This is a genomic window from Streptomyces sp. NPDC002513 (assembly GCF_053595355.1).
The window spans coordinates 1-44,743 of sequence record NZ_JBSFXK010000061.1; the positions used below are offsets into that span (position 1 = coordinate 1).

Here is a 44,743-nt window from a genome sequence, read left to right on the forward strand (position 1 = left end):
AGCCGCGTCACACACGACATCCACATCCACCGCCTCGACCCCGAGGAGAAGATCAACGCCGAGCTGCAAAAGGCCGCTTAGGAAGCGACGTTGGGTCAACATCAGGGTGGCACCACTCTATCTGCTCACTACAACGAGCCAAGGGGCTTCGGACAGTCTCGGCGGTGCTCTCGTGACCGCCTCCCATCACCGCACGGCCCGCTACCGATTTGCACACACGGCTGGAGACACACATATGCGGAAGCGCGCCAAAGGTGCCGATAGTGCTCAGGAGCCAGCTTCTAAGGCTGAAAAGGCCAAGTTCAGAGAACACGTAGACCAGGGCGGATTGCAGGATGCGCAGGCACAGGACGAACATCTCCTGCTCGTCGCACCGGGGGGCCCCAACTGCCCCCGGATGTTCCACCGCGACCAGAGCCGGGCGCTCGACTCCCTGACCGCCCTCGAAGAGCTGGACGCCGATGCGCTGCTCCCCCGGCCATGGGCCGGTCATCCACACTCGGTCGGCGCTACGGTCGAGCACGCTCGCGAACCGGCGTCGCAGGATGGGCCGGCGGCCCGCCTGCACGGCTGAGCCCCGACCGCCTCGGCCCCACAGGGCCGACGGCGGTCGGGGCCGTCATGGTCATCCGTCGCAGGCGTCAGCCGCGCGCACCCGGTACGACGGCCTCCGGTTCGGTACGGGCCGGCTGGTCGGACGCGCGCGGCACACCGGTGGCACGGGCGGCGCGCCGGACCGGGACGAGCAACGCGGCCAGGGCGGCGGCGAGGCAGAGCAGGGCCAGCAGGGCGAAGCCGTGGGTGTAGCCGGAGGCATAGGGCAGGCCCGAGGGCTGGAGGTGCCCGGTCACCAGGACGCTGGTGACGGCGGCGCCTACGGAGCCGCCGATCGTCCGGACGTTGGCGTTCATGCCGGTCGCGGCGCCGGTCTGCTCGGTCGGCACGCTGCCGACGATCAGGTGGGCCATCGAGGCGAAGGCCAGTCCGATCCCGAATCCGAACACGCCCGCCACGAAGGCCACCTGCCACTGCTCGTCATGCCAGAGGGCCGGAAAGCCGCAGGCGACCGCACCCAGGGCGGCCCCGGCCGTGAGCAGTGCCTTGGCTCCGAGGACCGGCTCGAGCCAGCCGCTCAGCACGCCCGAGAGGAACATGGAGAACACGCCCGCACCCGTCGCCAGGACGGCGAAGGTGAGACGGGTGGACTTCCGTGGCATCGAAAAGCCTCTCCGGACAGGGTGTGGCCCAGGTCGCCGGACCGGGGTCGTACGGGCTCGGTCGCGCCGCGGGCGGCACGCAGCACGCCGGCGGCCGCGGGAAGCGGGTCACGCGCGGACGGGTGGCCGGGCGGCGTGGTCCGCCCGGGTCCGGCGTCGGATCAAGGGGGTACCGAGGGATATCGAGGAATACGAGGGATACGAGGGCGTCGGCGACGCGTGTGGCCGCACACGTCCAGGCCGAACGCACCCCCGACTGCTAAAGTGGAGGTACGCCTCCACTGTAACGGAGGTGACCCTCCGCTTCAACCGGGTTCCGTCCAGGGAGGCAGCAGTGACGGCTCAGCCGTTCCCCGTCAGCGAGATCGTGGCGGCCCAGCGGCCGCACCGGAAGGACGCCGCCCGCAACTACGACGCCCTGATCGCCGCCGCGCGCGAGGCGTTCGCGAAGAACGGCGCGGAGGCGTCCCTGGAGGACATCGCCCGCCGCGCCGGCGTCGGCATCGGCACGCTCTACCGCAACTTCCCGACCCGCCGTCACCTCTTCGAGAGCGTGTACGCGGGCGAGGTGAACGACCTGTGCCGGGTGGCCGGCGAGGTGGCGGACCGCGAGCCGTGGGAGGCGCTCGCCTCGTGGCTGCGCCGGTTCGTGGACTACACGGTGACCAAGCGGGCCATCCGCGAGGCGATGGACGACGAGTCGGACATCTTCCTCGCCTGCCGGGCGTCCATGTACCAGGCGGGCGGCCCGCTGTTCGAGCGGGCCCAGAAGGCGGGCGAGGCCCGCGCGGACATCAGCTTCGACGATCTGCTCCGCATGATCGCCGGGATCACCGCGACCAACTTCCTGGACGACGCCCAGCGGAACCGGGTCCTGACCGTGGCCCTGGACGGAGTGAGGACCCCCGCCGCCTGAACCGGCCGGCCTCAGCCGGCCTCCCCGGGGGTCCTCACCGGGGACCGGCTCGCCCCGGTCCCCCCGGCGGGGCGCCGCCCGCCGGGCACATCACTGGTTCCAGCTCTCGTCGTAGGGATCCTTCGGCGTCGGGACCGGCTTGGCCTCCATGACGTCGAGGAACGGGATGAGGCCGCCGTTGACGGGGTCCCTGGTCCGGCGGGCGGTGTAGGTGCCGGTGACCTGGAGCCAGGAGTCGGGCTGGAGGACGGGCGGCAGCTTGCCGGACAGCCCGACCTTGACCGGCTGGGCGTCGGCGGCGCAGCAGTTGAGGGCCATCCGGACGAGATACGGGGTACCCCCGTGGTCGAGCGCGACGAACCCGGTGATCTCCACCGTGCGGTGGCCGAGGGAGTGTCCGTGGCCGTACGCCGCGCGGCCCGCGTAGTCCACCAGGCTGAGCGGGACCGGGTCGCCGGAGGGCAGGGCCGGGTAGGCCAGGGGCGGCTGCAGGGCCGTACCGGCGCGCAGGGCACTGTAGGAGCCGAGCGCGGGCGGGGCGACGAGGATCAGGGCGAACAGCGGCAGCACGAGCAGCCAGGAGATCCGCGGCTCGCGGTGCCCGTGACCGTCGTCGTGGCCGTGCGCGCGACCGTGATCACGGCCGTCGTCGTGGCCGTAACTGTGATCAGGCCCGTCGGGGTGGCCGTGGCCGTCGGGGTGGCCGCCGGGGACGGCGGCTCCGGGTTCGCCGAGCGGATCGTCGTGCCCGACGACGTACCCGCCGGGATCGTCGTGCCCGACGACATACGTGTGCGGCTCGCCCCCGTCCCAGCGCTGCCGGGCCGCCCGGGAGCGGCGCAGCTCGTACCAGACGGTCGCGAGCGCGGCCACGATCAGCACGGCCCCGGCGGCGAGCAGCAGCGGCTGGAGCCCGGCCTTGACGTAGCGCAGATACAGAGAGGTCGTGCCGGCGTGCAGCATGGCCCCGCCGACCAGGAACAGTACGGCCGCCTGCGCCTGACGGTTCACAGCAGCACCGCCCCGGCCAGGACCGACACCAAGGCCGCCAGCGCGAACGTGGCGGGCGCGAACCGCAGGGCGAAGGAGCGCCCGAACGTGCCCGCCTGCATCGCGAACAGTTTCAGGTCGATCATCGGCCCCACCACGAGGAACGCCAGCCGGGCGGTGAGCGAGAACTGGGACAGCGACGCCGCCACGAACGCGTCCGCCTCGGAACAGATCGACAGCAGTACCGCGAGGACCGAGAGCGCGAGGACCGCCACCACCGGGTTGCCCGCCGCCGTACGCAGCCAGCTCGCCGGTGCCACGGCCTTGAGGGTGGCCGCGGCCATGGCGCCGACGACCAGGAACCCGCCCGCGTGCATCACGTCATGCCGCACCGACCCCCAGAACGCGGCCCCCTTGCCCTGCCCCTCGTAGGACGCCCGGGCCGGCGGCTTCAGCCAGTCGGTGCGGCCGAGCCGCTGCCACAGCCACCCCATCGCACACGCCACCAGCAGGCTCGCCGCGAACCGGGCGAGGACCATCTCGGGGTCGCGGGGGAACGCGACGGCCGTGGCGGTCAGCACGATCGGGTTGATCGCGGGAGCGGAGAGCAGGAAGGCCAGCGCCGCCGCGGGTGTGACACCCCGGCGTACCAGCGCCGCCGCGACCGGCACCGAGGCGCATTCGCAGCCGGGCAGCACGGCCCCGGCCACGCCGGCGACCGGCACCGCGAGAGCGGGCCGCTCGGGCAGGGCGCGGGCGAAGAACGACGGCGGGACGAACACCGCGAGGGCCGCGGACAGCAGGACGCCGAGGACGAGGAAGGGCAGGGCCTGGACGACCACCGCGAGGAACACGGTCATCCAGCTCTGCATCACGGGCGCGGCCAGCGCCCGCCGGATGGGGCCCTGCCCGACGACCAGCAGGAGCAGCAGCAGGACCAGGCCGTGGGAGGAGGTGAACTGCCAGCCCTGCGAAGACTCCTCGTCGTGGCGCCGGCCGACCGGCGCCGGGGGTGCTTTGACCATGGTCACGGGCGGGGTACCTCCGAAGGGAGCGGACGGCGCGGGAGGGACGTGAGCCCCTCTCCTGCTGTACGTCGTCCCGCGCGCCCCGTCTCACCCCGGTCCCGGAACTTTGCCGCTCAATGACCCGCGTCGAACGCGAGCGGGGGCTGCCCCTGCCCGCCGGCCAGGGTGTGCCGTCGGCGGAAGAGGGACGGCAGGCTCGGCGCGGTCAGGAATCCCTCGGCGCGAGCGCTGGCGATACCGATGCGCGGGATGTCGCCGCTCTTCTCGAACAGCAGGAAGCGCGGCTCCCACACGGGCCGGTACTTGGCGTTGGCGCGGTAGAGGGACTCGATCTGCCACCAACGGGAGAAGAAGGTCAGGACGGAGCGCCACAGCCGCAGGACGGGCCCGGCGCCGAGGCGTGAGCCGCGTTCGAAGACGGAGCGGAACATCGCGAAGTTCAGCGACACCCGCTGGATGCCGAGGTCGAGCGCGCGCAGCAGCAGCTCGATCACCATGAACTCCATCAGGCCGTTCTCGCAGCCTCGGTCGCGCCGCATCAGGTCCAGGGACAGCCCGTGCTCTCCCCAGGGCACGAAGCTGAGCAGGGCCCGTGGCTCGCCCTGCTCGTCCCGGCACTCCAGCATCACGCAGTTCGCGTCGGCCGGATCGCCGAGGCGGCCCAGGGCCATGGAGAACCCGCGCTCGCCGCCGCCGTCGCGCCAGTGGTCGGCCTTCTCGATCAGGGTGGCCATGTCGGACTCGGGGATGTCGCCGTGGCGGCGGATGTGCACGGTGTAGCCGGCCCGGCGGACACGGTTGTGCGCCTGCCGTACGACGCGCATCGCGCGCCCGTCGAGGCTGAAGTCGGCGACCTCCACGATCGCCTCGTCGCCCAGTTCGAGGGCGTCCAGGCCGTGCCGGGCGTAGATCGTTCCGGCTTCCTCGCTCGCCCCCATCACGGCGGGCGTCCAGGCGTGCCGACGGGCCTGCGCCAGCCACGCGTCGATGGCGCCGGGCCATGCCTCGGGGTCGCCGATCGGATCACCGGAGGCCAGGGTGACGCCGCTGACCACCCGATAGGTGATGGCCGCCTTGCCGCTCGGGGACCAGATCACGGCCTTGTCGCGGCGCAGCGCGAAGTAGCCGAGGGAGTCGCGCTCACCGTGCTTGGCGAGCAGGGCGCGCAGGTGCTGTTCGTCCTCCTCGCCGAGGAGTTCCCGGCCGCGGGGCGCGCGGAAGCAGGCGTACAGGACGAGCAGGAAGGAGACCGCGATCAGGATGTTGATGGTGATGTCCACCCAGCGCGGCGCGTGCACGGTGTCGATGCGGTCGGCGAGCGGGCCCACGCTGACGCCGCGCATCAGCGTGTACGCGATCTTGTCCGTCAGGGTGGCCCCGGCCACCTTGTTGGTGGCGTCCACCAGCAGGGTGCCGATGCCGCCGCTGACGAGGATGCCGCAGGCGCCCACGATCAGCGCCAGCCGGGTGTTGGAGCGGTCGCCCACCGCCTGGAACTCCCTGCGGCCGATCAGCAGCGCGGCCACGAACAGGCCGGTGAGCAGGGCGGAGATCCAGTTGAAGACGTGGCGGCGGTAGTCGTCCTGGGTGAGGGCGAGCGCGTAGAGCGCGAAGAGCGGGCCGGCCAGCAGCATGTTGAAGATCCACGCGGCCCGCTTGCGGCGCCGCATCACCAGCGCGAGGAACAGGGCGAGGGCCGCCGAGACCAGTCCGGCGGTGGCCAGATAAGGCGTGAAGAACTCGCCGACGTTGTGCTCGTGGACCTCTTCGCGGAAGGGCAGCGAGAGGACCGCCACGATGTTCAGCAGGGCCAGCAGCCGCAGGTACCAGACCGTGGCGGCGGCAGCCCCGGGACGCAGGCGCGCCAGGAGCGACGGCCGCCCCTCCGGCGCGCCCTGTGGATGCCGGGCGCGTCGCTGGGGGATCACTGCTCGTTGCTGTGCGGGCACCGCGATGACTCACCTTGACGAGAAGCCGGAGCGACCGGCGTGGACGGAAGCGGGCACGGGGGCGCGGGACGGTTTGCCCCTGGTTCTCCCGGGTACACTCATCGACCCTACATTCCGTAGGGACGCAGGGGCGCCTCGTCAAGGGTAGGTGTCAGGCAAGGGCGGCCGCCACGCCCCGGCCGGGCGGCGTCCGGGGCGGCGCGCCTACCGAGCGCTGTTCTCCGCGCCCACGGCATGCTCCTCGGACACAACGGCACGCCCCTCGGGCGCATACGCCGGGTCGGTGCCCGCCGACTCCGCGCGCTGGCGGAGGAACGGCACCAGTCCCCGCTCCAGCAGGGCGTTCTCCCAGGTCTCCCGGGCCCGGCACACATCGGGATCACGGTCGGCGGGATGGCCCCGGCGACGGCCGGAGCGGTTCCGCGCGCCCGTCACCAGGATCCAGGCGAGGTCCCCGAGGGCCGCACCGGCCGTCACGGCGGCGGCGATCACCCCGGCCATCACGAGCCCGTCGCCGATGTGCGGGCGCACGGCGAAGGCCCGCAGCCCGAATCCGCACAGCAGGAACACGCCGGTGGCCACGGCCCCGAGACTCGGCACGAGGACCGCGAGGACGGGCAGGACCTCTTTCGTACGGCCGTCACCGGCCTCAGCGTCCTGCCGCGTACGGGCATCACCGGCTGGAGCGTCCTGCTGCGTACCGGCGTCACCGGTCGGGGCACCACCCGGCGTGCGCACGTCATCGTCCAGGGGGGCGCCGCGCGTACGGCCGTCCTCACCCGGCGCAGGGGCGTCGTCGCCGACGGGACCACCCGGCGTGTGGCCGTCGTCCCCCACGGAACCGCCCGGAAGGCGACCGTCGTCAGCCACGGGACCGCCCGGCCCACGGCCGTCGTGACCCGCTCGGCCGTCCGACGCGCGATCGCCGTGAGCCGAGGACTCGTGGTGGCCATGGTCCGAGGACTCGTAGCAGCCCTGGCCCAAGGACTCGTAGCGGTCGACGGCGGCGGCGCGCAGCGCGAGATAGTGGCCGTATTCGGCGGCGGCGACACCGACGAGGCGGGCGCGCTCCTCCAGGGCCTCCGCGCGCAGCCCCTCCCGGGACGTGCCCGCACCCGCGGCGTCGAGCGCGGCCACGACCTCCGGGGAGTTCAGCGCCCGGTCGACCATGCCCTCGAAGGTCGGGCCGGCCACTGGTGACGGCGCGTCGGACTCCTGCACGCGGATACCCCGATCGACGACAACGGGTCGGCCGATACCGGCCGGACGGGCGGACGAGCCAAACCCTACAACATGTAGGACATCCGCCAGGCACAGAGCGCTGCCGCGGTCCACCCCACGCGCCCGCCCCCGAGCCGATCATCCGCTCAGCGCCCGTCCGAGGGTTCGGCATCGAGGCCGGTGCACGCCACCTTGCCGTCCACCTCGATGCACGCCTCCACCCCTTGGGGTGAAGTCACGGCGAGTATGGGGCTGCTCGAGCCTCCGGTGCCGTCTCCCGGGTACGCCGCGGAGAGCACGTCCCGTCCCGACCGGACGGAGATGACGCGGGCGTCCGTGGCCCGCACCTGGACCTCGGCCCAGGCGGCGCCGCAGATCGGCGAGTACTGAAGCCGCACCGCGTAGGAGGCGGCATGGACCGAGCTCTTGGTCTGCGCGTCCCGGTCGCAGGCGGAGACATCCGGCAGCCGCCCCTGGCAGGACGCGCCCCGGCAGCGGGGCGAGGGCGCGGCCGGACGGCCGGACGGCGCGCCCGTGCGGTGCGCCACGACGAGGGTGAGGGCCACCGCGGCCACCACGACGACCAGGGCGAGGGCGGGCAGAGGCCGCCGCCGGAGCCGGGCGGGGCGCCGCGCGGCAACGTCGCAGGACGGCTCGTCCGGGCCCTGCGGGCGGTCAGCCGCCTCCCACAGGGCCAGCACGGGAGCCGGGTCGGCACAGGCGAGACCGGCGAGCGCCTCCACGGCCGAACGGGGCGGCCGTTGGGCGCCGTTGAGATAGCGGTGCCAGGCGGACTTGCTGTACGGGGTGCGTGCGGCCAGGGCCGCGAGGCTGAGACCGGTGCGTTCTTTCAGGCCGCGCAGCTCCGTCACGAACGGTCCGTCGGGATCCTCCGGCGGGGCCGCCGCCGACCGCCAGGGCGACGTCCGTGCTGCGCCGGCCTTCACGGTCTGGGTCCTTGGGGCTGTCGCATGACCTGTCCCTCAACGCCGATTCCACTGTGGGCAGTTCGCCCTTGGTTGTCGGGATGTGTTCCCGGGACCGTGGTGCCGCCACACATGGAAACCGGTATGAACAACATGAGTTGCCGGAAGCGGAGCGCACCGAAGGCCTGCCCGGTACGCACAGGTGACCGGGCAGGCTGTCCCTTCGGGGGAGGGAAAGAGGCGCGTCAGCACCAGGGCACGGCGCTCCGGGTGCGGACGTAGTGCGCGGAGACGTAGCCCCTGTCGCCCGCGAGCCGGTACCACCGCCGGTTCCCGTGGACGTACGAGCCGTGCCGCTCGCAGACCAGCAGCAGCCGGCCCTGGACCCGGCGGTGACCCACCACGCGGTAGCCGGTGCCGGGGCCGGAGCGGATGTTCAGCGGGACGTGACGGGTGGCGACGCGTCCGACGACACGGTACGCGTGGTGCCGGTACGCCGCGCCCGCCACGTAACCGACGCGATGACGGTACGCCGTGCGGGTGCCGTAGCCGATGCGGTGGTGGTGCGCCGTGCGCGGGATGTGGCGGAGGTGGCAGGCGTGGCCGACGCGACGGACGTGGTGGATGTGGCGGACGTGGCGCCGGCAGAGTGCGGAGCGGTGGGCGCGGTGCCGGACCGGCACCTGCCGGGCGGGGGCGGGGAGCGTGTGCGGGCGGTACGAGACCGTCGCGACGACCGGCGCCGGGGCGGCCCGGTCGCCCTCCACGGCGACCGCGGCCGAGGGCGCGAGCGTGAGCATCGCGACCGCGGCGAGCAGGCCGCCCTGCAGTGTCCGACGAATCATGGAAACCTCCGTGCTGACGTTGCCGATCACGAGGCGTGATCTCACGTCGCCCAGCGTTTCCGTGCCGGGGGCCGGGAATTCCGTTTCCCTGTTCCGGGGACGGACGGAACGTCCCAGGGGACGGATGGAAGCCGGCCCGCCCCGGTGGCGAGCACCGTGCGCGGCGCTCGCCGCTTCGAGCATCAACCACCGGCAGCGGATCCAGGCCGCCACCGCCATGGCGCGCGGCTCCACGGCGGACGGCGGCGGTCCCTCATCCGGCCGACGGCCGGCCGGGCAGGTCGAAGACGTGCCGCGGCGTGGCGATCTTCGTGATGGCTTCGCCGAAAATGGCGCTGGGCTCCTGCCCGTCGTGGCGGATGTCGGTGTTCAGCAGCACCACGAGGGTCGTCCGCGCCGACGGCAGATAGACGGCCAGGGACTCGTAGCCCGGCAGCGAACCGTTGTGCCCGATCCAGCCACGTACATCGAAGATGCCGAGCCCGTACCCGACGCCGGGGGCGGCGGTCGGGGACGCGATGAGCCGCTGCCGCTGCAGGGCCGGACGGATCAGGACGGTTCCGTCGGGCAGGGTGCCGGTGGCCGCCGTACGGGCCCACACTCGCAGATCCCGCAGATCGGAGATCATCGCGCCGGCCGCCCAGGTCCAGGAGGGGTTCCAGTCCGTCGCGTCCTCGGCCTTCCCGCTCGCGGTCTGTTTCGTGTACCCGTGGGCATGGGGGTCCGGGAAGGCGGCGTCGGCCGGGAAGCGCGTGTGGTCCAGGCCGGCCGGCCGGAGGATGTTCTTCTGGATGAAGTCCCCGAGCGGCTGTCCGCCGGCCTTCTCCACGACCAGGCCGAGCAGGACCAGGTTGGTGTTGCAGTAGTCGAACTGTCGTCCGGGCGGGAACAGCGCCGGATGCCTGAAGGCGTAGTCGAGCAGTTCCCGCGGTGTGAACGAGTGCTGCGGATCGGACGTCAGCGCCTTGAGGAACGCCTCGTCCTCGGAGTAGCTGAACAGCCCGCTGCGCATCCCGGCCAGTTGGCGCAGGGTGATCCTGCTTCCGCCGGGCACGCCGTCGACGTACTTCGTGATCGGGTCGTCCAGGCCCACCTTGCCCCGGTCGGCCAGCTGGAGCAGCGCCGTCACGGTGAACGTCTTGGTCTCGCTGCCGATCCGCATGTGCAGATCCGGCGCCATCGGGCGGTCGCTGCCCTTGTCGGCGACCCCGAACGAGCGTACGTAACTGCCCTTGTCCGGCGTCCACAGCCCCACGGTCACTCCGGGGACGTGCGCGTCCCTCATGATCCCCTGAACGGCCGCGTCGAGCCGCCGTTGCACCGCGGGCCCGAGGTCCGGTGCCTCGTCGGCGGACGCTGACGTGGAAGAGGGCATGTGAGGTAGGGCGATGGTGACGGTGGCGGCGGCGGGTTCCCCTTCCTCCGTCCCCCGCATGGCTCCCCACACGGCTCCGGCCACGATCGGCAGTCCGAGCACCCCCACTGCGGCGACGATCGCCACACCTTTACGCAACCGTCTGCACGCACGCGCCATCGGCCGACTCCAACCGTGATACGGACCCGCGACCCCGCGTAGGACGCAGGCCGCGGGTCCCGACGTCAGCTTAGGAGCGCCCGTGCCACCCCGCCTGTCGGCGTGTCACCCGCTCCCCGGCCTCGCCGCGGGCCGCGACACGCCGACGCCGCGACCGATTCACCCGTTCGCCGAGCCCGCCATCCGGGGCCGCGACCGGACCGTCCTTCCGCCCCGCCCGCCGCCGGACCCGTCCGTCGTGCCAAGCGGCCGGCCGTCCGATGCGGACCACCCGCCGGCCGACGGGGTCGGCCCACCCGCCGACGGCCGCCCGCCCCCAGGTGCGCGACAACTCCCCTTCTTTCGAGGGAAATTAACGGTCCATAAGGGGCATAGGCGGCGTCACCCCGCACCCCCGCACCCCCAGTTGAGACGGCCTCACCGACGCGCTCCCCGGCCTCCAGGGCGGCCGCCCCTCGCGCCGGACCAAGACATGACCATGACGATTTCCCGGTCCGGAATGACGAGACGTCAGCGTCGCCATTACTCCAAAGGGATTCTTCGTCATATTTTCAGCATGTCTGATATGACACACAAGAAGATGATCTGTACGTTCAATCTCGCATCGGCTAACAGCCGACGTCTCTCAGACAGGAGAAGCAACATGGCAACGCGTTCCACTGTGGTGACCGCCGCGCTGGCGGCCGGCGCGGCTCTGGTGGCCACCGGCATCACCTACGCCAACGCCGCCTCCGAGCCGGCCCAGGCGGCCGCGGTCGCGGCCGCCGCTCCCGCCGCTGCTCCGGCGGCGGGCGCCCCGGCCGCCCCGGCCTACCCCCAGGGCAGCAGCGGCAACAGCAACAACAACGGCGGCAATGGCTACAACAACGGCAACAACAACAACAACGACAACTCCAAGGGCAACGAGGGCCGGGAGCACGAGGAGAACGAGCAGCACGAGAAGCGCCACCACCACGAGGGTCGTATCTTCGTCAACGAGCGGGAATACTCCCCCCACGAGAGCAGCTGCATCACGGTCGTCAGCGGCCTCGGGGCGAACAGCCTCAACGTCCGCAACGAGAGCAGGAAGACCGTCGAGGTCTTCAACGGTGCAACCTGCGACAACGGCGCCCCTCTCGCCACGGTCGGTCCCTACAGCTCCAGCAACGGCCTCTTCCCCCGCCGCATCCGCGGCGGTGTGAAGGTCAAGCACGGCGTCGTGGCGAGCATCCGGATCGTGCACCACCGTGAGGGCTTCGGCCGCGGCGAGGAGGGCGGCAACGAAGGCGGCAACGACGACTGACAAGGGCACTCGCGTGGCCCATGACAAGGGCACTCGCGTGGCCCACACAACGAGAACCCCGGCCCGCCGGAATCGGGCCGGGGTTCCGGTCTGCGAGGACGCTGAGCTGCGCGTCCGCGTTCCACGCTAAGCCTTTGCCGAAAGGCCCGCGTGTCGATCACCGGAAGAACGAGAGGGTGAGACAGGAGCGCATCGAGCGGACAGCCGGGGATCCGCAGGTCTGGGCTGCCTCGTAGGATCCGCATATGCCGCACCTCGCCTTCGACATATCCTTCTGCGCCCATCTCAACAAGCTGGAGAAAACGGTGCGGGAGGGGGTGTTCGCGGCCTGGGAGAAGTTCGAGAGCCTCACCCTCGACCAGCTCTTCAAGGACCCGGGGCTGAAGCTGGAGTCGCTGAGGCAGGCGCGGGATCCGCACATCCGTACCATCCGGATCCATCAGAGCACCCGAGGCGTCGTCCTCGCACCGGACAGCGGCGACACCTTCGTGCTGCTGCGGGTGATGCCGCACGACAAGGCGATCGCGTGGGCCGTCAAGCAGAAGGCGAGCATCAACACGGTCACGCAGGCCGTCGAGATCCGCGACATGGCGATGCTGGAGGAACTCACTCACGCGTACGAACGGGTCGCCCCCGCCCACCACGAGCGGCTGTTCGCGAAGATATCCGACCCGGACATGGCGAAGCTGGGCATCGACTCCACCACCCTTCGCCAGGCCCGCGCGCTGACCACCCTGGAACAGCTGGAGGTGTTCGCGCCGCACTTCCCACAGGACCAGCGGGACGTGCTGGACTACCTGGCGGCCGGGTTCACCGTCGAGGAGGTGTGGCGCGACGTGGTCTGCGTGGCCGTCGCCACCACCCCGACCGCCGAGCCGGTCGACGCGTCCGACTTCGAGTCGGCCATCCACCGCACCCGTACCCGTATCACCGTGGTCGCCGGCTCCGACGAACTGCGCGGCATGCTCGACAAGCCGTTCGCGGCCTGGCGGATCTTCCTCCACCCCTCCCAGCACAAGGTCGCCTACCAGCCCTCGTACTCCGGCCCTGCGCAGGTCAGCGGCGGACCCGGCACCGGCAAGACCGTCGTCGCCCTGCATCGCGTACGCCATCTGCTGCGGCATCTGCGCGACGGCGAGCGCATTCTGCTCACCACGTACACGAACGCGCTCGTCGCCGCGCTGCGCACCGGGCTCGCCGCGCTCGTCGAGGACGAGGCGTTGCGCGACCGGGTGGACATCATGACCGTGGACGCCTTCGCCGACAGCGTCGTGTCCGCCTCGCGCCGCCCGCTGAACGGCGGCGAGGAGCAGACCCGGTGGGAGCGAGCCGCCCGGGACACCGGCTTCGACGGCACCGGGCAGTTCCTCGCACAGGAGTACAAGCACGTCGTCCTCGCCCAGGACCTGCGCACTCCTCAGGCGTACGAGACCTGCGAGCGGCTCGGCCGCGGCAGCGCCCTGCCCGCCGCGAAACGGCCGCTGGTGTGGCGCGCCATCCAGGAGTTCACGGACCGCCTCGCCGCCGACGGTCTGCGTACCTGCCTCGGCACCTGCGCGCAGGCCGCGGACCGCCTGGCGGCGGACGGCCCCCGGTACCGTCACGTCGTCGTCGACGAGGCCCAGGACCTGCATCCCGTGCAGTGGCGGATGCTGCGCGCCGCGACCCCGCAAGGGCCCGACGACCTGTTCATCGCGGGAGATCCGCACCAGCGCATCTACGACACGAAGGTGTCCCTGAAGATACTCGGCATCAAGGTCGCCGGGCGGTCGACGAGGATGCGGAAGAACTACCGCTCCACCCAGGAGATCCTCAGCTGGTCCACCGCCCTGCTCGTCGGCCGGCCCTTCGAGGAGCTGGCGGACGACTCGCGCGACGACACCCTCGTCCACTACGGCTCCGCCCTGCACGGCAACAGGCCTGAGGTGCACGGCGCGGACACCGAGGAGGCCGAGTGCGACGCGCTGATCGAGCGGGTGCGCGGCTGGCTCGCCGACGGGGTCGGTCCCGGCGACATCGGGGTCAGCGCCCGTTTCGACAAGACGTGCGACACAGTGGTGGCCGCGCTCAGGACCGCGGGCGTTCCGGTCATGCGGCTGCGCGGTGACACCGCGGCCAACCCCGACGCCGTGAACGTCGGGACGATGCACTCGTTCAAGGGCCTGGAATACCGGTGCGTGGCGGTCGTCAACGCCGGCGAGAGCGCCCTGCCCTACGAGAAGGCCGTGACCCCCGCCGCCGTGGATCCCGTCCAGCACGAGACGGACCTGCTCGCCGAACGCTGCCTGCTGTTCGTGGCCTGCACCCGGGCCCGGGACAGCCTGTACGTCTCGTGGACCGGCAGGCCGAGCCCCTTCCTCGCGGAGACCGGAATGTGAGGGTGGCGGGCCGGGGCCGCGAAGGCCGCCTCGCGTTCAACCAGCGGTCGCGGCGTCCCACAGGGGCGTGCCCGAAAGACATACCGCCTGCCGGGAATTGAGTCGACCTCGCTCAAGTTATATGAGGTGCCGATCGAGAACCGGGCACCTGAGACGAGGAGACATCATGAGCAACCTGTCCCTGTACACGCGGCGCAACCCGTTCACCGAGATGGACAGCCTGGTGCGAGCCCTGACGCGGCCGGCGGCGGTCACGTCCCCCGTGCGACCTGCGGCGTTCACCCCGGCCGCCGAGATCGCCTATGACGGAAACGACGCGGTCATCCGCATCGAGATCCCCGGCGTGGACGCCGACAAGGACGTGAGCGTCGAGGTCGACGGCACCAGCCTGACCATTCGCGGTGAGCGCCGCGACGAGCGCACCCAGGACAAGGGTCCGCGGACGGTGCGCGAGATGCGGTACGGATCGTTCCGGCGCACCTTCCGGCTGCCCGAGCGGATCGACGCCGACACCATCACCGCCGCCCACGACAACGGCATCCTCACGGTCCGCGTCCCGGGCATCCTCGGCACCACCCCGACCCGCCGCATCCCCATCACGGCGAAGGCCGCCGAGACCCCCGCGACCGAACCCACCACCGCCGAAACCCCCGCGACCGAGCCCTCCACCGCCGAGGACAACGCCTGACCCGGTGCCACCGCACACCGGTGGCACCCCCAGACCGCCGAGCCACTACGCCACGGCCCGGCCGCCAAACACCACACCTCGCCCGGCCGGCCGTCACCACGACGACCGGCCGGCGTCGCAGTTCGGTTCGGTTCGGAAGGTACTTCTCCCGCCGGGGCGCGGCTATGTGTTCGTCCACCGAGGCGTGCGGCCACGTCCCGGACGTGGCCGATGACCTTGGGGCGGAGAGTGCGGGGGCGCCCAGCCGGCCCTGCAACCGGCACGCCATATTCGTCCCTCTATGTTGTATTTTCGTAGTCATCCGGGTCGCCTACGGGTGGGAAGTGGTCCCTATGGCCGACGACGGTCGTGGCGACGACCTCATGGCACGGAGCCGTGAGCGCTTCCTGTCCGGTGAGCCCGCGGGGCCGGGCGTGCGCAGCGAGATCCTCTCCTCTTGGAGCCGCTGCCAGTCCCTGGGCCTGCCTCCGAGCCTCGGGACCACCTACGGGGGAGAACCCGACCTGGACACCGAACTCGTCCGCGCCGCGGAACCGGTGCTCGACCAGGTGGCCGCCGCGATCGCCGGCACCTGGTCGACCGTGATCCTCACCGATGATGAGGGCGTGGTGCTCCGCTGCCTGACCGGCGAGCTGCAGATGACCCGGTACCTCGACGAGGCCGGTGGTGGGGCGCCCGGCTTCAGCTTCCACGAATCCCTCGCCGGCACCACGTCCATCGGCCTCGCTCTCGTGGAGCGGCGTCCCAGCCGTGTCTACGGTCATGAGCACTTTGCCGACGCCTGGACGGTGGAGGGCTGCGTGGCCGTACCCGTCCACGAGCCGCTGAGCGGACGCGTCGTCGGCATAGTGGACCTTGCGACGGAGCGGTCCGAGTTCACCGCGACGCTGGAAACCATGGCGCGGAAGGCCGCTCGCGCCATCGAACGAAGGTTGCTGGAGCAGAAGACCGACCGGGAGCGCGCCCTGCTGGGGGCCTACCTGCGGACCGCACGCCACGCGGGGGCACCCGGCTTCATGGATGGACGCCAGTACGCCCTCGGTCCCTCGGTGGAGGACCCGCTGACGGGGTCCGACCGGCTGATCCTGGAGGAGAAGGCGGCAGCACTGATCGCCTCGGGCCGCAGGGCCGCCCTGGAGGTCCCCCTGTCCGGAGGCAGGGTGGCCACGCTCCTGGCGCGGCCCGTGACGGACGCGTGCGAAGGGGTCGCGGTCGAGGTGGTGCTTCCCGAGAGCCGGGCTCTGTTCGCCGTGGGCGAGACGCCCGCCTCCGTCCCGGCCGAGCAGCGGACCGACGCGCTCGGGACGGTCGGGCTCGGAGAAGCCCGGCACAGTTCTCCCGCCGTGCCTCCGGCTCCGCCCACGGTTCCGGCCGCGGACGCGGACACACCCGGCACGCCCAAGGCAGTCGGGCTCGCAGAAGCCCGGCACACTTCTCCCGCCGCGCCTCCGGCTCCGCCCCCGGTTCCGCTCGCGGGCGAGGACGCGCGGCACGACCACGGATGGCTGCTGGCCGTCGGGGAACCGGGGATCGGCAGGCTCGCCCTCGCGGCACGGCGGCGCCTGGAGCTCCTGCGCGAGTCCACCCGCCGTATCGGCACCACCTTGGACGTGGTCCGCACCGCGGAGGAACTGGCCGAGGTGGTGGTCGGAAACTTCGCCGACGTCGTCACCGTCGATCTGTATCCGGCGGTGCTCCGCGGGGACGAACCCCCGGCGGCCGATGTGCTGCTGATGCAGCGCACCGCCGCGGCCGGGGTGAGCGGCTTCCCCTTCCAGGGAGTGGGCGAGCAGATCAGCTTCGCCCCCATCAGCCCGCAGGCCCAGTGCCTGGCCAGCAGTTCTCCGGCGATGGAGGCGGACCTGCGGGCGGCGCGATGTTGGGCGGTCCAGGACCCGGAACGCACCGCGAAGATCCTCGGCGAAGGCCTGCACTCCCTCATCGCCGTTGCGCTGAGCGCCCGCGGCGTCGCCCTGGGGGTCGCCACCTTCTACCGCTCGCGGCAGTCCCCGCCCTTCGAGGACGACGACGTGTCCCTCGCCGACGAGCTGGTCGCCTGCGCCTCGGTCTGCATCGACAACGCCCGCCGTTTCACCCACGAGCACGCCACGGCCCTCGCCCTTCAACGCAGTCTGCTCCCCCATGGCCTGCCCGAACAGAACGCCCTGGAGGCCGCCTACCGATACCTGCCGGCGCGCACCGGAGTCAGTGGCGACTGGTTCGACGTGATCCCTCTGTCCGGGGCCCGCGTGGCACTCGTCGTGGGCGACGTGGTCGGCCACGGCGTCCACGCCGCCGCCACCATGGGGCGGCTGCGCACCGCTGTGCACAACTTCTCCTCGTTCGAACTCGCCCCCGACGAGCTCCTCATGCGTCTGGACGACCTGGTCGCCCGGATGGCCGGGGAGGAGAGCGGTACGGACGCCGTCATCGGAGCCACCTGCCTGTACGGGGTGTACGACCCGACGACCCGCCGCTGCGGCCTGGCCCGCGCCGGACACCTTCCCCCGGCGCTCGTCTCTGGCGACGGGACGGTGACCTTCCCCGAGGTGCCCGCCGGGCCGCCGCTCGGCCTGGGCGGATTCCCCTTCGAGACGGTCGAGGTCGACCTCCCGGACACCAGCCAGCTGGTGCTCTACACCAATGGGCTCGTCGAGGACCGCGAGCGGTGCGTCGACACGGCGCTGCGAGATCTCCGGCGCACTCTGGGCCACCCGGGCCGTTCCCCGGAGGAGACCTGCCAGGCCGTCATCGCGGCCCTGTCGTCCGCCCGGCCGAACGAGGACGACGTGACCCTGCTCGTCGTCCGTCCCCGAGGTATGGACCCGTCGGACCTGGCCTGCTGGAACGACCTCACCATGGACCCGGCCATCGTGCCGGACATCCGCGGTGCGGTCGTCCGGCAACTCACTCACTGGGAGCTGGACGAGGTCGCGTTCACCACCGAATTGATCATCAGCGAGTTGCTCACCAATGCCATCCGCCATGCCACCGGTCCCCTGAAGGTGCGGCTGCTGCGCGACCGGACGCTCATCTGCGAGGTCGCCGACACCAGCAGTACCTCTCCCCACCTGCGCCAGGCGGCGATGACCGACGAAGGCGGTCGCGGCCTGTTCCTCGTGGCCCAGCTCGCCCAGCGCTGGGGTACCCGTCACACGCCCCGCGGCAAGGTCATCTGGGCGGAGCAGCCGCTGCCCGGGAGCTGATCCGCCGTCCCGCCGCCGATCCGGCGCGTTCGCCGTTCGGGAGGGCACGGTCCGCGGACGGCGACGGCGACGGCGACGGCGAGTCAGGAGATCACGACATTGGGACATCAGTACGACTTCATCATCGTCGGCGGAGGCTCCGCCGGGTGCGCGCTGGCGGCGCGGTTCAGCGCTGATCCCGCGGGCCGGGTGCTGGTGCTCGAAGCCGGACGCCCCGACTACTCGTGGGACGTGCTCATCCACATGCCCGCGGCCCTGACCTTCCCCCTGGGCAACCGGTACTACGACTGGAGATACACAACCGAGCCGGAGCCCTTCCTGCACGGTCGACGGATCCACCAGGCCCGGGGCAAGGTGCTCGGCGGCTCCAGCAGCATCAACGGAATGATCTTCCAGCGCGGGAACCCCCTCGACTACGAACGCTGGAGCGCCGACCCGGGCATGAAGTCGTGGGACTACGCCCACTGCCTGCCGTACTTCAAACGGATGGAGCACTGTCTCGCCGACGCGGACGAGGACTTCCGCGGCCGTCACGGGCCACTGGTCATCGAACGCGGACCGGCCGACAACCCGTTGTTCAGTGCCTTCTTCGCGGCCGTGCAGCAGGCAGGGTATGCGCTGACCGACGATGTGAACGGCTACCGCCAGGAGGGATTCGCCCCGTTCGACCGCACCGTGCACCACGGGCGCCGGCTCAGCGCCGCCCGCGCCTATCTGCACCCCGCGATGAGCCGCCCCAACCTGCGGGTGCGGACCCGGGCGACGGTCACCCGGATCCTGTTCGAGGGCCGGCGGGCCGTGGGCGTGGAGTACATCGTGCGGGGGCGCGGCGCGCCGCGGCGGGTGCGTGGCGGCAGGGTGGTGCTGTGCGGCGGCGCCATCAACTCCCCGCAACTGCTTCAGCTCTCCGGCGTCGGGAACACGGACGATCTGGCACCGCTGGGCATCGACCCGGTCCACCACCTGCCGGGCGTCGGCGAGAACCTCCAGGACCACCTGGAGGTCTATGTGCAGCACGGCAGCAGTCAGCCGGTGTCGCTGCAGCCGGCGCTCAAGGTGTGGCGGTGGCCCCTCATCGGCGCCGAGTGGCTGCTCCTGCACCGTGGGCCGGGGGCGACGAACCACTTCGAGGCCGGTGGCTTCGTACGGAGCAACGAGCACGTGGCGTACCCCAACCTGATGTTCCACTTCCTGCCCGCGGCCGTCCGCTACGACGGGTCCGCTCCCGCGCGGGGGCACGGCTACCAGGTGCATGTCGGACCCATGTACTCGGACGCGCGGGGATCGGTGAAGATCGTCTCGCGCGATCCGCTCGTCCACCCCGAGCTGCGGTTCAACTACCTCTCGACCGCCAGAGACCGAACGGAGTGGGTGGAGGCGATCCACATCGCCCGGCACATCCTCGGCCGGCCCGCCTTCGCGGAGTTCAGCAGCGGTGAGCTCTCCCCCGGCCTCGGCGTCGAGACCGACGAGCAGATCCTCGACTGGGTGGCGTCCGACGGCGAGAGCGCCCTGCATCCCGCCGCCACCTGCAGAATGGGCGCCGATCAGGCATCGGTCGTGGACCCGGACACCATGGGGGTGCACGGCCTCGCGGGACTGTACGTCGTGGACGCCTCCGTGATGCCGTACGTGACCAATGCCAACATCTACGCCCCGGTGATGATGCTGGCCGAGAAGTCCGCCGACCTGATCCTCGGCAACACGCCCTTGGCGCCCGATCCCGTCGCGTTCTACCGCCACCCCGGCACCGGGTGAATCCACCCGTTCACGGGCACGCCTGCCACGGAGCGGCTCGGCGCCCCGTGTGGGACGTGCGGCGGTGGACGAGGTAGACGGCCCCGCCGACGGCGGTGACGGCGGCGGGGAGGCACAGCGCGGCCCACCGGTAGTACCACTGGTCGCCGGGGTGGACCGCGGCCCGTGGCCAGGCCATGTTGACGGTCATGGCCGCGCCGTACAGCACGGCGAGGAGGTTCACGGCAAGGCCCCAGCGGCCCAGCGAGAAGTACGGCCCGTGGTCGGCACTCGGCCATGTGCCGCGCAGTCGGCGCACCAGCATGGGGCCGGTGACCAGCAGGTAGGTGAGGTAGAACAGCACGACGCCGACCGAGGTCAGGGTGGCGAACAGGTGCCGGTTGCCGAGGTTGACCACCAGCAGTGCGACGGTCAGCAGGCAGATCAGAAACGTCGGCATGACGGGGGTTTTCGAACGCGGCGCGACCCGGGCGATGGCCCTGCTGAAGGGCAGTCGGCCGTCGCGGGCCATGGAGAACAGCAGCCGGCTGGCGGCGGTCTGTACGGCCAGGCAGCACGCGGTGACGGCGATCGCCACGCATACCAGGAAGACGTCGCCGAGTCCGGTGCCGAGCGTGGACTTGACGAGATAGGGCATGCCGAGGCTGCCCAGCTCCTGGGCATGCACGTCGCCGACCGCCATCAGCGCGGCCAGCATCAGCAGCCCTCCCGCGACGAACGCCGTGGTGATCGCCCGGAGGATGGCACGGGGCGCCTGCTGCCGGGGGTGCCTCGTCTCCTCCGCCAGTGCTCCCGCGGTGTCGAAACCGTAGAAGACGTACGCGCTGGCGAGAGAGGCGACCAGGAAGGCGCCGGCGTAGCCCAAGGAGTGGCCGGCACCGGTGCCATGGGTCTGCAGGACGATCTGCGGTCCGCGCCTGATGTGCAGGGCCAGCAGGGCGATGAGCAGCGCCACGGCGACCAGTTCGACCACCACGCCGAAATTGTTGATCTTCGCCATCAGTCGAACGCCGCAGAGGTTGACCACGGTGCTGAACACCACGAGGCCGAGCGCGAGCACGATGGCGTTCCGCGCACCGCCGGGGGTGCCGGTCATACCCGCGTCGGCGCGACTGCCGAGGAACTGGAAGGCCACCGAGATCTGCGGCAGGACGACCTGGTAGGCGAGCGCGACGGCGGCCGCGGTCACCACCGCGCCGGCGGCCATGATCCAACCGGACAGCCACGAGGTGAAGGGCCGGGCGAGGTGTCGGGACCACTGGTACACCGAGCCGGCCAGCGGAAACTGCCCCGCCACCTCGGCGAAGCACAAGGCGACGGTGAGCTGCCCGAGAAACACCAGCGGCCAGGTCCAGACGAACGCGGGGCCGCCGGCGGCGAAGCCCAGGCCGAACAGCTGGAACACTCCGGTCAGGACCGAGAGGTAGCTGAAACTCGCGGCGAAACTGGACACCGGTCCGAGAACACGTTCAAGCTCCTGGCGGTAGCCGAACCGCGCCAGGTCATTGCTGTCGTCGCCGGGCGCCTGGGGAGGAGGGCTTCCGAGGATCCTCACGGTTCCCATGATGGCTCGGTGGTCACCGCGGGCCACAACCCCAGCTCCCGCAGGTGCGCGGGTCCGGCCCGGTCCACCGGTGGTCCCGTCGGACACGCGCCGAAGGGAATCGGCTGCCGACCTGTGCGATTCTCGAAATGCGCACCGTGACCCCGCCGACCTCACAACGAGCGCCATGAGAACTGCTGGCAGATCCCAGACCGCCGACGCTGAGACGGCTCCTCCGGTTCAGGGAGGGATCGTCTCCCGGCGCGCGCTCTTCGCGCGGCTGGGAGGAACAGCGCGCGTCACCACGGTGTCGGCGCCGGCCGGCAGCGGGAAGACGGCCCTGCTGCGGTCCTGGATCCGCGAGACGGGCCTGGCGGAACGTGCCGCGTGTGTCTCGGTGCGGCGCGAGGAGCGCGATCCGCAACGGTTCTGGATCGCCGTGTGCGACGCGCTGCGCGCCACGGCCGCCGGGTCGGACCTGGTGCGGCCGTTGTCCCAGGCGCCGGACCTGGACGGGTGGGCGATCGTGGAGCGGCTGCTGAAGGACCTGGCGCCGCTGAAGGACCGGCTCTGGCTGATCGTCGACGACCTGGACGAGCTGCGCTCGGCCGAGGCGCTGCGCCAGCTGGAGCTGCTCGTGATGCGCGCGCCGACGCAGGTGCGGTTCGTGCTGTCCACACGCCGGGATCTGCGTCTGGGGCTGCACCGGCTGCGGCTGGAGGCAGGACTCATCGAGATCCGGGCGGACGGTCTGCGGTTCAGCCTGGACGAGGCGCGGGCGTTGTTTCGCGGCGCCGGGGTGGAGCTGTCCGGGGCGACCCTCGCACGGCTGCACGAACGGACCGAGGGGTGGGCTGCCGGGCTGCGGCTGGCCGCTCTGTCGCTGGCCGGGCATCCGGACCCGGAAGGGTTCGCGGCCGGGTTCGCCGGGAGCGAGCGGACGGTGGCCGATTATCTGCTGGCCGAGGTGATGGAGCGGCAGAGCGAGGAGGTCCGGCGGCTGCTGCTGCGGACCAGTGTGCTGGAGCGGGTCAACGGCGAGCTCGCCGACCTGCTGACCGGGGGTTCCGGCGCGGAACGGGTCTTGCAGGACCTGGAGCAGGCCGGGGCGTTCGTGGTGTCGCTGGACGCGCGGCGGTCCTGGTTCCGCTACCACACGATGTTCGCCGACCTGCTCCAGCTGGAGCTGCGGCGCACCGCTCCGGAAGAGGTGCCCGCGGTGCACCGCGCCGCGGCCGGCTGGTACGCGCACCACGGGTATCCGGTGGAGGCGATCCGGCACGCCCAGGCGTGCGAGGACTGGGGTCCGGCCGCGCGCCTGCTGTCGGACCACTGGATCGGCCTCGGACTGGACGGGCAGGCCGCCACGGCCCATGCGCTGCTGGCCGGATTCCCTGCCGGGGTGGTCGCTGCCGACGGAGAGCTCACCGCGCTGGCCGCATTCGACGAAGCGGAGCATGGATCGCTGGCGGAGGCGGAGCGGCGACTCGCCCTGGCCGCCCGCCGCTCGGCATCGGTGTCCGGTGACCGGCGTGAGCATGTCGATCTGACCGTTACCGTGCTACGGCTCCTGCTGGCCCGCCAGCGCGGCGACGTACCGGCCGTTGTCGAGGAGGCGCAGCGGCTGCTCGCCCCGGACGCGGCGGAGCCCGAACGCGGTGATGAGCTGCGCGCGCTGGCACTGATCAGCGTGGGCATCGCCGAGACGTGGTCCGTTCGGTACGAGGAAGCGGACCGGCACCTCGAGCGGGGCGTCGCGCTGGCGCACCGGATCGGGCGGCCGTATCTGGAGGTCCTCGGGCTGGCGCATTGGGCGGTCGTGGCGCTCAGCCGGACGCTTGCGCTGGCCGAGGAGCGCGGCGGGCAGGCGATCGAGCTGGCCCGGCAGCACGGCTGGACCGACGAGCGGATCGTTGCGGCCGCCTACGTGGCGCTCGGCCTCCGCATGCTCTGGCGGGGACGGCTCGACGAGGCGGAGCCGTGGCTGGAGCGAGCCGCGCGGGCGGTGCGCCAGGAAGCCGATCCGGTGACCGTACTGATACTGCGCTACGGCCGCGGGCTGCTCGAGCTCGCGGGTGGCCGTGACGAGGACGCGCTGGCCGGTTTCCGCTCCGCCGAGCGTGTGACGGACCTGGTGGTCGCCCATCATCCGCTCGCCACGAAGGCGCGAGCGTTCCGGCTGCACACACTGGTGCGGCTGGGCGAGGCGCAGCGCGTCGAACGGACGCTGGCCGACATGCACCCGCGGGAGCGCGAGACCGGGGAGGCCCGGGCGGCCCTGGCGGCGCTGCGGCTCGCCGGGGACGACCCGCAGGCGGCGACCGCCGCGCTCGCGCCCGTCCTCGACGGCTCCGCCCCGCCCATGGAACCCCGCGGCTGGCTGGTTCAGCCCCTCTTGCTCGAGGCGATCGCGCGCGACGCGCTCGGCGACCCGGACGCCGCCGGGCGCGCCCTCGAGAGCGCGCTCGATCTCGCCGAGACCGGCGCCACGGTGCTGCCCTTCCTCCTCCACCCCGCGCCGGACGTGCTTGAGCGCCACGCCCGGCGTGGCACTGCTCATGCCGCCATGATCTCCGAGATCCTCGACCTCCTGAACGGGAAGCGGGGAGCGCCGGCGTCCGGTGCTCCGGCGCGGTTGCGTGAGCCGTTGACCCACAGTGAGCTGCGTGTCCTGCGCTACCTGCCGACGAACCTGCCGGCGCCGGAGATCGCCGACGAGTTGTCCCTGTCGGTGAACACGGTCCGGACGCACATGCGGCACCTGTACGGGAAGCTCGGCACGCACAGCCGGAGCCAAGCCGTGGAGCGGGCCCGGTCCCTCGGCTTGCTCGCCCCCTCTTCGCGCAGGCCCTGAGCCGGGGCGTTCTCGGTGCGTCCGCGGGCCGGCTCCGGCCGGAGCCGGCCCGCCCGCGTCTGATCACCTGTCGCCGGGGTTGAGCGCCAGGAACGCCAGCCCGGCCGCGATGCCCGCGCCCAGCTGGACGACGGCGTAGACCCAGATCGTCGACCAGCCGAACAGCCCGGCGGTGGCGCCGCCCAGCGCGACCGCCGGGTTGAACACGCCGCCGGAGATGCCGCCGACGGCGAAGGCGCCGGCCGCGACGGTGAATCCGATCGCGAGCCCGTAGAACCCGTTGTCGGGCTGGTCCTTGCTGGTGGCCACGTTCAGCACCACGTAGCACAGCGCGAACGTGACCAGCAGCTCGACCACGGCGGCGGCCGCCTCGGTGTGCCCGGACAGGGTCAGGGTCCTGACCGTCGCGGGGTTGACCACCGCGTGGGCGATGGCCCCGGCGACGACACCGGCCACCACCTGCGCGCCCCAGTACGCGGCCGCGTCCCGGATGCCGATCCGGCGACGGATCAGCGCCGCGAGCGTCACCGCCGGATTGTAGTGGCCGCCGGAGATGTGCCCGCCGGCGTAGATCATGACCATCAGGGTCGCGCCCGCCGCCAGTGGCACGAACGGGCTGCCGCTCAACGCGGCCACCCCGACCGCGAACGCCAGGAAGAACGTGCCGATGAACTCGGTGACGTATTTCCGCGCCGCCACCCCGTACTGCGGGGCGGGGGCCGCATAGACCGGCGCTTCCTCCCGTGTTACTCCTGCCATGGCGCGTGTGCTCCTTTTCCCGCTGTCCAGCAGGGCCTCGTTGCCTCCGCCCGTTCCGGTTCGGCCTGACCGACCGCATTCAGCGTCCCGTCCGTCCTGGTGAACCGGCATCACACGCTTCTGATGGTTTTCGGGCCGGACGTCCGGATCGCGGGTCGCACCGCCCGCCGGCGCAAGCGACGAGGAAAAGCCGGCCGACGGGGCCACCGTCCGTCCGGCCCCGGGTGAGGCGCCCGTCACGCGAACTTGGTGAGGCCGGGAGTGCGCTTCCACGTGCCGGCCGACTGACTACGACGGGGCCGCCGGCCGGCAGCGGGTTGTGCGGCCCGGGCCGCCCGGCCGCAGAAGTCAGAGCGGAGTCGTCCTCGACGGTGAAGCCGCCGAGCAGCACACGACACACCCGCCGCTCGCGCAGCACCCCGACATCTGTCTCACCCGTCGCCTCGATCCCCGTGAGGTTGCGGATGCCGTCGGTCGTGGGAGTTCAGGCGCTGGACGCCGAGCAGCAGCGTCTCCGATTCCCGTCCTCGCCGCTTCACCGTGCGTGGGTTTCCTCGCTCGACCTCAGCCCTGCCCTGCGGCGCTCGCTCCGCGCTGCACCAACGTGCGTCGCCCACGGAGCCGGAGTCCCGCCCTGGCCAGCTCCGCACGGCCTCGCTCAGCGAGCTGGTCGGCACCACACCGGTCCGCCAGTTCGATACCTTCGAACAGCAGCTCGGCCACCCTGTCGGTGCGGCCGGCGCGCCCGAGTTCCGCGCTGAGGTCGATCAGCGCCTCGGCGTACGCGTGCTGGTCGGGGGACCGGCTCAGTACCTCCACAGCACGCTCCCGCAGGGGCAGCGCCTTTCCGTCCTCGGCCACCGCCGCGCTGAAGCCCAGCGCCTCACCGATCGCGGTCGGGGTGCCGTAGTGCTCTGCCCTGCGCAGCATCTCCGCGGTAAGGGCCCGGGCGCGCCGGGGGTCCTCATCGGCGACGGCGAGGGCGAGGTGTCCCGCCCAGGGGCACCAGGTCGGGTTGAGGATGCCCTTGGCCTCCAGCCGTTGCCCGGCGGCGGTGAGCTGGAGCGCGGCCTCCTCGCGCAGACCACGGGCGAGAAGCAGCCGTCCGTAGACCGTCTGGGTGTCGGGGAAGACCACCGCGTTCGGGTAGGGAGCCGCGAAGTCGTACGTCTCGGCGACGCGCGCCGCCTCCTCGACACGGCCCCGGGACAGCAGGACGTCCAGCAACAGTCCGACCGCGTACCACTGGGCGGGCACCCGGGGGCCCACCCGCTCGGCCAGGCGCACTCCCTCACGCGCGCAGTCCTCGGCTCTGCCGAGCATCCCGCGTCGGAACCGGACCAGGCCGAGAAGAGTGAAACCGAAGGAGAGGTGGGCACCGCCCCACCCGACCTGCTCGCACTTGGCGATGGCCGAGCTGAACAGTTCCTCCGCGCGGTCGCACTCGTCGGCGTACATGTAGCTGAGCGCGGTCATGCTCGGCAGTTCAAAGCCCCAGTCCGGGTCGGTGTAGCTCAGTCCCAGGGAGCGGGTGGCGACGGCCAGCATGTCCGCCGCCGGCTCCCCGCGCAACATCGCGTCCCAGGTGCGAAGGCACAGCAGGGCCCGCTCCTCGATGTCCTTCCCGGGCAGGTGCTCGGCGAGCCGCGCGAGCCGACGGGAGCGTGTGGACGCCTGTGCCTCGTGCGCGTCGAAGACCAGCCACAGATAGTGCGCTGCCTGCAAGCGCAGCCGTGCCCGGGAGGACTCCGCCCGAGCGGCCTCGGCGTCCGCGACGGCGGCCGCTTTGGCGAGCTGGTCGTTGTGGGCGAACGCCTGAGCCAGCCGGAAGGTGATGTCGTTCCTGAGCTCGGGGCCCAGGAAGGGCTGCTCCAGGGCCGCCGTGAGGTGGTTGACGGTGGTGGCCGGAGTGGTGAGCAGGGCAGAGCAGCCGAGTTCGTAGAGCACGCCTGCGCGATCCTCGGGCGCCGGCGGTTCGCGCAGCGCGCGTTCCAGGCAGCGGCGAGCGGCGTCGGGCGCGCCCAGGCGGAGGTTCTCGTGTGCTGCGGCGCGCAGTTGCCGGACGGTGTGCGGGTCGTCCTCGGGATGGGTCTCGAGCAGATGCCGGGCTGCGGCTGTGCTGCCCAGGCCCGCGTCGACCACCGCCCAGGCGGCCTGACCGTGCAGCGCGGTGCGGGTGGCCGGCGGGATCGCCTGGTACACGGCGGAGGCGATGAGCGGATGGATGAACTCAAGTGTCCGGGTGCCGGTGAGGATACGGGCGACGCGCAGCCGGTCGAGTGCGTCCTGGGCCTCGGCCGGTGGCAGTCCGGCCACTGCCGCGGCCAGCTCCGGGGAGATCTCGGTACCGAGCACCGCGGCGGCCCAGGCGAGCCGGACGGCGGCGGTGCCGAGGCTCTCCAGCCGTTTGACCAGTCCGGTGCCGCGCGCGCTCGCTGCGAGTTCGCGCAGCAGAGGAGCCGACTCCGCGTCCGGGGCGAGGCCCCGGTCCTGGACCTTGGCGATGAGCTCGACGGCCTCGTAGGGGTTGCCGCCGGTGACCACCCAGCATTCGTGGCGGAAGAGGTCATCGGCTCCCGCTCCGAGCGAACTTCGCACCAGTTCGCTCACCGCCTCCGGGCTGAGGGCGTGCAGGTGGATCGGGCGTACGCCGCGGCCGTCGATCAGTTCGCGGAACGTCTGAGCCTCGGTGGGCACCTCGTCCGGGCGGTAGCCGAGGACCACCAGCACGGGAAGTTCCCGCGCTCTCACCGCGAACGCGGCGAGCCAGGCGAGGGACTCGAGATCACCCCAGTGGGCGTCGTCGAGGACGATCACGACCGGTGCCCGGCGCACGGCCACCTGGGTGACGACCCAGTCCAGACCGTCCCGGACGCCCTGCGGGTCCGGGGCAGCGGTACCGGTCTGCTGAGCGAACAGACCCACGGCCGGCCCGGCGATCTCGTACCACCCGCCGAATATCTCGCGACGCTCGGTCTCGGTGCAGGATGCGAGGACGGGTTGCAGCAACTGGCGTACGACGTGAAAGGGGACGGTGCACTCCTGCTCGCTGCCTCGGGCAGACAGCACGGTGCAACCGCGGGCAGCGGCGATGCGCCGGACCTCGGCCAGCACGGTCGTCTTACCCAGCCCTGCGGCCGCGCTGAAGAAAAGCAGCCCGCCCCGCTTGCCGTCGGCGCGCCCGGCGTCTCCGCAGATCTCCTCCACCGCGTTCTGAGCGGCCGTCACCTCGTCTTCACGCTCGTAGAGGTGCTTTCCCGGCCGATCGCGTCCGTCCACGACGGTGGCCCTCCCCTTGCGGTGCCGTTCCGACACTGCGGGGAAGCCTAGCGAAACGCACAGGTGCGTGGCAGAGATGCCGGGGAATTGGTTACGGGTGAGCGTGAGGCGGCGTCCCGCAACGCCGGCGTGGGTCCTGCCGCCGGGACGGCCGATGCCGCAGCGCCCGAAAGACGTACCTCCTGCCGGGAATTGAGTCGACCTCACTCAAGTTATATGAGGTGCCGATCGAGAGCCGGGCACCTGAGACGAGGAGACATCATGAGCAACCTGTCCCTGTACACGCGGCGCAACCCGTTCACCGAGTTCGACAACCTGGTGCGGACACTGACACGCCCCGCGGCCGTCACGTCCCCCACGCGGCCCGGGGCCTTCATCCCGGCCGCCGAAGTCAGCTACGACGGAAACGACGCGGTCATCCGCATCGAGATCCCCGGTGTGGACGCCGACAAGGACGTGAACGTCGAGGTCGACGGCACCAGCCTGACCATTCACGGCGAGCGCCGCGACGAGCACACCCAGGACAAGGGCCCGCGGACGCTGCGCGAGATGCGGTACGGATCGTTCCGGCGCACCTTCCGGCTGCCCGAGCGGATCGACGCCGACACCATCACCGCCGCCCACGACAACGGCATCCTCACGGTCCGCGTCCCGGGCATCCTCGGCACCACCCCGACCCGCCGGATCCCCATCACGGCCAAGGCCGCCGAGACCCCCGCGACCGAACCCACCGCCGAAGCGGACAACGCCTGACCCAGCGCCACCGCACACCGGTGGCGCCCCACACGGCCAGACCCCACAGCCCCACCAGCGGACCCCACAGTTCCGCCCCCCAGACCGCCAGAGCCGCCGAGCCACAACGCCACGGCCCGGCGGCCGAGCACGACACCTCGCCCGGTCGGCCGTCATCACGACGACCGACCGGGCGAGCGTGCATGCACTCTGCCGCGAAGAAGCCAATGGCCAGCGGCCGAGGACGGCGGTCGTCCGGAGCCGCCGTCGGGCGGAGTGCGCCGTTTCGCGGCCTCGCTCGGCTGTGCGCCTCACGCGCGGCTGAAAAGAATTCGTAGGCGCTGATGTTGGCCGTCCAAGATCGGGTGAGCCCGTGAGATCCGCGCCTGCCCGTCGGTCGAGGGGCAGAATCCCGCGACGCCGCTGATGGGCTTGGGTCCGCCGGCGACATCGCCAACTCGTGGAGTGGACATGCCTGACGGATGGCAGTGGGACAGCACCCTGTTCAAGGGAAGCGCGGCCTACTACGAGAGGGGCCGGCTGCCGTATGCGCCGGGCTTTGCCGAAACACTGGCCACCGCCCTCGGTCTGGACGGCCACGGCCGACTCCTCGACGTCGGCTGCGGGCCGGGCATCGTGACGCTCGCCATGGCGCCGTTCTTCACCGAGGTGGCCGGCGCCGACCCCGGCGAAGACATGCTGAGAGGCCGGGCGACAGGCCAGGCATCGCGGAGTGACCAATGCCCGTTGGGTGTCGGCCCGCGCCGAGGATCTGCCGGCCGGCCTGAGGGAGTTCCGGGTGGTGGTCTTCGCCCAGTCCTTCCACTGGACGGACCGCGAGCGAGTGGCTGCCAGGTGGCCCTGGAGGAGCTCAACCGCGCTGGTTCAGGGGCCGGGTCAGCTCTCGGCCGGCCTGCCGCGCGGCGTCGAGACGGGACCGAGCCTCCTGCAACGCCTCCACCGGTGAGTGTTGCAGGACGGGGCGTTGACGAGGTCGGACCAGAGCACCATCGGGCACCGCGGCCCTCGTACCGTGCGGCGCGGCTCTGCCGTCTTCTGTCGGAGGATTCTTCCGCTGCTCGTTCACAAGTGAATCATCAGCGTTCATCTGCATTGCCAAAGATTTGCCACTGGCATGCCCCGACTTGGTTCGTGGCGTGCCTTTCCATTCTCGGCGATCAGAGAGGACGGCTGCTGATGCGGCCAACGCAGCGGCGAAGATGGCAGGGTAGTGGATCCGGTGGGCGACGGTTCATGGGCGCCGCCCTGACCGCGCTCGTCCTGGTGAGCGGAAATCTGACGGTGGCGTACGCCGACACCGGCTCGGACCAGCGCGCCACGGACAAGAAGGACTCGTCGGGCCAGAACGCGACGACCTTGCCCACCCTCACCCCCGGCGACGGGTCGTACCTGGAGGGCACCCAGAAGGTCGCGGCCACGCCGACCCTGGCAGGCGACTCCGTGACGAAGCTCGCGGTCGACGGGCAGGTCATCGACAGTGAGAAGACCGTCGGGGTGTCCCGGCTGAGTTTCGACGTCGGCTCGAACTCGACGGAGGCCCGCTACCACAACTACGTGCTCGTCAACGGCGAGTACCGGGCTGACATCGGTGACCTCGTCAACGAGCGGGCCACCATCGAGATCCCGAACGAGCGCCTCGTCAAGGGCGAGAACAAGATCCAGTTCTTCGCCGGCACCGTCGAGAGCTCGTGCGGAACCAACTACGACGACTTCGTGCTGTCCGACATTCAACTGACCTTGCTCGGCGAGGTCGCGGACGGCGAGGAGAACGAGTACACGTACTCCTTCGGCGACGGCAGCTGCGGGTCCAACAGCTCGCTGCTGAAGGAGGCGTCGCTGAGCTTCTTCGTCCTCGGTGACCCGCAGGGAACCACCGGACTGCGGAGCGACCTGGACACCACGAAGCTCGCCAACGGCGAGCACACCCTCACCGCGACCACGGCCTCGCGCAAGACGGTCAGCAACACGGTGACCGTCAACAACGCCCCGGCGGGTGCTCCGCGCCTGCTGCCCAAGGACGGCACGCTGGTGAAGGGCGGACAGTCGGTGTTCGCCGACTTCCCGGCGGGCGCCCAGGGTGAGGTGGCTTCGCTGACCGTGGACGGCGACAAGCCGGTTGCCGCCCCCCAGTTGGGCAACGGCGCGGCCACGTTCTCCTTCGACGTCGGCGCCAACTCGCTCGACGACAAGTACGACAGCTACCTGCTGGTCAACGGCAAGCGGATCGACCTGGGCGGCACCTGGGTCAGCCAACGGGTCCAGATCGCGATACCCGCGCGGTACCTGGTGCCCGGTGACAACACCATCAAGGTCGTCGCGGGCCCGTACAAGGAGAGTTGCGGCAACAATCGCGACGACTTCGACATGTCCCGTCTCGACCTCGCCCTGGACGGCGCCACCGTCACCGGCAAGGACATCGCGGCCTCCTACGCCATGGGCGACGGCGCCTGCGGCAGCGCCACCGACCGCCTGCCCGAGGCCGAGCTGCACTACGTGATCGACGCGCCGGCCGTCGCGGTCACCGACACGCTCGGCTCCGGCACTGCCACCCTCGGCTTCACCGTGGGCAGCAACTCGATCGAGGCCCGCTACCAGAACTACATCCTGGTGAACGGCCAGAAGGTCGTACTGGACGCCGACTACGTCAGCCGGCACGTCGACCTGACGTTCCCCAACGAGTGGCTGGTGCCCGGCTGGAACACCATCGACGTCGTGACGGGCACCTATGCCACCTCCTGCGGCGACAACCGCGACGACTTCGCGCTGTCCGGGATCACGCTGACGCCGACCGGCGGCACCGCCGAGGGCCGGATGCTCAAGGGCTCCTACAGCTTCGGCGACGGCAACTGCGGTGACAACGTCAACCCGCTGACCGAGGTCGACCTGGAGTTCTTCGTGGACGGCCCGGCGAAGGGCGTCCGCGCCGACCTCGACACCGCGAAGATCAAGGACGGGCGGCACACGCTGGCCGCCACCTCCACGTCCGGCAAGACCGCCACCCGTGTCCTGACCACCGACAACTCGGCGCCCGAGGTCGCGAGCAGCACCCCCACGGCCGGTCAGAAGATCACCGCATCGGTCGTTCTGGGTATGCAGATGAAGGACCTCTCCGGTGTGGTGAAAGGCCCGGACATCAAGCTCGACGGCAAGGCGATCAAGGCCGGCGCCGAGGTCGGGCCCGGTCTGTCCGCCGGTGAGCACACGCTCTCCGTGACGGCCACCGACGCCCTGGGCAACACCGGTACCCGCCAGGTGACGTTCGTCTCCGCCGGCATTCCGGACACCCCCGCCCGGCTGACCCCCGCGTCCGGCACCACCGACGCCGACCGGAACGTCACACTGTCCGCGAAGGTGGCCGAGCCCGACGGCGGCGACGTGGCCGCCACGTTCTCCGAGGCCGAGATCCTCACCCCGAACCAGGTGTACCAGGGCACGGCCACCGCCGTCCCGACCACGCTGAAGGTCAAGGGCGAGACGAAGGTCAAGGCCGCGGGTCTCGCGCCCGCCGACGGCAGGACGCTCGACGCGCCGTCCTCCGCCGACGTCACCTTCCAGCGGTTCGACGTCCAGGTCAAGGGCCACGTCGACCAGCCGGTGCTGCGCTGGGAGGGCGTCATCGACCCCGAGCGCCTCGCCGCACTGCGGGTGTGGAACAACGGCACGGACCAGTGGGACGTCGTCAGCAGCGCACGCGGCGCCGCCGAGGGCAACACGGTGCTGACCGCCGTCCTGGACCCCGTCTACGTCGACGGCCAGCAGGTTCACGTCATGGTGACGGGTGAGGACCCGTTCGCCGACGACATCGACGCCGGTGACCCGAACTCGTTCGCCGACCCCGACTCGTACGACTTCTCGATCGTCCACTACACCGACACGCAGTACCTCTCCGAGGGCGCGGTCGAGCAGGAGACGGCCGAGGAGCGCGCGGTGTGGGAGAAGGCGTACGGGGACGTCTCCCGCTGGATCGCGGCCAACAAGGACAAGCGGAAGATCGCCTACGTCGCACACACCGGCGACATCATCGAGAACAACATCCGCAAGCCCGCCGACGAGGCCACGCAGAAGCAGGTCGTCGGCGAGATGGAGGTGTCCTCCAAGCAGCAGAAGATCCTGGACGACGCGGGCATCCCGAACGGTGTGATCGCGGGCAACCACGACAACCAGTCGGGAACCGAGAACGGTCCGAACGCCCTCTACAACCGGTACTACGGTCCCGACCGCTACCAGGCGCTGTCGCAGGGCTGGGAGCACGCCGCCTACGGCGGCCCCTGGCGCGCGGGCGACAACCAGAACCACTACGACCTGTTCTCCGCCGGCGGCCAGGACTTCGTCGTGGTCGGTCTGTCCTACGGCGTGACGCGCGAGGAGGCCGAATGGGCCGACTCGATCTTCAAGCGCTTCCCCGACCGCAACGGCATCCTGCTCTCGCACGACTACCTCGCGCCGAGCAGCAACCCGGACGGCCGCGGCGCCGCGTTCTCCGCGCCCGACGGTTCGATGCTGTACAAGACGGTGGTCCAGGACAACCCGAACGTGTTCCTCATCCTCGCCGGCCACGAGCACGGCGTGGGCACCAACGTGAAGCCGAAGGTCGGCCAGATCAGCCACGACGTGGTCGAGTTGCTCGCGGACTACCAGTTCTACACGGTGTCCGCGGACCGGCTCGGGCTCACCAAGATCGGCGGCTACCGGCCCGACGACCAGCTCCAGTTCGGCGCGAGCTTCTTCCGGATGCTCCAGTTCAACGTGCGCCGCTCGGAGCTGACCGTCGACACGTACTCGCCGCTGCTCGACGAGTTCGGTGCCACCGAGTACGACACCAGCCACCGGTACAACGGCACCGAGGACAACATGGTGCTGCCGGTCGACCTCAACACCCGCAAGACGACCTTCCAGACGGACTCGGTGGCGCTGTACAACCCGGTCAGCGTCATCGGGCGAACCAAGGTCACATCCGGTGAGGTCGCCTCCGTGACGTGGCAGAACCTCAAACCCGGCTCCACCCACGCGTGGTTCGTCACGGCCCGGTCCGGCGGCGGCGGTGTCACCGCCTCCGAGCCGAGCGTCTTCGTGACGAAGGACGCCCAGGGCCGTCCCGGCGCATGGGGTCCGGACACGCCCTACTACGAGTGGTTCGACCAGTCGAAGGGCCAGGGCCGGCACTGATCGCGGCCGGCCGCGGGCAGACGCCGGCGGCCGGCATTCGGCAGGCGGACACCGCCGCTCCGCGTGAGGTGCTCCGCCCGCCGGACCGCACCCGACGCCCGCCGCTCCGGACCCGGCCGGTCCGGGGCGGCGGGCCCATGCCGTCCATCCCCTCCCCGATCACGATCACGATCAGCGTCGTGATCATCGGACACAAGAACCGAGGCCGTCATGCGTCCCACCGCCCCCGCTCCCGCGTCCCGGTCCGGCCGGCCGCGCGGCGTGCTGCTCACCGTCCTCGCCGCCCTGGCCGCGGTGCTCAGCTCCTGCCTCGCCCAGGCGGCTCCCGCCGCCGCGCACGACGCCACCTCGACCGCCTACGCCGAGGTCACCGGCAGCGCGGCTCGCCCCGAGGCCACCCTCGACCTTGAGTACGACCTGCTGATGAAGTCGGCCTGGCTGTACGCCGAGGCGTACGACGCGAAGGGCCGCGCCGAGCAGCTACGCCAGCTCGAGCTGAACGCGGACGCGGTGTCCGAGTACGTCACCGGGCGCTTCGCGATCACTCGCGGGGACATGGCCTGCGCGGCCCGCACCAAGGGCACGGCGGATGTCCGTACCCGGGGCAAGCGCCCGTACGCGGTGCTCACCCTCGCCTACACCTGCCCGGCCGGCGCCGAGGGCCCGGTCACCATCGCCAGCGCGCTGTTTCCCGACGCCGAGAGCTTCGTGCACTCCACGAAGACGATCGTGCACTACGAGATCGAAGGACAGCGAGGCTCCCAGATCCTCACCCTCACCGCCCCCTCCGTGACCACCGCCGCGGCGGACGGCCAGGAGTCCCACCAGATCTGGGAGTTCTTCCTGCTGGGCACCGAACATCTGCTGTTCGGCCTGGACCACATCCTCTTCCTGCTGTCGCTGCTCATCAGCGCCCGCGGCCTGCGCGACATCGTCCTCACCGCGACCACGTTCACCGCCGCGCACAGCGTCACGTTCCTGCTGGCCGCGAGCGGTGTCGTCGACGTGCCCGCGGCGGTGGTGGAACCGGTGATCGCCGCGTCCATCGCCGTCGTCGCGGTCGCGGGCTTCCTGCTGCGCGACCGTGCGGACACCGCGCGTTGGCGGCTGCCCGTCGTCCTCGTTTTCGGCCTCGTCCACGGCCTGGGCTTCGCGGGATCGCTCGGCATCGACGAAAGCCGGTCCTGGGAGCTGCTGTTGTCGCTGCTCAGCTTCAACGTCGGTATCGAAGTGGTGCAGTTGGGCATCATAGCCGTGGTGTTTCCGCTACTGCTCCTGCTGCGCCGGTCGCCGGTCCACCGGTGGGTGCTGCCGGCGCTGACGGTGCCCATCGTCGTCGTCAGCCTCTACTGGCTCTGGGACCGGGTGGCGGTCAGCGTCTGACGCCCGGCGTCGCACCGTCGACGTCGCCGCCACGGCACGGCCACCGACGCGGCTCGTCACCATGACGGAACCCTCCACGCATGCCGGCACACCGCGCGCCATGCACCGATGACCTCTTCGGTACCTACCGCATCACCGCGGCTCCGCGCGGGGACGACTCTGCGTCCCCGCGCGGAGCCGGTCAGGCCGCCGATCGGTCAGGCGCCGACCGGTCAGGCGTCGGCGATCGGGTCGGTGCCCAGGCGGACGTTGTCGACCGCCCAGTACCAGTTGTTGCCCGCGTTGAAGATCCGGAAGCTGACCTTCGCCGACGTGGCCCCGGCCGGCACGGGGCAGGAGAGCCGGACGAGCCGGTTCTCCTGGTCCTGGCCCTTGTTGGTGTTCCCGGAGGTGGCGCTGCTGTAGTGCAGCAACTGGACCTTGTCGCCCGTGTCGAACTGGACGGTGACCTCGGCCTCCTGCGGGCTCTCCTGCCGGTAGTGGGAGTCGAAGCCCAGGTGGAGGGTGGAGGTGCCCGACGGGATGGCCACCGCCGGGGTGGTCAGGGCCGAGTCGAACCGGCCCCGGCTGGACGGGCTGCCGGTGTCGTCCCAGTCGTCGGGGTCGGCGACCGCGACGACGCCGAGGGCGCGGCTGAAGTTGGGGCGGTCCTGAGCGCCGGGGAACCAGAACTGCTTGGACAGGAAGGTCCAGCCCTGCAGCTCCCGGGTGCCCTGCGGCATGGCCGGCGCGTTGGTGACCGTCCAGCCCTCGGGGGTGGTCCGGGTCCAGCCGAGCAGGCCGGGCCGGCTGAGGTCAGCCGCCGGGGCGAGCGCGGGGGCGACGGACTCGAAGTCCTCCGCGAGCAGGTAGCCGGTCATGACGGGTCCGGTCTTGGCGGACAGGGACGCGGTCGCCTGCTGGGCGCTGCCGCTCAGGTTCGCCGTGACGGTCGCCTTGAGGCTGCCGGAGGCGCGCGCCGCCGAGGCGGGCACGACGACGTCCCACTCCAGGCGGGCGGAAGAGCGGGCCGGAACGGCCGCCGGCGCGTCGCCCTTGGTGGTGGCGGTCCAGCCCGTCGGGAGGGCCAGCGTGGCGGCCAGGCCGGTGAGGGGGGTGCTGCCGGAATTGGTGACGGTGGCGGTCACGGTGACCGGCCTGCCCGGCGAGAGCACGGTGCCGTCGGTGCCCGGCGAACTCGCCGGACCGGTCAGCGCGACGCTCATCGCGGGGACGACCCGGGAGCGGACACGTGCGTCGGCGAGCCTGAGCAGGCCGTCGCCGTCGCCGTGGGCGGCGACCACCAGGCTGCCCGCGGTGGCGTTCGGAGCGGGCGTGACGGTGAAGCGCACATCGGCCGATTTCCCGGCGGCGACCGTCGTCGGCGCCGCTGCGGCCCGCTCGACCGTCCAGCCGGAGGGAGCGAGCAGGGCGACCGAGAGACGGCCGAGCTTGGCGTCGGCCTGGTTCCGCACGGTGACGACGACATCGGCCGGGTTGCCCTGCACGAACGGCGTGTCCAGGGAGGGCAGCGGCTTCGGCAAGGTGATCGTCGCGGCCAGCGCCGGGGCGGCACCGGTCGCCGGGTCGGTGACGCCGGGCCTGCCGTCGGCCAGGCGGCCGGTCATCCGGCGCAGGAACGCCGGGTCTTGCCGGTCGACGACCACGACGTCGTACCAGCCGTGGTCCGGGAGGTGGATCGGCACGGTCTGGGTCTCGCCGGGCGCGAGAGTGACGGTCTGGACATGGTCACCGGAGTTGCGCGGGTAGACCGACTCGCCGACGAGGAGCGTGCGGGTGGTGGTGGAGGGGTTGGCGCACTGGACCTTCACCTGGCCGGGGCCGGCCTGCTCGACGAGGTACGCCTCGGCGCCCACACCGGTGCCGCGCAGTTCCCACACGGACCAGCCGGGGCCACTGACCTGCAGGTCGTAGCCGTCGGCGCCGTACCCGACCGTGTTGTCGGCGGTCTCGTCCGCCGAGACGGTCCACGCGCGCGGGGCGGTGCCGTCGCCGGGGTAGGCGGTGAACGTGGCGGCGGCGGTGCCCGCGTTGCCGAGCCGGAGGCGGACGTCGGAGCCGGTGACGTCGGCCCGCAGGGACAGCCGGTACGGGGAGGGGCGCGTCGGGCGGGTGCCGGCCTCCTGTTCCGGGAGCGACTGGTTCTTCGGCGGTACGGGGTTCCAGCGGCCGACCGCCTTCGGCACCGGGCCGGGCTGCTCCACCTTGGGCTGCGGGTATCCGCGGTTGAAGTCGAAGGCGGAGGTCAGGTCGCCGAACACGCTGCGGCGCCAGGCGCTGATGTTGGACTCCTGGGTACCGGTCCACTTCTCCAGGAACCGGATGACCGAGGTGTGGTCGAACGCCTCCGAGCAGACGAAACCGCCCACCGTCCACGGCGACACGATCGTCATCGGCACGCGCGGACCGGGGCCGACCGGCTTGCCGTTGAACCAGTCGTCGCTGTTGCCGGAGTCGGGCCGGGGCGCGACCGGGGCGGGCACGTGGTCGAAGTAGCCGTCGTTCTCGTCGAAGTTGATGAACAGAGCCGTCTTCGACCAGGTCTTCGGGTCGCCGGCGATGGCGTCGAGGAGGTCGTAGACGAGGTTGGCGCTGCCGACCGGGGTGGAGGAGCTGGGGTGCTCGGAGAGCGCCGCCGTCGGAACCAGCCAACTGACCTTCGGCAGCGTGCCGTTCTTGATGTCGGACCTGATCCGCTGGACGAGGGTGTCCGGCTCGGAGCGGTAGGCGCCCCGCATGAACAGCCGGCGCTCCGCCTCGGTCAGCGCGTCGATGCCCTGCTGGAACTGGGTCAGCGCGGTCTTCCGCTGGTCCGCGGTCTTGCTCCACAGGCCGTCGTAGAACTGCTCTGTGGTGGAGTACTGGCCGCTGACCTTGGACAGGATCTTCCGGCCGATCTCCTTCCAGGGCCGGAAGTACTCCACCGCGTTGTCGGTGAAGTTGTCCCATTCCTGGTAGATCTGCCAGGAGACGCCGGCGGCCTCCAGGCGCTCGGGGTACGTCGTCCAGTCGTAACCCGCGTGGGTGTAGGAGTACGCCGCGTTGGTGACGGCCCGGTTGGTGCCGCCCGGCTCGTAGCCGGTCGTGCCGGTCCACAGGTAGTTGCGGTTGGGGTTGGTCGAGCCGTAGACCGAGCAGAAGTAGGCGTCGCAGATGGTGAAACGGTCGGCCAGTTCGTACTGGAGGGGGATGTCTCGCCGGTCGTAGAAGGCCATGGTGCTCTGGCCCTTGGCCGCTACCCAGTCGTTCCACCAGCCGTTCGCCCGGGCCTGGTTGGCGTCGGTGAAACCGTGCGGGAGCGAGCCGAGGTACTGGATGTCGTTCTCGGGGCGACCGGCGTCGACCGCCGCCTGCCGGGCCGAGAACGGCAGGACCTCGCCACCGCCGGACCGCGGCTGCTCGAAGGCGGTGGCTCCGGTGGGCAGCCGCAGCGGCGTACGGTCGCCGAAGCCGCGCACGCCCTTGAGGGTGCCGAAGTAGTTATCGAAGGAACGATTCTCCTGCATCAGGATGATGACGTGTTCAATCGCGTCCATACCGCCGGGAGGCAGCGGCGCGGCCATCGCCTTCAGCAGCGACGGGGGCAGGAAAGAGAGCGCAGTGCCACCGGCGAGGGTGCCGAGAAGCCTGCGGCGGGAGATAGGAGACATGGAGCGGAGGCTAGGTCGGTCCTGCACGGCGACGTAACCTTGAGTGACGAGTCTTCGCTGACTGTTCGGCCTTCGACATGGAACGTTCCGCCAGTTGTACAGCCAAGTTCTCCGTCGAACCCGTTCGAACGTCCTCAGCAGCGGAGAGCTACCGTCGCAGCACCCTCCACACACGGCGACCAGGACGGCGAACACGGTCGACGGGTGAAGGCACGGCCTCGTCGAAAAAGCAGAGCAGCGAGGTGCTGGGAGCGGACCTGTCGGCGTGCTGCGCCCGGTCCGCCCCGGGCACCGGCCACTCCCCGGGCTCACTCCTCCAGGTTCACCGTCCGCACCGGGCGGCGGAATCCGCCCGTGCGGAGAGCGAGGATCCCCACGCCCGCCAGCGCCCAGATGACGCCCACGACCTTGGCCGGAGTGTCCAGGCTGATCCACAGGGCCACGTTCACGACGAACCCGAGGGCCGGCAGCAGCAGTTGCAGCACGGCGGCGACGGGTCCGCGGGCCTCCGCCCGCCCGGAGCGCCGGTCGCGCACCCAGAACCCGATCACCGCCAGGTTCACCGCCGCGAAGGCGACGTAGGCACCGAAGTTGATCAGCGACGCGGCGCTGCCGAGGTCCAGGAAGACGGCGGAGGCGGCGATGAGGCCCACGATGAGCACGTTGACGGCGGGGACGCCGGTGCGCGGATCGACCCGCCCGAAGATCGCGCGCGGCAGCACGCCATCGCGCCCCATGGCGAAGAGCAGCCGTGCCGCACTCATCTGCTGCGTCAGGCCGCACCCGAGCACCGCGGTGAGGTAACCGCCCACGAACACCGCCTGAAAGGCGGCACCTCCGATGTACTTGGCGATCTCCGGCGAGGCGCCCACGATGTCGCCCACGGCCGAGACGTCCGGGAAGAGCGTCTGCATGGCGTAGGTGATGGCCAGGAAGAACACCCCGGCGGCGACCACGATGAGCAGGATGGCCCGCGGGATGTCCCGGCGTGGGCGCTCGGCCTCCTCGGAGAGCGTGGAGACGGCATCGAAACCGAGGAAGGACAGGGCCAGCAACGACGCACCGCCCAGCAGGTCGGTCGGTGACACCGTCGTCAGGTCGAACCCCGTCGTCCCGAACGACTGACCGTGGGTGACGATGGCCCGCACGGCGAACACGAGGAACGCGAGGGCCACGCCGGTCTGGATGACCACGAGCGCCACGTTCACCTTGGCGGCCGGCTTCACGCCCACCAGGTTCAGCACCGTGCAGACCACCACGGTGGAGAGCACCCACACCCACGCCGGGACGCCGGGGAGCACGGCGCCCATGTAGATCGCGGCCAGCAGGGCATTGAGCATGGGCAGCAGCACGTAGTCCAGCGTGGCGGACCAGCCCACCAGGAAGCCCACGGGCGCCCCGAGCGCCTTGCCTGCGTAGGTGTACACGGATCCGGCGGAGGTGATGCGGCGGGCCATGCGCGCGTAGCTGAGCGCGGTCAGCCCCACCGCGACGAGGACGGCCAGGTAGGCCAGCGGCACGTGGCCGTCGGTCGCCTCGGAGACCAGGCCGAAGGTGTCGAACACCGCCAGCGGCGCCATGAAAGCCAGGCCGAGGAAGACGATGTGGCGCAGCTTCAGGGTACGGCGCAGTTGGCCACCGCCTTGGGCGTCCTGGGCCTGGCCGGCGGCGGGGTCGACGACGGTCGCGGTGCTCCGCCCGGCGCCGCCCGGTGTGGCGGGCGGGCGGCTCTCCGTGGCCTGCGGCGTCACGCTGCCCTCGGCGGCGCGCGAGGGAAGGATCCTCTCAGACATGGGCGTGACCGCCTTCGGCGTGGGCGGAGCAGGAGGTGAGTGCACCGTAGTGGCCGGCGGCGGCGCGCGCCGTGCCGGCCTCATGGACCACCTCGCCGCCCACCCAGGTGACTTCGGCCCGCTGCTGCAGCAGCGCCGCCGGGTCCGGCTCGAGCGCGTAGAGATCCTCTGACCACGCCACGAGGTCGGCCTTGGCGCCCTCACGGATGACGCCGTACTCGCCCTCCCGATGCCAGGCCCAGGCACCCTCGGCCGTGTAGCCGCGCAACGCGTCGTCGAGCCCCAGGCGCTCCGCCGGGGTCCAGGCGTGCTCGCCGTCCAGCCCGGCCCGCGTCAGGGCCGAGTAGAACCCGATCAGAGGGTCCATCTCCCCCACCTGCCAGTCGCTGGAGAGGGCCACGTGGGCGCCGGAGGCCATGAGCGAACGCAGCCGCCAGGCGCGATCCCAGCGGGCCTCACCGATGTTCTCCATCCAGGTGCCGGCCACGAGGTCCGGGGAGCAGTGGCGCGGCTGCATGGCGGCGGTGACGCCCAGTCGGGCGAAGCGCGGCAGGTCGTCCGGGGCGAGGCACTCGACGTGCACGATCCCGTGGCGGCGGTCGCGTGTGCCGTTGGTGCGCGCGGCCTGTTCGATCGCATCCAGCGCCAGGCGGATGCCGCCGTCGCCCGTCGCGTGGGTGTGGGTCTGGAAGCCGAGGCGGTCCAGTTCGGTGACGACCTCGGTGAGCTCGCCCAGCGGCGCGGAGGGGTGGCCGCGGTGCCCGCGCCGGTTGGCGTAGTCCTCGAGCATCCAGGCGTTGTGGGGCTCGATCACGTCGTCGGCATAGAGCTTGACGGGGCCGAACGCCAGGCGATCACCACTGGGGGCGGCGTCGGCCGCGGCGCGCAGCCGCTGCCGGAACGCGCCGTCGGACCCCATGGGGTGGAAGAGCGCCGCGATGACGCGGGAGCTGAGGCGCCCCTCGTCCCGGGCGCGCTGGAACAGGCCGATCTCCGCGAGCGGCACCTGCGGTTCCACCACGGTGGTGATGCCGGCGGCGGTGGCCATCTCGAGACTGCCCAGCAGCTTGCGGTAGCGCCGCTTGGGCGAGTACATGGGGATGTCGCGCTGCAGGCCGGCCAGGCCTGCCGTCGTCATGGCGCTCGTGTAGAAGTCGGTGACCCACCCGGTCGCGCGGCCGTCGCTGTCCCGCTCCGGGCGGCCCCAGGGGATGTCGCCGCCGTCGTCCAGGTGCAGCGCGCGGATGGCGGCGTCGTTGAGCCACACCGAGTGCTGGTCGTAGGTGGTGACGAAGACGGGGCGAGAGGTGATGCCGGCCAGGTCGCGGGCGGCGGGGCGGCGGCCGTGGACCACCGAGTACACGGCGTTCTCGGCGCAGATCCAGGTCAGGTCGGCACGCGCGTCGGCGAGTTCGGCGATGCGGCGGCGTACCTCCTCGAGGGTCTCGGCGCCCTCGAGGCTGACGGCGTCGGGGTCGAAGCCGAGCAGCAGGTGGTTGTGGCTGTCGATGATGCCCGGCGTGAGGAGGCCGCCGTCCAGGCGCCGGTGCTCGCGGGCCGCGGGGGCGTCCGCCTCGTCGCCCACGAAGGCGATGCGCCCGCCGGTGATGCCGACGGCGCCGGCCCACGGGCGGGCGCCGTCGAACGTGCGCACGCGGGCGCCGGTGATCAGGGTGTCCAGCATGGTTGTCCTCGGTTCTGGGTCGCGCCACGAGAGGCGTCGAGGGTGCGCCGAGACGGTGCGCGCATTCTTTGTCATCGGCGTCAAAGAATGGCTCGAGTGTGCTGAGGATCTCCGCTAGTGTCAAGGCATGGCCCGCCCCAAGAACCAGGACGAACGCCGCGCCCACCTCATCCAGGCAGTCATCGACACGACCGCCAAGACCGGGCTGCGCTCCCTCTCACTCGCGGACGTGGCGCGCAAGGCGGGGCTGACCCGAGGGGCCGTCCTGTACTACTACGACGACCTCGACGCGCTGCTGAGCGAGGCCTATCGCGCAGGCATGGAACGCTTCTGCGACCGGCGGGACGCGCTGCGGGACACGATCGAGAACCCCGCGCGACTCCTGGGGGAGACGATCCGCGCCGGGCTCCCGACAGGGCCTGACGACGCGCTGATGCGTCTGCTGTACGAGTTCGACGTGCTGGCGGAGAACTCCCCGCTCCACGCCACGCTGGTCGAGTCGATGTACGAGCGGCAGCTCGCCACCTATCGGACCGCGCTGGAGCGCGGCGCTGACGCCGGAGTGTTCAACCTCGTCCTGGACACGCCGACGGCGGCCCTGAACCTCGTGGCCCTGGAGGACGCCTTCGGACTGCACATCGTGGCCGGCAACGGCCAGATCAGCGTGCAGCGGGCCGTCGAGGCGATGTTCGACGCCGCCCGGGCGTTCGGCGCGCCGGCTGCGTGAACAGGGATGGCCACGTGGTGACCATCCCTGTTCACGCGCCTGGCGGCGGGCGAACGCCCGCTGGGAATGGCGGTGCTTCGGCAACCGTCAGGAGCGGTCCTTCGGGGCCGGCCGGTGGAAGCCGCGGTGCAGCTCGCGCAGCCGCTCGGCCAGCGCCGGAACGGGCCCCTGCACCTCGAGGCGGGGCACCACGTCCCGGATCGCCAGGCAGCGCACGGGGGACGGCGGCACGCCCAGCTCGGCCAGCCAGTCGGTCAACTGGGCGGCCGAGTGCGCGTAGACGATACGGCCGAGACCGGCCCAGCCGTGCGCGGCCGCGCACATGGGGCAGTGCTCCCCGGAGGTGAAGACGGTGGCCTCCGCACGTTGCCGCGCGGTGAGATGGGTGGCGGCCCAGCGGGCCAGCTCGAATTCCGGATGCCGGGTATTGTCACCAAGGCTGCGCACCCGGTTGCGGTCCTCGGCAAGGACCTGCCCGTCGGCTCCCACCAGGACCGAGCCGAACGGCTCGTCCCCAGCCCGCAGCGCCTCGGCCGCCAGCTCCACGGCACGCTCCAGGTGTCGTACGTCGGCGGCGGTCGGTTCGGTGGGGCTCATGGCTGCTCCTTTTCGTCCAGGCTCATGGTTGCACCATGGGTGCGGCGTGGTGGCGCCCCCGCCCCCACGGGCAGGCGGCGGCCTCGGGTCTCAGCCGGCGGTCGGGGCGCCGGCGACGCGGCGCTCGCCGCCGTTGCGCTCTTGCCAGAGCCGGTAGACCTCGACCGCGGCAGCACGGGGCTCGTGGCGCATCGGCAGCCGGCGCTCGTCCCAGTTCTTGGCGAACTCGCCGTAGAAAGTGTCGAGTTCGAAGTACTTGCGGTCGTCGACGTAGTGCGGCTCGTACGCCTCGCGGGTGGTGAGGAAGACCACCTCGTCCGGCGAGCAGTAGTACAGCGATGCCAGGCACATCGGGCACGGGTGGGCGAGCACGTAGATCGTGGCGCCGACGAGGTGTTCGGCGCCCAGCTTGGTGCACGCCTCGCGGATGGCGAGGTTCTCGGCGTGGGCGGTCGGGTCGTTGGTCTGGGCGACCCTGTTCGGGCTCTCGGCAAGGATCTGCCCGTCTTTGACGATGACGGTGACCCTGTTGCCCATTGGCCGTTGAGAGCTGACAGCGGCTTGGTGGTGCTGGCAGGGTTGGTGGTGCGGCCGGTTCCTTCCTGATCCTCGGTCGT

26 protein-coding genes and 3 pseudogenes are annotated in these 44,743 nt (G+C 71.4%); 13 read left to right on the plus strand and 16 right to left on the minus strand.

The window, feature by feature from the left end:
* Window positions 1-328: 328 nt before the first annotated feature.
* A complete protein-coding gene (locus ACWD5Q_RS29015) occupies window positions 329-574 on the plus strand; it encodes a hypothetical protein (RefSeq protein WP_451430023.1) in 246 nt (81 codons plus the stop codon).
* Between the two features lie 67 nt (window positions 575-641).
* On the opposite strand, the pseudogene ACWD5Q_RS29020 reads toward ACWD5Q_RS29015, so the two are convergent.
* Window positions 642-1,157, minus strand: a pseudogene (locus ACWD5Q_RS29020) (MFS transporter); the annotation flags it as partial.
* Window positions 1,158-1,551: 394 nt separating this feature from the next.
* Between ACWD5Q_RS29020 and ACWD5Q_RS29025 the strand changes: the two are divergent.
* Window positions 1,552-2,133, plus strand: a complete 582-nt coding sequence (locus ACWD5Q_RS29025; RefSeq protein WP_451430024.1) for a TetR/AcrR family transcriptional regulator — start codon at window positions 1,552-1,554, stop codon at window positions 2,131-2,133.
* 90 nt (window positions 2,134-2,223) lie between these two features.
* Here the strand turns inward: ACWD5Q_RS29025 and ACWD5Q_RS29030 are convergent, their stop codons facing one another.
* The 7 genes from ACWD5Q_RS29030 to ACWD5Q_RS29060 all read right to left on the minus strand — a co-directional run bounded on the left by ACWD5Q_RS29030 (window position 2,224) and on the right by ACWD5Q_RS29060 (window position 10,626).
* Window positions 2,224-3,144, minus strand: coding sequence for a TIGR03943 family putative permease subunit (locus ACWD5Q_RS29030; RefSeq protein ID WP_451430025.1), 921 nt, complete (start codon window positions 3,142-3,144; stop codon window positions 2,224-2,226).
* Window positions 3,141-4,148 carry a permease gene (locus ACWD5Q_RS29035; protein ID WP_451430048.1) on the minus strand — a complete coding sequence of 336 codons (1,008 nt, stop codon included), beginning with the start codon at window positions 4,146-4,148 and terminating at the stop codon, window positions 3,141-3,143. Before ACWD5Q_RS29035 ends, ACWD5Q_RS29030 begins: the two co-directional genes overlap by 4 nt.
* 116 nt (window positions 4,149-4,264) lie before the next feature.
* Window positions 4,265-6,100, minus strand: coding sequence for a phosphatidylglycerol lysyltransferase domain-containing protein (locus ACWD5Q_RS29040; RefSeq protein ID WP_451430026.1), 1,836 nt, complete (start codon window positions 6,098-6,100; stop codon window positions 4,265-4,267).
* A gap of 204 nt (window positions 6,101-6,304) precedes the next feature.
* Window positions 6,305-7,321: a hypothetical protein gene (locus tag ACWD5Q_RS29045; RefSeq protein ID WP_451430027.1), complete on the minus strand. Its 1,017-nt coding sequence runs from the start codon at window positions 7,319-7,321 to the stop codon at window positions 6,305-6,307.
* A 146-nt stretch (window positions 7,322-7,467) separates the two neighbouring features.
* Window positions 7,468-8,268: a DUF2690 domain-containing protein gene (locus tag ACWD5Q_RS29050; RefSeq protein ID WP_451430028.1), complete on the minus strand. Its 801-nt coding sequence runs from the start codon at window positions 8,266-8,268 to the stop codon at window positions 7,468-7,470.
* Between the two features lie 224 nt (window positions 8,269-8,492).
* Window positions 8,493-9,092 (minus strand): hypothetical protein, encoded by a 600-nt coding sequence (locus tag ACWD5Q_RS29055; RefSeq protein ID WP_451430029.1) that lies wholly within the window; start codon window positions 9,090-9,092, stop codon window positions 8,493-8,495.
* A gap of 253 nt (window positions 9,093-9,345) precedes the next feature.
* Entirely contained in the window at window positions 9,346-10,626 is a 1,281-nt protein-coding gene (locus ACWD5Q_RS29060; RefSeq protein WP_451430030.1) for a serine hydrolase domain-containing protein, read from the minus strand.
* Between the two features lie 643 nt (window positions 10,627-11,269).
* Here ACWD5Q_RS29060 and ACWD5Q_RS29065 point away from each other — a divergent pair.
* The 5 genes from ACWD5Q_RS29065 (at window position 11,270) to betA (ending at window position 19,938) form a co-directional block, all read left to right on the plus strand.
* Complete coding sequence (locus ACWD5Q_RS29065; protein ID WP_451430031.1) at window positions 11,270-11,908, plus strand: hypothetical protein; 639 nt, start codon at window positions 11,270-11,272, stop codon at window positions 11,906-11,908.
* 245 nt (window positions 11,909-12,153) lie between these two features.
* Window positions 12,154-14,286, plus strand: coding sequence for a UvrD-helicase domain-containing protein (locus ACWD5Q_RS29070; RefSeq protein ID WP_451430032.1), 2,133 nt, complete (start codon window positions 12,154-12,156; stop codon window positions 14,284-14,286).
* 166 nt (window positions 14,287-14,452) lie between these two features.
* On the plus strand, window positions 14,453-14,974 hold the full coding sequence (locus tag ACWD5Q_RS29075; RefSeq protein ID WP_451430033.1) for an Hsp20/alpha crystallin family protein: 522 nt from the start codon (window positions 14,453-14,455) through the stop codon (window positions 14,972-14,974).
* A 332-nt stretch (window positions 14,975-15,306) separates the two neighbouring features.
* Window positions 15,307-18,180, plus strand: coding sequence for a SpoIIE family protein phosphatase (locus ACWD5Q_RS29080; protein ID WP_451430034.1), 2,874 nt, complete (start codon window positions 15,307-15,309; stop codon window positions 18,178-18,180).
* Between the two features lie 99 nt (window positions 18,181-18,279).
* Complete coding sequence (gene betA, locus ACWD5Q_RS29085; protein WP_451430035.1) at window positions 18,280-19,938, plus strand: choline dehydrogenase; 1,659 nt, start codon at window positions 18,280-18,282, stop codon at window positions 19,936-19,938.
* 10 nt (window positions 19,939-19,948) lie between these two features.
* Here betA and ACWD5Q_RS29090 read toward each other — a convergent pair whose 3' ends face one another.
* Complete coding sequence (locus tag ACWD5Q_RS29090) at window positions 19,949-21,493, minus strand: amino acid permease (protein WP_451430036.1); 1,545 nt, start codon at window positions 21,491-21,493, stop codon at window positions 19,949-19,951.
* A gap of 175 nt (window positions 21,494-21,668) precedes the next feature.
* Here ACWD5Q_RS29090 and ACWD5Q_RS29095 point away from each other — a divergent pair, with 175 nt between their 5' ends.
* A complete protein-coding gene (locus ACWD5Q_RS29095) occupies window positions 21,669-24,335 on the plus strand; it encodes a LuxR C-terminal-related transcriptional regulator (protein ID WP_451430037.1) in 2,667 nt (888 codons plus the stop codon).
* 63 nt (window positions 24,336-24,398) lie between these two features.
* Here the strand turns inward: ACWD5Q_RS29095 and ACWD5Q_RS29100 are convergent, their stop codons facing one another.
* Complete coding sequence (locus ACWD5Q_RS29100; protein WP_451430038.1) at window positions 24,399-25,094, minus strand: aquaporin; 696 nt, start codon at window positions 25,092-25,094, stop codon at window positions 24,399-24,401.
* 564 nt (window positions 25,095-25,658) lie between these two features.
* Window positions 25,659-28,373, minus strand: a complete 2,715-nt coding sequence (locus tag ACWD5Q_RS29105) for an ATP-binding protein (RefSeq protein ID WP_451430039.1) — start codon at window positions 28,371-28,373, stop codon at window positions 25,659-25,661.
* 261 nt (window positions 28,374-28,634) lie between these two features.
* Between ACWD5Q_RS29105 and ACWD5Q_RS29110 the strand changes: the two genes are divergently transcribed.
* The 4 genes and pseudogenes from ACWD5Q_RS29110 (at window position 28,635) to ACWD5Q_RS29125 (ending at window position 35,675) form a co-directional block, all read left to right on the plus strand.
* Window positions 28,635-29,126 carry an Hsp20/alpha crystallin family protein gene (locus tag ACWD5Q_RS29110; RefSeq protein ID WP_451430040.1) on the plus strand — a complete coding sequence of 164 codons (492 nt, stop codon included), beginning with the start codon at window positions 28,635-28,637 and terminating at the stop codon, window positions 29,124-29,126.
* 450 nt (window positions 29,127-29,576) lie between these two features.
* Window positions 29,577-29,958: pseudogene (locus ACWD5Q_RS29115) on the plus strand (class I SAM-dependent methyltransferase); the annotation flags it as partial.
* A 401-nt stretch (window positions 29,959-30,359) separates the two neighbouring features.
* Complete coding sequence (locus tag ACWD5Q_RS29120; RefSeq protein ID WP_451430041.1) at window positions 30,360-34,292, plus strand: metallophosphoesterase; 3,933 nt, start codon at window positions 30,360-30,362, stop codon at window positions 34,290-34,292.
* A gap of 210 nt (window positions 34,293-34,502) precedes the next feature.
* The gene (locus tag ACWD5Q_RS29125; protein ID WP_451430042.1) at window positions 34,503-35,675 is read left to right on the plus strand and encodes a HupE/UreJ family protein; all 1,173 of its coding nucleotides are present in this window, start codon (window positions 34,503-34,505) and stop codon (window positions 35,673-35,675) included.
* 212 nt (window positions 35,676-35,887) lie between these two features.
* Here ACWD5Q_RS29125 and ACWD5Q_RS29130 read toward each other — a convergent pair whose 3' ends face one another.
* The 3 genes from ACWD5Q_RS29130 to ACWD5Q_RS29140 all read right to left on the minus strand — a co-directional run bounded on the left by ACWD5Q_RS29130 (window position 35,888) and on the right by ACWD5Q_RS29140 (window position 42,802).
* On the minus strand, window positions 35,888-39,325 hold the full coding sequence (locus ACWD5Q_RS29130) for a phosphocholine-specific phospholipase C (RefSeq protein ID WP_451430043.1): 3,438 nt from the start codon (window positions 39,323-39,325) through the stop codon (window positions 35,888-35,890).
* Window positions 39,326-39,633: 308 nt separating this feature from the next.
* The gene (locus ACWD5Q_RS29135) at window positions 39,634-41,118 is read right to left on the minus strand and encodes an APC family permease (protein WP_451430044.1); all 1,485 of its coding nucleotides are present in this window, start codon (window positions 41,116-41,118) and stop codon (window positions 39,634-39,636) included.
* Window positions 41,111-42,802, minus strand: coding sequence for an amidohydrolase (locus tag ACWD5Q_RS29140; protein ID WP_451430045.1), 1,692 nt, complete (start codon window positions 42,800-42,802; stop codon window positions 41,111-41,113). The genes ACWD5Q_RS29135 and ACWD5Q_RS29140 overlap by 8 nt, the downstream gene beginning before the upstream one ends.
* Window positions 42,803-42,929: 127 nt before the next feature.
* Here ACWD5Q_RS29140 and ACWD5Q_RS29145 point away from each other — a divergent pair, with 127 nt between their 5' ends.
* The gene (locus ACWD5Q_RS29145; protein WP_451430046.1) at window positions 42,930-43,529 is read left to right on the plus strand and encodes a TetR/AcrR family transcriptional regulator; all 600 of its coding nucleotides are present in this window, start codon (window positions 42,930-42,932) and stop codon (window positions 43,527-43,529) included.
* Between the two features lie 87 nt (window positions 43,530-43,616).
* Here ACWD5Q_RS29145 and ACWD5Q_RS29150 read toward each other — a convergent pair whose 3' ends face one another.
* Both ACWD5Q_RS29150 and ACWD5Q_RS29155 read right to left on the minus strand, forming a co-directional pair.
* Entirely contained in the window at window positions 43,617-44,126 is a 510-nt protein-coding gene (locus ACWD5Q_RS29150; RefSeq protein WP_451430047.1) for a nucleoside deaminase, read from the minus strand.
* 90 nt (window positions 44,127-44,216) lie between these two features.
* Window positions 44,217-44,678, minus strand: a pseudogene (locus ACWD5Q_RS29155) (nucleoside deaminase); the annotation flags it as partial.
* Window positions 44,679-44,743 lie beyond the last annotated feature (65 nt).

Coding starts and splice junctions, on each gene's coding strand:
- ACWD5Q_RS29035 (WP_451430048.1), bottom strand. CDS start 4,148: ATGGTCAAAGCACCCCCGGCGCCGGTCGGCCGGCGCCACGACGAGGAG.
- ACWD5Q_RS29055 (WP_451430029.1), bottom strand. CDS start 9,092: ATGATTCGTCGGACACTGCAGGGCGGCCTGCTCGCCGCGGTCGCGATG.
- ACWD5Q_RS29060 (WP_451430030.1), bottom strand. CDS start 10,626: ATGGCGCGTGCGTGCAGACGGTTGCGTAAAGGTGTGGCGATCGTCGCC.
- ACWD5Q_RS29065 (WP_451430031.1), top strand. CDS start 11,270: ATGGCAACGCGTTCCACTGTGGTGACCGCCGCGCTGGCGGCCGGCGCG.
- ACWD5Q_RS29070 (WP_451430032.1), top strand. CDS start 12,154: ATGCCGCACCTCGCCTTCGACATATCCTTCTGCGCCCATCTCAACAAG.
- ACWD5Q_RS29075 (WP_451430033.1), top strand. CDS start 14,453: ATGAGCAACCTGTCCCTGTACACGCGGCGCAACCCGTTCACCGAGATG.
- ACWD5Q_RS29080 (WP_451430034.1), top strand. CDS start 15,307: ATGGCCGACGACGGTCGTGGCGACGACCTCATGGCACGGAGCCGTGAG.
- ACWD5Q_RS29095 (WP_451430037.1), top strand. CDS start 21,669: ATGAGAACTGCTGGCAGATCCCAGACCGCCGACGCTGAGACGGCTCCT.
- ACWD5Q_RS29100 (WP_451430038.1), bottom strand. CDS start 25,094: ATGGCAGGAGTAACACGGGAGGAAGCGCCGGTCTATGCGGCCCCCGCC.
- ACWD5Q_RS29110 (WP_451430040.1), top strand. CDS start 28,635: ATGAGCAACCTGTCCCTGTACACGCGGCGCAACCCGTTCACCGAGTTC.
- ACWD5Q_RS29120 (WP_451430041.1), top strand. CDS start 30,360: ATGGGCGCCGCCCTGACCGCGCTCGTCCTGGTGAGCGGAAATCTGACG.
- ACWD5Q_RS29125 (WP_451430042.1), top strand. CDS start 34,503: ATGCGTCCCACCGCCCCCGCTCCCGCGTCCCGGTCCGGCCGGCCGCGC.
- ACWD5Q_RS29130 (WP_451430043.1), bottom strand. CDS start 39,325: ATGTCTCCTATCTCCCGCCGCAGGCTTCTCGGCACCCTCGCCGGTGGC.
- ACWD5Q_RS29135 (WP_451430044.1), bottom strand. CDS start 41,118: ATGTCTGAGAGGATCCTTCCCTCGCGCGCCGCCGAGGGCAGCGTGACG.
- ACWD5Q_RS29140 (WP_451430045.1), bottom strand. CDS start 42,802: ATGCTGGACACCCTGATCACCGGCGCCCGCGTGCGCACGTTCGACGGC.
- ACWD5Q_RS29145 (WP_451430046.1), top strand. CDS start 42,930: ATGGCCCGCCCCAAGAACCAGGACGAACGCCGCGCCCACCTCATCCAG.
- ACWD5Q_RS29150 (WP_451430047.1), bottom strand. CDS start 44,126: ATGAGCCCCACCGAACCGACCGCCGCCGACGTACGACACCTGGAGCGT.